The organism is Streptomyces sp. NPDC107765, from assembly GCF_055657085.1.
The window spans coordinates 1-54,187 of the sequence record NZ_JBVKBL010000012.1 but is presented as its reverse complement, the minus strand read 5'-3'; the positions used below and the strand labels follow the sequence as shown (position 1 = coordinate 54,187).

At 72.3% G+C, this 54,187-nt stretch carries 60 protein-coding genes (1 of these 60 cut by a window edge); 36 read left to right on the top strand and 24 right to left on the bottom strand.

The genetic code is table 11. From position 1 onward, the window contains the following. Positions 1 to 519: the 3' portion of an enoyl-CoA hydratase/isomerase family protein gene (locus tag ACZ7MX_RS26815; protein WP_472135800.1), read on the top strand. The gene continues 261 nt to the left of window position 1, outside the view; only the last 519 of its 780 coding nucleotides appear in the window; its start codon lies off the left edge, out of view; the stop codon is at positions 517 to 519. A gap of 97 nt (positions 520 to 616) precedes the next feature. On the opposite strand, the gene ACZ7MX_RS26810 is transcribed toward ACZ7MX_RS26815, so the two are convergent. Next, the gene (locus tag ACZ7MX_RS26810) at positions 617 to 1,342 is read right to left on the bottom strand and encodes a hypothetical protein (RefSeq protein WP_472135799.1); all 726 of its coding nucleotides are present in this window, start codon (positions 1,340 to 1,342) and stop codon (positions 617 to 619) included. A gap of 210 nt (positions 1,343 to 1,552) precedes the next feature. On the opposite strand from ACZ7MX_RS26810, the gene ACZ7MX_RS26805 reads away from it, so the two are divergent. The 5 genes from ACZ7MX_RS26805 to amaP are packed head-to-tail and all read left to right on the top strand — an operon-like array spanning position 1,553 to position 3,911. Further along, positions 1,553 to 2,011, top strand: coding sequence for an Asp23/Gls24 family envelope stress response protein (locus ACZ7MX_RS26805; RefSeq protein WP_265363248.1), 459 nt, complete (start codon positions 1,553 to 1,555; stop codon positions 2,009 to 2,011). A 36-nt stretch (positions 2,012 to 2,047) separates the two neighbouring features. Beyond that, positions 2,048 to 2,245, top strand: a complete 198-nt coding sequence (locus ACZ7MX_RS26800; protein WP_472135798.1) for a hypothetical protein — start codon at positions 2,048 to 2,050, stop codon at positions 2,243 to 2,245. A 6-nt stretch (positions 2,246 to 2,251) separates the two neighbouring features. Beyond that, positions 2,252 to 2,644: a hypothetical protein gene (locus tag ACZ7MX_RS26795; RefSeq protein WP_472135797.1), complete on the top strand. Its 393-nt coding sequence runs from the start codon at positions 2,252 to 2,254 to the stop codon at positions 2,642 to 2,644. Then, complete coding sequence (locus tag ACZ7MX_RS26790) at positions 2,641 to 3,300, top strand: DUF6286 domain-containing protein (protein WP_472135796.1); 660 nt, start codon at positions 2,641 to 2,643, stop codon at positions 3,298 to 3,300. Before ACZ7MX_RS26795 ends, ACZ7MX_RS26790 begins: the two co-directional genes overlap by 4 nt. Before the next feature lie 5 nt (positions 3,301 to 3,305). Continuing rightward, entirely contained in the window at positions 3,306 to 3,911 is a 606-nt protein-coding gene (gene amaP, locus ACZ7MX_RS26785) for an alkaline shock response membrane anchor protein AmaP (protein WP_472135998.1), read from the top strand. Between the two features lie 36 nt (positions 3,912 to 3,947). Here the strand turns inward: amaP and ACZ7MX_RS26780 are convergent, their stop codons facing one another. The 6 genes from ACZ7MX_RS26780 to ACZ7MX_RS26755 all read right to left on the bottom strand — a co-directional run bounded on the left by ACZ7MX_RS26780 (position 3,948) and on the right by ACZ7MX_RS26755 (position 9,563). Beyond that, the gene (locus tag ACZ7MX_RS26780) at positions 3,948 to 4,703 is read right to left on the bottom strand and encodes an SDR family oxidoreductase (protein WP_472135795.1); all 756 of its coding nucleotides are present in this window, start codon (positions 4,701 to 4,703) and stop codon (positions 3,948 to 3,950) included. A gap of 4 nt (positions 4,704 to 4,707) precedes the next feature. Next, positions 4,708 to 6,492 carry a glycoside hydrolase family 15 protein gene (locus ACZ7MX_RS26775; protein WP_472135794.1) on the bottom strand — a complete coding sequence of 595 codons (1,785 nt, stop codon included), beginning with the start codon at positions 6,490 to 6,492 and terminating at the stop codon, positions 4,708 to 4,710. Positions 6,493 to 6,521: 29 nt separating this feature from the next. Next, positions 6,522 to 7,388, bottom strand: a complete 867-nt coding sequence (locus tag ACZ7MX_RS26770; protein WP_472135793.1) for an SURF1 family cytochrome oxidase biogenesis protein — start codon at positions 7,386 to 7,388, stop codon at positions 6,522 to 6,524. A 71-nt stretch (positions 7,389 to 7,459) separates the two neighbouring features. Further along, on the bottom strand, positions 7,460 to 7,693 hold the full coding sequence (locus ACZ7MX_RS26765; RefSeq protein WP_077192103.1) for a hypothetical protein: 234 nt from the start codon (positions 7,691 to 7,693) through the stop codon (positions 7,460 to 7,462). Between the two features lie 63 nt (positions 7,694 to 7,756). Beyond that, positions 7,757 to 8,812: a DEDDh family exonuclease gene (locus tag ACZ7MX_RS26760; RefSeq protein ID WP_472135792.1), complete on the bottom strand. Its 1,056-nt coding sequence runs from the start codon at positions 8,810 to 8,812 to the stop codon at positions 7,757 to 7,759. 133 nt (positions 8,813 to 8,945) lie between these two features. Next, positions 8,946 to 9,563 carry a TetR/AcrR family transcriptional regulator gene (locus tag ACZ7MX_RS26755; protein WP_472135791.1) on the bottom strand — a complete coding sequence of 206 codons (618 nt, stop codon included), beginning with the start codon at positions 9,561 to 9,563 and terminating at the stop codon, positions 8,946 to 8,948. A gap of 128 nt (positions 9,564 to 9,691) precedes the next feature. On the opposite strand from ACZ7MX_RS26755, the gene ACZ7MX_RS26750 reads away from it, so the two are divergent. The 8 genes from ACZ7MX_RS26750 (at position 9,692) to ACZ7MX_RS26715 (ending at position 16,403) form a co-directional block, all read left to right on the top strand. Then, positions 9,692 to 10,489 (top strand): acetoacetate decarboxylase family protein, encoded by a 798-nt coding sequence (locus tag ACZ7MX_RS26750; RefSeq protein WP_472135790.1) that lies wholly within the window; start codon positions 9,692 to 9,694, stop codon positions 10,487 to 10,489. After that, positions 10,489 to 11,373 carry an SDR family NAD(P)-dependent oxidoreductase gene (locus ACZ7MX_RS26745; RefSeq protein ID WP_472135789.1) on the top strand — a complete coding sequence of 295 codons (885 nt, stop codon included), beginning with the start codon at positions 10,489 to 10,491 and terminating at the stop codon, positions 11,371 to 11,373. The genes ACZ7MX_RS26750 and ACZ7MX_RS26745 overlap by 1 nt, the downstream gene beginning before the upstream one ends. 10 nt (positions 11,374 to 11,383) lie before the next feature. Continuing rightward, on the top strand, positions 11,384 to 12,667 hold the full coding sequence (locus ACZ7MX_RS26740; protein WP_472135788.1) for an amidohydrolase family protein: 1,284 nt from the start codon (positions 11,384 to 11,386) through the stop codon (positions 12,665 to 12,667). Positions 12,668 to 12,669: 2 nt separating this feature from the next. Continuing rightward, entirely contained in the window at positions 12,670 to 13,944 is a 1,275-nt protein-coding gene (locus ACZ7MX_RS26735; RefSeq protein ID WP_472135787.1) for an amidohydrolase family protein, read from the top strand. 100 nt (positions 13,945 to 14,044) lie between these two features. After that, positions 14,045 to 14,272, top strand: a complete 228-nt coding sequence (locus ACZ7MX_RS26730) for a type II toxin-antitoxin system VapB family antitoxin (protein WP_472135786.1) — start codon at positions 14,045 to 14,047, stop codon at positions 14,270 to 14,272. Next, positions 14,269 to 14,679 (top strand): PIN domain-containing protein, encoded by a 411-nt coding sequence (locus ACZ7MX_RS26725; protein WP_472135785.1) that lies wholly within the window; start codon positions 14,269 to 14,271, stop codon positions 14,677 to 14,679. The genes ACZ7MX_RS26730 and ACZ7MX_RS26725 overlap by 4 nt, the downstream gene beginning before the upstream one ends. 99 nt (positions 14,680 to 14,778) lie before the next feature. Further along, complete coding sequence (locus tag ACZ7MX_RS26720) at positions 14,779 to 15,699, top strand: sterol desaturase family protein (RefSeq protein ID WP_472135784.1); 921 nt, start codon at positions 14,779 to 14,781, stop codon at positions 15,697 to 15,699. Next, positions 15,696 to 16,403 carry a lysoplasmalogenase gene (locus ACZ7MX_RS26715; RefSeq protein WP_472135783.1) on the top strand — a complete coding sequence of 236 codons (708 nt, stop codon included), beginning with the start codon at positions 15,696 to 15,698 and terminating at the stop codon, positions 16,401 to 16,403. Before ACZ7MX_RS26720 ends, ACZ7MX_RS26715 begins: the two co-directional genes overlap by 4 nt. A 16-nt stretch (positions 16,404 to 16,419) precedes the next feature. Here ACZ7MX_RS26715 and ACZ7MX_RS26710 read toward each other — a convergent pair whose 3' ends face one another. Further along, positions 16,420 to 17,931 carry a S8 family serine peptidase gene (locus tag ACZ7MX_RS26710; protein WP_472135782.1) on the bottom strand — a complete coding sequence of 504 codons (1,512 nt, stop codon included), beginning with the start codon at positions 17,929 to 17,931 and terminating at the stop codon, positions 16,420 to 16,422. 199 nt (positions 17,932 to 18,130) lie between these two features. After that, a complete protein-coding gene (locus ACZ7MX_RS26705; RefSeq protein ID WP_472135781.1) occupies positions 18,131 to 18,328 on the bottom strand; it encodes a hypothetical protein in 198 nt (65 codons plus the stop codon). A 220-nt stretch (positions 18,329 to 18,548) separates the two neighbouring features. Here ACZ7MX_RS26705 and ACZ7MX_RS26700 point away from each other — a divergent pair, with 220 nt between their 5' ends. The 3 genes from ACZ7MX_RS26700 to moaA all read left to right on the top strand — a co-directional run bounded on the left by ACZ7MX_RS26700 (position 18,549) and on the right by moaA (position 21,689). Continuing rightward, positions 18,549 to 18,893 (top strand): DUF485 domain-containing protein, encoded by a 345-nt coding sequence (locus tag ACZ7MX_RS26700; RefSeq protein WP_472135780.1) that lies wholly within the window; start codon positions 18,549 to 18,551, stop codon positions 18,891 to 18,893. Then, positions 18,890 to 20,518 (top strand): solute symporter family protein, encoded by a 1,629-nt coding sequence (locus tag ACZ7MX_RS26695; RefSeq protein ID WP_472135779.1) that lies wholly within the window; start codon positions 18,890 to 18,892, stop codon positions 20,516 to 20,518. The genes ACZ7MX_RS26700 and ACZ7MX_RS26695 overlap by 4 nt, the downstream gene beginning before the upstream one ends. 181 nt (positions 20,519 to 20,699) lie before the next feature. Next, entirely contained in the window at positions 20,700 to 21,689 is a 990-nt protein-coding gene (gene moaA, locus ACZ7MX_RS26690; protein ID WP_472135778.1) for a GTP 3',8-cyclase MoaA, read from the top strand. A 22-nt stretch (positions 21,690 to 21,711) separates the two neighbouring features. Here the strand turns inward: moaA and ACZ7MX_RS26685 are convergent, their stop codons facing one another. Together ACZ7MX_RS26685 and ACZ7MX_RS26680 are read right to left on the bottom strand one after the other, a co-directional pair. Next, a complete protein-coding gene (locus ACZ7MX_RS26685; RefSeq protein ID WP_472135777.1) occupies positions 21,712 to 21,948 on the bottom strand; it encodes a hypothetical protein in 237 nt (78 codons plus the stop codon). Between the two features lie 212 nt (positions 21,949 to 22,160). Continuing rightward, on the bottom strand, positions 22,161 to 22,535 hold the full coding sequence (locus ACZ7MX_RS26680) for a DUF3099 domain-containing protein (protein WP_472135997.1): 375 nt from the start codon (positions 22,533 to 22,535) through the stop codon (positions 22,161 to 22,163). Between the two features lie 208 nt (positions 22,536 to 22,743). Between ACZ7MX_RS26680 and ACZ7MX_RS26675 the strand changes: the two genes are divergently transcribed. Further along, on the top strand, positions 22,744 to 23,019 hold the full coding sequence (locus ACZ7MX_RS26675; RefSeq protein WP_472135776.1) for a GlsB/YeaQ/YmgE family stress response membrane protein: 276 nt from the start codon (positions 22,744 to 22,746) through the stop codon (positions 23,017 to 23,019). Between the two features lie 70 nt (positions 23,020 to 23,089). Here ACZ7MX_RS26675 and tyrS read toward each other — a convergent pair whose 3' ends face one another. From tyrS to ACZ7MX_RS26655, 4 genes are all read right to left on the bottom strand, one after another. Further along, positions 23,090 to 24,493 (bottom strand): tyrosine--tRNA ligase, encoded by a 1,404-nt coding sequence (tyrS, locus tag ACZ7MX_RS26670; RefSeq protein WP_472135775.1) that lies wholly within the window; start codon positions 24,491 to 24,493, stop codon positions 23,090 to 23,092. Positions 24,494 to 24,637: 144 nt separating this feature from the next. Further along, positions 24,638 to 26,089, bottom strand: coding sequence for a metallopeptidase TldD-related protein (locus ACZ7MX_RS26665; protein ID WP_472135774.1), 1,452 nt, complete (start codon positions 26,087 to 26,089; stop codon positions 24,638 to 24,640). Between the two features lie 145 nt (positions 26,090 to 26,234). After that, a complete protein-coding gene (locus tag ACZ7MX_RS26660) occupies positions 26,235 to 26,945 on the bottom strand; it encodes a hypothetical protein (RefSeq protein ID WP_472135773.1) in 711 nt (236 codons plus the stop codon). A gap of 235 nt (positions 26,946 to 27,180) precedes the next feature. Next, positions 27,181 to 28,764, bottom strand: a complete 1,584-nt coding sequence (locus ACZ7MX_RS26655; RefSeq protein ID WP_472135772.1) for a TldD/PmbA family protein — start codon at positions 28,762 to 28,764, stop codon at positions 27,181 to 27,183. A gap of 224 nt (positions 28,765 to 28,988) precedes the next feature. Here ACZ7MX_RS26655 and fabG point away from each other — a divergent pair, with 224 nt between their 5' ends. Both fabG and fabI read left to right on the top strand, forming a co-directional pair. Continuing rightward, positions 28,989 to 29,693, top strand: a complete 705-nt coding sequence (gene fabG / locus ACZ7MX_RS26650; RefSeq protein ID WP_030411678.1) for a 3-oxoacyl-[acyl-carrier-protein] reductase — start codon at positions 28,989 to 28,991, stop codon at positions 29,691 to 29,693. A 5-nt stretch (positions 29,694 to 29,698) separates the two neighbouring features. After that, the gene (fabI, locus tag ACZ7MX_RS26645) at positions 29,699 to 30,469 is read left to right on the top strand and encodes an enoyl-ACP reductase FabI (protein WP_030411677.1); all 771 of its coding nucleotides are present in this window, start codon (positions 29,699 to 29,701) and stop codon (positions 30,467 to 30,469) included. Between the two features lie 476 nt (positions 30,470 to 30,945). Here the strand turns inward: fabI and ACZ7MX_RS26640 are convergent, their stop codons facing one another. Continuing rightward, a complete protein-coding gene (locus ACZ7MX_RS26640; RefSeq protein ID WP_472135771.1) occupies positions 30,946 to 31,641 on the bottom strand; it encodes a FadR/GntR family transcriptional regulator in 696 nt (231 codons plus the stop codon). Positions 31,642 to 31,786: 145 nt separating this feature from the next. Here ACZ7MX_RS26640 and ACZ7MX_RS26635 point away from each other — a divergent pair, with 145 nt between their 5' ends. The 4 genes from ACZ7MX_RS26635 (at position 31,787) to ACZ7MX_RS26620 (ending at position 34,440) form a co-directional block, all read left to right on the top strand. Further along, on the top strand, positions 31,787 to 33,109 hold the full coding sequence (locus ACZ7MX_RS26635) for a CynX/NimT family MFS transporter (RefSeq protein ID WP_472135770.1): 1,323 nt from the start codon (positions 31,787 to 31,789) through the stop codon (positions 33,107 to 33,109). A 61-nt stretch (positions 33,110 to 33,170) separates the two neighbouring features. Continuing rightward, positions 33,171 to 33,290, top strand: coding sequence for an SGM_5486 family transporter-associated protein (locus ACZ7MX_RS26630; protein WP_261952231.1), 120 nt, complete (start codon positions 33,171 to 33,173; stop codon positions 33,288 to 33,290). Between the two features lie 242 nt (positions 33,291 to 33,532). Then, positions 33,533 to 33,835 (top strand): hypothetical protein, encoded by a 303-nt coding sequence (locus ACZ7MX_RS26625; protein WP_472135769.1) that lies wholly within the window; start codon positions 33,533 to 33,535, stop codon positions 33,833 to 33,835. An 86-nt stretch (positions 33,836 to 33,921) separates the two neighbouring features. Beyond that, a complete protein-coding gene (locus ACZ7MX_RS26620; protein ID WP_472135768.1) occupies positions 33,922 to 34,440 on the top strand; it encodes a SixA phosphatase family protein in 519 nt (172 codons plus the stop codon). Positions 34,441 to 34,783: 343 nt separating this feature from the next. Here the strand turns inward: ACZ7MX_RS26620 and serB are convergent, their stop codons facing one another. Continuing rightward, entirely contained in the window at positions 34,784 to 36,031 is a 1,248-nt protein-coding gene (gene serB, locus ACZ7MX_RS26615) for a phosphoserine phosphatase SerB (protein ID WP_472135767.1), read from the bottom strand. A 650-nt stretch (positions 36,032 to 36,681) separates the two neighbouring features. Here serB and ACZ7MX_RS26610 point away from each other — a divergent pair. Next, positions 36,682 to 39,276 (top strand): ABC transporter ATP-binding protein/permease, encoded by a 2,595-nt coding sequence (locus tag ACZ7MX_RS26610; protein ID WP_472135766.1) that lies wholly within the window; start codon positions 36,682 to 36,684, stop codon positions 39,274 to 39,276. 99 nt (positions 39,277 to 39,375) lie between these two features. On the opposite strand, the gene ACZ7MX_RS26605 is transcribed toward ACZ7MX_RS26610, so the two are convergent. The 3 genes from ACZ7MX_RS26605 to ACZ7MX_RS26595 form a co-directional block, all read right to left on the bottom strand. Beyond that, the gene (locus ACZ7MX_RS26605; RefSeq protein WP_472135765.1) at positions 39,376 to 40,143 is read right to left on the bottom strand and encodes a transglycosylase SLT domain-containing protein; all 768 of its coding nucleotides are present in this window, start codon (positions 40,141 to 40,143) and stop codon (positions 39,376 to 39,378) included. A gap of 673 nt (positions 40,144 to 40,816) precedes the next feature. Further along, positions 40,817 to 42,001, bottom strand: coding sequence for an S-adenosylmethionine:tRNA ribosyltransferase-isomerase (locus ACZ7MX_RS26600; protein ID WP_472135764.1), 1,185 nt, complete (start codon positions 41,999 to 42,001; stop codon positions 40,817 to 40,819). Further along, the gene (locus tag ACZ7MX_RS26595) at positions 41,998 to 42,855 is read right to left on the bottom strand and encodes an SDR family NAD(P)-dependent oxidoreductase (RefSeq protein WP_472135763.1); all 858 of its coding nucleotides are present in this window, start codon (positions 42,853 to 42,855) and stop codon (positions 41,998 to 42,000) included. Before ACZ7MX_RS26595 ends, ACZ7MX_RS26600 begins: the two co-directional genes overlap by 4 nt. A gap of 186 nt (positions 42,856 to 43,041) precedes the next feature. Between ACZ7MX_RS26595 and ACZ7MX_RS26590 the strand changes: the two genes are divergently transcribed. The 6 genes from ACZ7MX_RS26590 to ACZ7MX_RS26565 all read left to right on the top strand — a co-directional run bounded on the left by ACZ7MX_RS26590 (position 43,042) and on the right by ACZ7MX_RS26565 (position 46,347). After that, positions 43,042 to 44,187 (top strand): GAF domain-containing sensor histidine kinase, encoded by a 1,146-nt coding sequence (locus ACZ7MX_RS26590; RefSeq protein ID WP_030411666.1) that lies wholly within the window; start codon positions 43,042 to 43,044, stop codon positions 44,185 to 44,187. Further along, positions 44,180 to 44,827, top strand: coding sequence for a response regulator (locus ACZ7MX_RS26585; protein WP_472135762.1), 648 nt, complete (start codon positions 44,180 to 44,182; stop codon positions 44,825 to 44,827). Before ACZ7MX_RS26590 ends, ACZ7MX_RS26585 begins: the two co-directional genes overlap by 8 nt. 220 nt (positions 44,828 to 45,047) lie before the next feature. Further along, positions 45,048 to 45,290 (top strand): chaplin, encoded by a 243-nt coding sequence (locus ACZ7MX_RS26580; RefSeq protein WP_472135761.1) that lies wholly within the window; start codon positions 45,048 to 45,050, stop codon positions 45,288 to 45,290. A gap of 160 nt (positions 45,291 to 45,450) precedes the next feature. After that, a complete protein-coding gene (locus ACZ7MX_RS26575; protein ID WP_472135760.1) occupies positions 45,451 to 45,693 on the top strand; it encodes a chaplin in 243 nt (80 codons plus the stop codon). A gap of 100 nt (positions 45,694 to 45,793) precedes the next feature. Beyond that, positions 45,794 to 46,039, top strand: coding sequence for a chaplin family protein (locus ACZ7MX_RS26570; RefSeq protein WP_472135759.1), 246 nt, complete (start codon positions 45,794 to 45,796; stop codon positions 46,037 to 46,039). Positions 46,040 to 46,101: 62 nt separating this feature from the next. Beyond that, positions 46,102 to 46,347, top strand: a complete 246-nt coding sequence (locus tag ACZ7MX_RS26565) for a chaplin (protein WP_472135758.1) — start codon at positions 46,102 to 46,104, stop codon at positions 46,345 to 46,347. 118 nt (positions 46,348 to 46,465) lie between these two features. Here ACZ7MX_RS26565 and ACZ7MX_RS26560 read toward each other — a convergent pair whose 3' ends face one another. Then, on the bottom strand, positions 46,466 to 47,281 hold the full coding sequence (locus ACZ7MX_RS26560; RefSeq protein WP_472135757.1) for a hypothetical protein: 816 nt from the start codon (positions 47,279 to 47,281) through the stop codon (positions 46,466 to 46,468). 108 nt (positions 47,282 to 47,389) lie between these two features. Between ACZ7MX_RS26560 and ACZ7MX_RS26555 the strand changes: the two genes are divergently transcribed. The 4 genes from ACZ7MX_RS26555 to ACZ7MX_RS26540 all read left to right on the top strand — a co-directional run bounded on the left by ACZ7MX_RS26555 (position 47,390) and on the right by ACZ7MX_RS26540 (position 50,568). Continuing rightward, on the top strand, positions 47,390 to 48,181 hold the full coding sequence (locus tag ACZ7MX_RS26555; protein ID WP_393571914.1) for an ABC transporter ATP-binding protein: 792 nt from the start codon (positions 47,390 to 47,392) through the stop codon (positions 48,179 to 48,181). 86 nt (positions 48,182 to 48,267) lie between these two features. Further along, positions 48,268 to 48,681 (top strand): NfeD family protein, encoded by a 414-nt coding sequence (locus ACZ7MX_RS26550; protein WP_472135996.1) that lies wholly within the window; start codon positions 48,268 to 48,270, stop codon positions 48,679 to 48,681. A gap of 101 nt (positions 48,682 to 48,782) precedes the next feature. Next, a complete protein-coding gene (locus ACZ7MX_RS26545; protein ID WP_472135756.1) occupies positions 48,783 to 49,724 on the top strand; it encodes an SPFH domain-containing protein in 942 nt (313 codons plus the stop codon). A gap of 76 nt (positions 49,725 to 49,800) precedes the next feature. Further along, complete coding sequence (locus ACZ7MX_RS26540) at positions 49,801 to 50,568, top strand: sulfite exporter TauE/SafE family protein (RefSeq protein ID WP_472135755.1); 768 nt, start codon at positions 49,801 to 49,803, stop codon at positions 50,566 to 50,568. Positions 50,569 to 50,603: 35 nt separating this feature from the next. Here ACZ7MX_RS26540 and ACZ7MX_RS26535 read toward each other — a convergent pair whose 3' ends face one another. From ACZ7MX_RS26535 to ACZ7MX_RS26525, 3 genes are all read right to left on the bottom strand, one after another. Beyond that, entirely contained in the window at positions 50,604 to 51,107 is a 504-nt protein-coding gene (locus ACZ7MX_RS26535) for an HNH endonuclease (RefSeq protein WP_472135754.1), read from the bottom strand. A 412-nt stretch (positions 51,108 to 51,519) separates the two neighbouring features. After that, on the bottom strand, positions 51,520 to 52,059 hold the full coding sequence (locus tag ACZ7MX_RS26530) for a YbhB/YbcL family Raf kinase inhibitor-like protein (RefSeq protein ID WP_472135753.1): 540 nt from the start codon (positions 52,057 to 52,059) through the stop codon (positions 51,520 to 51,522). A gap of 41 nt (positions 52,060 to 52,100) precedes the next feature. Beyond that, on the bottom strand, positions 52,101 to 52,883 hold the full coding sequence (locus ACZ7MX_RS26525) for a sporulation protein (protein ID WP_472135752.1): 783 nt from the start codon (positions 52,881 to 52,883) through the stop codon (positions 52,101 to 52,103). A 162-nt stretch (positions 52,884 to 53,045) separates the two neighbouring features. Here ACZ7MX_RS26525 and ACZ7MX_RS26520 point away from each other — a divergent pair, with 162 nt between their 5' ends. Continuing rightward, positions 53,046 to 53,696, top strand: a complete 651-nt coding sequence (locus tag ACZ7MX_RS26520) for a DNA-3-methyladenine glycosylase (protein ID WP_472135751.1) — start codon at positions 53,046 to 53,048, stop codon at positions 53,694 to 53,696. Positions 53,697 to 54,187: the final 491 nt, after the last annotated feature.

Sequence of the window (54,187 nt, the reverse complement as noted above, 5' to 3'; positions counted from 1 at the left end):
GGTGCGGACGACACCCTGGACGACACGATCGCCGAGTACCAGGAAGCGTTCACCTGGTGGCGGCGGAACGACCTGGTGTCCATCGCCGTCGTCCAGGGGCACGCCATCGGCGCCGGCTTCCAGCTGGCGCTCGCCTGCGATCTGCGGGTGGCCGCGCAGGACGCCCAGTTCGCCATGCGGGAGACCAGCCTCGGGCTGGTCCCGGACCTGACCGGAACCCACCCCCTCGTCGGGCTGGTCGGCTACGCCCGGGCGCTGGAGATCTGCGCCACCGGACGGTTCGTGCACGCCGACGAGGCCGCGCGGATCGGTCTGGCCAACCTCGTCGTGCCCGGCGACGAACTCGACGCCGCCGTGTCCGACCTGGCCGCCGCACTGCTCGCCGCGCCGCGCGACGCCGTCGTCGAGACCAAGGCCCTGCTGGCCGGCGCCGCGGGCCGTACCTACGAGGAGCAGCGCCGCGCCGAACGCGCCGCCCAGGCCCGCCGGCTGCGCGACCTCGCGGGCATCGGCGACTAGCGCACCGAGGCCGGCGCGTACCTCCTGACGCAGCCCGCCCGGCCGCCGTACGGCAGCCGGCCGGGCTGTGTGCGTGCGGCCGGCGGCCGTCGCCGCTTCAGTCCCGCTCCACCGCGGTGACCAGCACCGCGACCGTCTCCGGGGCGTCCGGCCGGGCCGCCACCGCCTGCCGTACCGCGACGGCGACATCCAGCGGGCGGTAGCCGGCCGCCACGGCCAGCTGGACCATCGCATGTCCGTCGGTGCGTCGTACCGCCCGGGTCCGGCCGCCGAGCACCGGCGCCAGCCGGGCCACGCCGGACACCGCCAGCGCCGCGGCGGCGATGCCCTCCGGGCCCTCCGGGACCGCCCCGGCCGGCTCGGCCGTCACGGGCGGCTTCTCGGGACGGACGGTGGTGAGCGCCGGCCCCGCCGGGCCCGCCCCGGCCTCCTCCAGCAGGCCGGTCACCCGCAGGTCCACCGCGGCCACCACCAGCCCCAGCCCCTGCACCGACGCCTCCAGCAGCGCCGCCCGCACCTCGTCGGCGACGGCGGGCAGCGGCCGGTCGGCGACCGCGGCGAACTCGGCGCTGATCCGCAGCGGGCCCGGCGGCAGGGCGCTCGGCGGTGCCGGCACCGCGGGGTCAGGGGCGTGCGCCGGGTCGGCGACGGACAGCCGCAGGGTGCCGAGCCGCACCCCGGCCCGCGGGCCGAGCGCCGCCCGCAGCGCCCCGGCGGCGGCCTGCTCGGTGATCCAGGACCCGTTCGCGGGCCCGCCCAACGGCAGCACCCGGCCGATCCCCAGCTGCTGTCGTACCGTCTGCGCCACCTGTTCAGCGGCCACCGTGTCACCCCTTTCGGTCCCCCGCCCCCAGCCTGCCGCAGACCGGCCCGCACGGCAGGGCGGTGTGCCCAACGGCGTGGGCAGGAGCACTCTGCTGCCGCATCCCCCAAGCGCCCGCGGGCGACCCCACCTACTGTGGGAACGAAAACCTCCGAAACCGGAGCTAATGCGGACAGAAATCCCCTTCTCCCCGGAAAGGGACGTACGGTGATGACCGAGAGTCAGCAAGAGGACGGACCCAGGACGCCGGTCAAGCGCGGCGGCGGTGACCCCGCGACGCGTGGGCGGACCACCATCGCCGACGGCGTGGTGGAGAAGATCGCCGGCCTCGCGGCCCGGGACGTCGTCGGCGTGCACGCCATGGGCAGCGGCCTGGCCCGCACGCTCGGCGCGGTACGTGAGCGGGTGCCCGGCGGCGGCCGGGCGGCGACCGCGAGCCGCGGGGTGAAGGCCGAGGTCGGCGAGGTGCAGACCGCGCTCGACCTGGAGATCGTGGTCGACTACGGCGTCGCCATCGCCGACGTCGCGCGCAGCGTCCGGGAGAACGTCATCGCCGCGGTGGAACGGATGACGGGCCTGGAGGTCGTCGAGGTGAACATCGCGGTCAGCGACGTCAAGCTCCCCGACGAAGCGGACGAAGAAGAGGAAGCGGAGCCGCGGCTCCAGTGAGCGGGCCCGTCCGGAGTGGCAGCGAAGGAGCGCACGATGAGCATGGCCGTGGCCGGTCTTCTGGCCGGAATGGCGCTGGGCTTCGCCGGATACTTCGGCGGCTTCGGCGCGTTCGTACTGGTGGCGGCGCTGGGCGCGGTCGGGTTCGTGGCGGGCCGGATCCTCGACGGGGACGTGCAGGCCCGCGAGTTCTTCCGCGCGCGCACCGGCGACCGCGACGAACGGCGGCGGTGAGCCGGGGTGACGACGGCGTCCCCGCCCACCGCTGCCGCTGACGTACCGGCGGGCGAGCGGGGCGCGACACGGATCGCGGACCGGGTGGTGGCGAAGATCGCCGCCCGGGCCGCCCGCGAGGCACTGCGCGCACAGTCCCCGCAGGACCGCACGGACGCGCACGCCACGGTGAGCGTCCACCGGCGCGAAGACTTGGCGCACCTCGGCGAGGCGCGGGTACGGATCGCGGTGGAACTGGGCTACCCCTCGGACATCGGGGCGCAGTGCCGGGTGGTGCGCCGCCGAGTGACCGAGCGCGTGGGGGAGTTGGCGAACATGACGGTCCCCGAAGTCACGGTGGAGGTCGAGCGGCTGCACTCCCCGCTGCTGGAGGGCAGGGGCCGGGAGAGGGTGCGATGAGCGACGACGACGCGGAGCCGGCGGAGACCCGGCGGCTGCCCACCCTGGAGGAACCGCCCGGCGGATCGCCCCGTTCCGCCACCGGTGCGACCGCCACCGGCGCCGCGGACGACGGCCGCACCGGCCGCTTCTGGTCGTCCCGCCGGGTGCCGGCCGCCCTGGTCGCGCTGGTGCTGCTGGCCGCCGCGGGCCTGCTGCTCTACGACGTGGCCGCGGTCCGCGCGCACCGCCCCGCGATGGCCTGGCGCCGGCGGCTGGCCGGCGAACTGGCCACCCGCCACCTTGACGACACCTGGGTGCTGGCCGCCGCGGCGCTGGCCGCGGCGGTGGGCCTCTGGCTGATCGTGCTCGCCGTCACCCCCGGTCTGCGCCGGATGCTGCCGATGCGGCCGGTGGCCCCGGACGTCCGGGCCGGCCTCGACCGGCCGGCCGCCGCGCTGGTGCTGCGCGACCGCGCCATGGAGGTCGCCGGTGTCCAGTCCGTCCGGATGACCGTCGGCCGGCACCGGACCAAGGCCCGGGCGGTCTCCCACTTCCGCGAGCTCGACGAGGTCCGCGCCGACCTCGACGCCGCACTCGGCGCCGGCCTCGACCAGCTGGGCCTGGCCCACCGGATGCGGCTGACCGTGCACGTCCGCCGTCCGAAGAAGGGGTGAGCGCGATGCGCCGGACCCGCAGAAAAGCCAACCGGGTGCTGCTCGGCCTGACCGGCGTGGTGCTGTTCGGTGCCGGCGGACTGGTGCTGCTCGGCGGGCTGGACCTGCCCGCGACCTGGCACCTCGGGCTGCCGGCCGGCTGGCCCTGGTCCCGCCCCGGCGACGTCCTGCTCCCCGCGCGGCAGCGCACCCGCTGGACGGACCAGGGCTGGTGGTGGCCGGTGGTCATCGCCGCGCTGGCCGTCCTCGTGCTGCTCCTGCTGTGGTGGCTGCTGGCGCAGTTCCGGCGCCACCGGCTCGGCGAGATCCTCGTCGACAGCGGCGACGGCGAGGGCGCCGAACTGCGCGGGCGGGCGCTGGAGGCGGTGCTCACCGCCGAGACGGAGGCCCTGGACGGCGTCGACCGGGCCGCCGTACGGCTCACCGGCCGCCGCACCGAACCCCGGGTCCGGGCGGTCCTCGCGCTCGCCCCGCACGCCGACCCCGGCCATGTCCTCGGCCGGCTGTCCGGCGAGGCGATGACGCACGCCCGGCGCTCGGCGGGGCTCGACCGGCTGCCGGCCGAGGTCCGGCTGCGCGAGGTCAAGCACCGCCCCGAACGCGTCACTTGAGGGCCGGGGCGGGCCGCCGCCCGCCCCGCGGCCCCGTCAGAAGCCGTGCCGGGCCCCGCCGTCGACCGGCACCATCACCCCGCTCACGTACGACGCCGCCGGCGACAGCAGGAACGCCGCGACCCGGCCGAACTCCGCGGGCGTGCCGTACCGGCCCAGCGGGATCGCCGCGGAGTTACGGGCCCGGCTGCCCTCCGGGTCGCCGGAGAGCGCGTCCAGCTGGGTCATCCGGTCGGTGCCGATCCGGCCGGGCAGCACCCCGAGGACCCGGATGCCGCGCGGCCCCACCTCATTGGCGAGCGACTTCGCAAAACCGGCCAGACCGGGCCGCAGCCCGTTGGAGACGGTCAGGCCGGCGATCGGCTCGTACACCGAACCGGACAGCACGAAGCCGATCACGCCGCCCTCGTCCAGCTCGGCGGCGGCCGTCCGGGCCAGCCGCACCGCGCCGAGGAAGACCGATTCGAAGGCCGCCTGCCACTGCTCGTCGGTGTTGTCCGCGGCCGACCCCGGCGGCGGACCGCCCACGCTGATCAGTACGCCGTCCAGTCGGCCGAAGCGCTCGCGGGCGGCCGCCACCAGGCGGGCCGGGGTGTCCGCGGCGGCGTTGTCGGCCGCCACGCCCAGGGCGCGTTCGCCCAGTGAGGCGGCGGCCTGCGCGGCGCTCTCCTCGGTGCGGCCGCTGATCACGACGTTCGCGCCGTCGTCGACGAGCGCACGGGCGGTGGCGAAACCCAGGCCACGGGTCGCCCCGGTGACGAGGTACGTCCGGTCGGTGAGTCCAAGATCCATGGCCCTAGTCTGCCTCCGACCCGTCCAGCAGCCCGAAGGCGGTCCCCACCAGCCCGATGTGGCTGAACGCCTGCGGACAGTTCCCCAGCTGGCGGCCGGCCGCCGGGTCGTACTCCTCCGCGAGCAGCCCCACGTCGTTGCGGAGCGACAGCAGCCGCTCGAAGAGCTGCGCCGCCTCGTCCCGCCGGCCGCTCATCCGCAGCGCGTCGGCGAGCCAGAACGAGCAGACCAGGAAGGTGCCCTCACCGCCCGGCAGCCCGTCGATCGAGCCCCCGTCGGTGGTGTACCGGCGCACCAGGCCCTCGTGCGTCAGCTCCCGGCGCACCGCCTCGATGGTGCCCCGCACCCGCGGGTCGTCCCCGGGCAGGAAGCCCACCCGGGGGATCAGCAGGGTGGCCGCGTCCAGATCCCGGGACTCGTAGGACTGGGTGAACGTGCCGCGCTCGTCGTCGTAACCCCGCTCGCACACCTCCCGGTGGACCTCGTCCCGCATCGCCCGCCAGCGGCCGAGCTCGCCGCCCAGCTTCGGGTTCGCCTCCAGGGCCTTGACCGCCCGGTCGGCCGCCACCCACGCCATGACCTTGGAGTGCACGAAGTGCCGGCGCGGCCCGCGGATCTCCCACAGCCCCTCGTCGGGGTCGCGCCAGTTGGACTCCAGGTACTCCATCAGCGACCGCTGGATGCTCCAGGCGTGCGCTTCGGCCGGCAGCCCGGCGGTGCGGGCGAGGTGGAAGGAGTCCAGCACCTCCCCGTAGACGTCCAGCTGGCGCTGGTCGACGGCGCCGTTGCCGATCCGCACCGGCGCGGAGTCGCAGTATCCGGTCAGCCACGGCACCTCGTACTCCGGCAGCCGCCGCTCCCCGGCCAGCCCGTACATGATCTGCAGGTCGTCCGGGGCGCCGGCCACCGCCCGCAGCAGCCAGTCCCGCCAGGCGCCGGCCTCGTCCACATACCCGGCGGACAGCAGGGAGTTCAGGGTGAGGCTGGCGTCGCGCAGCCAGCAGTAGCGGTAGTCCCAGTTGCGCACCCCGCCGAGCTCCTCGGGCAGCGAGGTGGTGGGCGCGGCGACGATGCCGCCGGTGGGCGCGTAGGTGAGGGCCTTGAGGGTGATCAGCGAGCGGACCACCGCCTCGCGGTACGGCCCGTCGTAGCGGCACCGCGCCGACCAGGCATGCCAGTCCTCCAGCGTGTCGTCCAGCGCGCCGAACGGCTCGATCTGGTCCGGCCGCGGCTCGTGCGAGGGGTGCCAGGTCAGGACGAAAGCGGTGCGCTCGCCCTCGGCGACGGTGAAGTCCGAGCGGGTGCTGAGGTCCTTGCCGTAGGTGTGGCCCTGCTCCGGGGTGCGCAGCCATACGGAGTCCGGGCCGGCGATCGCGACCCGGGAGCCCTCGGCGGCCCGCACCCAGGGCACCACCCGCCCGTAGTCGAACCGCAGCCGCAGCACTCCGCGCATCTCGACCCGGCCCGCAAGGCCCTCCACGATCCGTACGACATCGGGCTGGACGTCGCGCTGCGGCATGAAGTCGGTGACCTTCACGCGGCCGGTCGGGGTCTCCCAGACGGTGTCGAGGATCAGTGACTCGCCGCGGTACGAGCGGTGGGCGCGGGCCTCGGGTGAGCGCGGGGCCAGCTGCCAGTGGCCGTTGTCCTTGCTGCCGAGGAGGGCCGCGAAGCAGGCGGGTGAGTCGAAGCGGGGCAGGCACAGCCAGTCGATCGAACCGTCGCGGCCGACGAGCGCGGCGGACTGCAGGTCCCCGATGAGCGCGTAGTCCTCGATATGTGGGTGCACGCAGCTCGCCTTCCCGCGGTGCGGGGGCTCTACTCGGTGCCGGCGGCCGACCGGGCTACGTCGGCGGAACCGCCGTTCTCCCGCCCTGTTTCAGCGGCTTCGGGCGCATTGTCTGCTTCGTCCGCACCCGCTGCGGCCTCCTCGGCCGCCGTCGCCCGGTCGCGGCGCTCCCGGCGCACCAGCACCACCCAGCCGACCGGAACCGCCGCCGCGAACAGCCACCACTGGATGGCGTACGCCATGTGCGGGCCGATGGAGTCGTGGTCCGGCTCGGGGACCATCTCCGGTGTGCCGCCCGGCGCCTTGGGCCCGGTCTGCTCGATGTAGCCGCCGAGCATCGGCCGGCCGGTCCGCTTCGCCTGCTCCCTGCTGTTGATCAGCATGACCTGGCGGGGCGGCAGTCCCTTGGTGTCCTTGATGCCGCTGACCGCGGTGGTCTCGTCGGCCATCATCCGGCCGGTGACGGTGACCGTGCCCTTGGGAACGGGCGGGACGTCGGGGAACTTGGTGAGGTCGTCGCCCGCCGAGATCCAGCCGCGGTTGACCAGTACGTCGTCGCCGTTGCCGAGGGTCAGCGGGGTGAGGACGTAGTAGCCGATGGACTGTTCGTCGGCGGCGGTGCGCTGCCGGACCACGACCTCGTGGGCGGTGTCGTAGCGGCCGGTGGCGGTCACCGGGCGCCACATGTCGCGGTGCGGCAGGTCCCGTCCGGGGGCGGCTAGGTCGGTCACCGGGACCGGCTTCGCGGCCAGGCTGGACGCGATGAGCTGGTTCTGCGCCACCTTGTGCTCATGACGGTGCAGCTGCCAGAAGCCCAGCTTGATCATGACGGGGATCAGCACGAGACCCACGAGGGTGAGGATCACCCACTGCCGGGACAACAGGAAGCGGTACACGGCTTCGACGGTACCTGGGGCGGTCCGGCCGCCCGGCGCCGGGTCCGGGGGCGCCGGCCGCCGCCCCGCCCTCAGACCCGGTCGACGATGCCCACCCGCCCGTCCGACCGGGCGCAGTGCGCCCCGCAGTACCACTTGCCGTCGGCCTCGACGCCCTGCCCGATGATCTGGACCCGGCAGTGCTCACAGATCGGCGCCATGCGGTGGATGGCGCAGGAGAAACAGTCGAAGACGTGCACCGCGCCCTGCGCGTGCACCTCGAACGTCATCCCGTAGTCGTTTCCGCAGACCTCACAACGTGCCATGCGCCACAGCGTGCGGGTGGGGCCGGTGCGGGGCGAGGCGCCGGGGGGCGTGTTGGACGGGCTTCACCCGGACGCAGGCGCGGACCCGGCCGGCGCGACGTCCTGCAGCAGCTGCATGAACGCCGCCTCGTCGATCACGACCGTGCCGTACGCGGCGGCCTTGACGGTCTTGGAGGTGCGGGCGTCCGGGTCGTTGGTGACCAGCAGGCTGGTCACCCGGGACACGCTCGTGGCGACGTGCAGTCCGGCCTCGATCGCCCGGTCCTCCAGCAGCTCGCGGTCCACCGAGGTGTCACCGGAGAAGGCCACCCGCATCCCCTGGACGAGCCGCCCGCCGTCGACGTAGCGCCCCGGATTGGGGTACGGGCAGGCCGGCCGCTTGCGGGACGGCCGCCAGGTGGACGGGCGGTAGGCCGACGCGGCGGCGGTCCGGCGGGGCGCGGGGCTGTCCGACCACTCCGTGAGCGGCTGGCAGCTCAGCAGCGGCAGCCGGAGGTTCTCCCGGGCGGCCCGCCGCAAACTGGGACGAAACGCCTCGGCCAACACCCGGGCGTCGTCCAGCGCGTGGTGGGCGCGCTCCTGGACGACGCCGTAATGGGCGGCCAGCGACTCCAGTTTGTGGTTGGGCAGCTCCAGCCCGAGCTCCTTCGACAGTGCGATCGTGCACAGCCGCTGGCTCACCGGGGCGACCGCGGCGGCCCGGGCGTACTCACGGGCGATCATCGACCAGTCGAACATGGCGTTGTGCGCCACCAGTACCCGGCCGTCGAGCCGCCTCGACAGCTCCGGGACGACGTCCGGGAAGAGCGGGGCGTCGGCCAGCACCGCGCTGGTGAGCCCGTGGATCCACACCGGGCCCGGGTCCCGCTGCGGGTTGACGAGGGTGTACCAGTGGTCCTGGACCTCGCCCGTCGCGTCGAGTTGGTACACGGCCGCGGAGATGATCCGGTCGTCCCGCGCCAGGCCCGTCGTCTCCACGTCGACCACCGCATACCCCTCGGGGTACCCGGACGGCCAGGGAGCCGGCGGCGTGGGCGGCGTCGGTGGCGCGGGCGGTCCCGGCTGCTGCCCGATCTTCGGCGCGATCGGGTCGGCTGCTGCCATGCGGTCTTCGAGCATGGTCCCTGAGGATACGGGCCCCCACCGACACCGGCCGAACCCGGACCGCCGCCGCAACCCGCCCGGACGGCCCGCAATCCGGCAAATCCGGCCCGCCGCCGCGCGTTTGACGCCGCCGCGTCCCGATGCCCCCTCAGCCCGGCAGCAGGGACGCCACCAGTGCCTCCAGCGCGACCGTGAACAGCCGCTCTGGGTCGGCCGGTGCGGCCAGGGCGCGGGCCAGCGCCGGATCGTGTTCCGCGGCGGGGGAGTCCCACAGCTCGCCCTCGCCGGGGTGCTGCGCGGGCGACCGCTCGCGGGCCCGCTCGACCAGCACGAAGCCGACGACCTGGAACTGCACCGCGCGGACCGCCTCGGCGGCCGGCCGCCCGCGCAGCCCGGCGGCGTGCAGCTCGTGGACCAGCGCCTGCTGGGCGGGCAGGAACATCCGCTCCGTCAGCCCGCGTTCGTGCACCATCGCGATCAGCTGCGGCCGTTCGCGCAGCGCCGTGTACAGCGCCCGGGCGACCGAGACGACCCGGGCGCGCGGGGTGCGACCGGTGGGCCGGATCTCGCCCATCTCCCGGACGGTGCGCTCGACCAGGGCGTCCAGCAGGGACTCGCGGTTGCCGACGTGCCAGTAGATGGAGGTGACGGCGGTGCCCAGCTCCGTGGCGAGCCGGCGCATGGTCAGGGCGGCCGGGCCGTGCTCCCGCACCAGGCGGGCGGCGGCCGCCAGCACCTCTTCCCCGGTCAGTGCGGTACGTGTCATGGCCCCACCTGTCTTCGTCAACTTCCTTGCCCGAAAGGGCCTTTACCCTTCGTCCCACACGGTGTAACAGTGTTACAGGCGCCGATGGAACCCCCGGAAGGTCACGAACCTGCGAAGGGCGGTACGACATGGCACGCATACGCTACGGAGCCCGCACCGAGGCGGAGATCGCCGCGGCGCGCGCCACCGGCTCCCGGCTCCCCGACATCTGGTCAACCGGCGTGGTGGCGCTCTGGGAGAGCGATCCGGACGCGGTCGCGGCGGTGCTGCCGCCGCCGCTGAAACCCTCCGGACGGCCGCTGGTCCGGGCCACCGTCAGCACCGTTACGCTGCCCGGCTATCCGCTCGGTGCCGGCTCGGTCGCGGTCGCCGCCGAGCACGACGGTGTGGCGGGCTGGTATCCGCTCGTCATGCCGATGACCCACGAGCGGGCCCTGACCGGCGGCCGGGAGGTCTTCGGGGAGCCGAAGAAGCTCGGCGAGGTGACCGTCGAGCGCGACGGCCTGACCGTACGCGCCGCGCTGGCCCGACACGGCATCGCCTTCGTGGAGGTGCGCGGCGCGGTGAGCGGCAGCCTGCCGGTCCCGGAGCCGGCGGAGCGGACCGACTTCTACGTCAAATTCCTTCCCGCGGTGGACGGTTCGGGCTTCGACGGGGACCCGGTACTGGTGCACTGCGTGCGGCGGGAGAAACACCGCACCCTGGAGCGGGTCACCGGCGACGTCGTCCTGCGGGAGTCGATGTACGACCCGGTCGCCGACCTCCCCGTCCGCACCCTCGTCGGGATCACGCTCGGCGAGAAGACCAGCGACCAGCGGGGCAGGGTCGTCGCGCGGGTGGACCCCGAGGCCCTGCTGCCCTACGTCCACCAGCGGTACGACGACCCGCAGCAGATCCTCGACGGGCCGCCCGAGGGGAGCGTCTGATGGAGCTGCGGGCGGGACAGGTCGCGGTCGTCACCGGAGCAGCGAGCGGCATCGGCCTCGCGCTGGCGCGGCGCTTCGCCGCCGAGGGGCTCAAGGTGGTCCTCGCCGACGTCGAGGAGGCGCCGCTGCGCGCCGCCGCGGACGCGCTCGCGGCCGACGGCGCGGAGGTCCTGGCCCGCACCGTCGACGTCGGGGTGCGCGACGAGGTGCGGGGACTCGCCGACGCGGCGTACGACGCCTTCGGCGCGGTCCACGTGCTGTGCAACAACGCCGGCGTCGGCTCCGGCGCCGAGGGCCGCATGTGGGAACACGAGGTCAACGACTGGAAGTGGGCCTTCGCGGTCAACGTGTGGGGCGTCTTCCACGGCATCCAGGCGTTCGTGCCCCGCATGCTCGCGGGCGGCGCACCGGGCCGGGTCGTCAACACCTCCTCCACCGACGGCGGCATCGCCCCGCTGCCCACCGCGTCCGTCTACGCCGTCACCAAGGCCGCCGTGGTGACGATGACGGAATCGCTGCACGCCCATCTGAGGGCGGAGGGCGCGCCCGTCGGGGCGTCGGTGCTGTTCCCCGGCCCGCACATGCTGCGCACCGGTCTGTGGGAGTCGCACCGCAACCGGCCCGCGCGGTACGCCAAGGAGAGACCCCGCCGGACGCCCTACCGCAGCCTCGGCCAGTGGGAGGCCGCGATGAAGGAGGCCGGGCAGGAGATCGCGTTCACCCCGGTCGAGGAGGTCGCCGGGACCGTGGTGGACGGCATCCGGGCGGACCGGTTCTGGATGCTGCCGCCCGGCGAGCACACCGACCGGCAGATCAGGGCCCGGGCGCGGTCGATGCTGGACCGGTCCGCCCCGTCGTACCTCGAACGCTTCATCCTGGACTGAGGGGTGTGTGATGACCGACCAGGACCCGTACCTGATCATCTCCTCCGACTGCCACGCCGGGCTGCCCACCGAGGAGTACCGGCCCTATCTGGAGCGCCGCTTCCACCGGGCCTTCGAGGAGTTCCTCGGGGAGCGCGGCGCCCGCCGGGAGGAGGCCACCCGGCTCGGCATCCGCAACGACGCGTTCGCCGCCCGGTGGTTCGCCGACCACGAGGAGGGCCTGCGCGGCGGCTGGGACCCCGCGCAGCGCCTCAAGGAGCTCGACGGCGACGGCGTCGCGGCGGAGGTCGTCTTCCCGGACGCGGACGCGGTGGACAGCCGGACCGCCGCGCCCTTCGGCGTGGGGCTCGGGCTCTCCGGCGACCAGGACCCCGAGCTCGGCATGGCGGGGGCCCGGGCCCACAACCGCTGGCTCGCCGAGTTCGTCTCTGCGCACCCCGAACGGCACTGCGGCGTCGCCCTGTTGCCCGTGACGGCGGACCCCGGCGAGGTCGTCGCGGAGGTCCACCGCGCCAAGGAGTCCGGACTCGGGGCCCTGATGATCCCGTCCATGTGGGCCGACAAGGCGCCCTACCACGACCGGCGTTACGAACCCGTTTGGGCGGCCGCCGCCGAGTGCGCGATGCCGGTGGTCACCCACTCCGGTGCCGCGCCCCGCCACGAATACGGCGACCACCTGGGCATCTACGTCTCCGAGGTGACCTGGTGGCCGGCCCGGCCGCTGTGGTTCCTGCTCTGGTCCGGCGTCTTCGAACGCCACCCCGGCCTGAAGTTCGGCGTCGCGGAGTCGGGCTGCTGGTGGCTGCCGAACCTGCTGTGGTTCATGGACCGCCTCTACCTGGGCGCGCACGGCGGCAAAAAACTGTCCCCCTTCGCCGAGTTGAAGCGGGCGCCGCACGAATACCTCGACCGCCAGGTGTTCGTCTGCGCCACCAACACCAAGCGCCGCGAACTCGCCCAGCGCTACGAGATCGGCGTCGACAACATCCTCTGGGGCAGCGACTTCCCGCACCCCGAGGGCACCTGGCCGGACACCCGCAGGTGGCTGCGCGACACCTTCCACGACATCCCGGTCGCCGAGACCCGCCGGATGCTCGGTCTGGCCGCGGCCGAGGTCTTCGGCTTCGACCCGGAGGCGCTCGCCCCGCTGGCCCGCCGTATCGGCCCGACGCCCGCCGAACTCGGCCAGCCCGACGACCAGTCGGCCGTCGAGGCGGCCTGGGCCCGCTCCCGCGACGTGGGCCGCCACTGGCTCACCGGCCACGACTTCCCGCTGCTGGGAACGGAGTGCTGACGATGACCGCACCGAGGGGGACCACCATGACGACGACCGGTTCGCCGACCGAGGAGCGCTGGACCGTCATCTCCGCCGACTGCCACGCCGGCGCCGACCTGCTCGACTACAAGCCGTATCTGGAGTCCCGCCACCACGACGCCTTCGACGCCTGGGCGGCGACCTACGTCAATCCGCACGAGGACCTGCTCGCCGACACCGCCGACCGCAACTGGAACTCCGCCCGCCGGCTCGCCGAACTGGAGGCCGACGGCATCGTCGCCGAGGTCGTCTTCCCCAACACCATCCCGCCGTTCTTCCCCAGCGCCTCCCTCATGGCACCGCCGCCCACCGGTACGGAGTTCGAGCTGCGCTGGGCCGGCCTGCGGGCCCACAACCGCTGGCTGGCCGACTTCTGCGCGGACGCCCCGGGCCGCCGGGCCGGCGTCGCCCAGATCCTCCTCAACGACGTCGAGCTGGCCGTACGGGAGGTCCGCCGCACCAAGGAGGCGGGGCTCACCGGCGGCATCATGCTCCCCGGCACCCCGCCCGGCTCCGGCCTCCCCGAACTCCACTCCGCGGCCTACGACCCCCTCTGGGCGGTCTGCGACGAACTGCAGGTCCCGGTCAACCACCACGGCGGCTCCGCCTCCCCGCCGCTCGGTGACGAACCGGCCGCCCGCGCGGTCTTCATGGTCGAGACGACCTGGTTCTCGCACCGCGCCCTGTGGCACCTGATCTTCGGCGGCGCCTTCCGCCGCCACCCCGGACTCCGGCTGGTCCTGACGGAACAGGGCTCGGGCTGGATCCCCGGCATCCTGGACATGCTGGACTACTACCACGGCCGGCTGGTCGCGGCCGCCTCCCGGACCGCCGCCACCGCCGAGTCCCGGTTCGGCGCCGGCCTGGCCGCCACCATGGACGCCACCCCGACCGACGTCTGGCGCGACCACTGCTTCGTCGGCGCCAGCTTCATGCGCCCGCACGAGGTCCCGCTGCGCCACCGCATCGGCCTCGACAAGATCATGTGGGGCAGCGACTACCCGCACGACGAGGGCACCCACCCCTACTCCCGCGAGGCCCTCCGCCTCGCCTTCGCGGACCTGCCCCCCGACGAGACCGCCGCCCTGCTCGCCACCAACGCCGCCCACGTCTACGGCTTCGACCTCGCCCACCTGGCCCCCATAGCCGCCCGCGTAGGCCCCACCACCACCGAACTCACCCGCCCCCTGGACAAGATCCCCCCGAACGCCACCAGCCCGGCCTTCGCCCCGGGAGGGTCGGTACGGGTGTGGTGAGGGGCGGGGGCGGGGTGGCCGGACGAGAGGGGGAAGATCAGCTCCCGCCCGGCGTCTATACCTGCTAACGTGTCGTATATACGGCTCAAGGGAGGCAGTCATGACCAAGATGCTCATCGACATCGATGAGGAGGCCCTGGCTGCCGCCCAGGAGGCCTTTGGCACCCGCACGAAGAAGGACACCGTCAACACCGCCCTGGCCGAGGGAGCCGCTCGCATACGGCGTGCCCGAGCCCTCGCCGAGTCACGCCGACTGGCGCAGGACGGTGCGATCGACCTTGACCTGCTTATGGACAAGCGCCACTACCGCCCCAGGCCGGGGCAGTGATCGCGGTCAAGTACCTCGCCGACACCTCGGCCATTGTTCGTTTCCTCACCAAGGGGGCGGACCGCTACGGGTGGGACGAGCAACTCCAGTCCGGGGTGGTGGGGTTGTGCGACCTGACCGAGCTGGAGATCGGCTTCAGTGCCCGATCCGTCGCGGACCGCGAGGCCCTGCTGGAGCAACTGTCCAGCTACTACGCCTGGTGCCCCGTCCTGGACGGTGCGCACAGCAGGGCCCGCGAGGTCCAGCGTGAGCTCACCCGTAACGGACAGCACCGCAGTGCCGGGCCTGTGGACCTGGTGGTTGCCGCCACTGCGGAGCTCCTCGGGCTCACTCTCGTGCACTGCGACCGGGACTTCGAGGTCATCGCCGCGGTGAGCGGCCAGTCGACACACATGATCGGGCCCTGAGGCCGCAGTGCGCGCGGCGGGCAGCTGACATCACGTCTCACATACTTCTGAGTAACAACCCCTAGCGGCACCCCCGTCACCGCCTTTATGGTGCGGGACATGCCGCACCTGCCCGATGTCGTGTTGTGGTCCGTACCGGCCTTCGTCCTGCTCACCGTGGTGGAGATGGTGAGCTACCGCCTGCATCCCGACGAGGACGCGGCGGGCTATGAGGCCAAGGACGCGGCCACCAGCGTCGGCATGGGGCTGGGGAGCCTGGTCTTCGACGCGCTGTGGAAGATACCCATCGTGGCGATCTACGCCGCGATCTACGAACTCACCCCGCTCCGCATCCCCGTGCTGTGGTGGACGCTGCTGCTGATGCTGCTCGCCCAGGACTTCTTCTACTACTGGTCGCACCGCGGCCACCACGTCATCCGCGTCCTGTGGGCCTGCCACGTGGTGCACCACTCCAGCAAGAAGTTCAACCTCACCACCGCCCTCCGCCAGCCCTGGACGACCTGGACCGTCTGGCCGTTCTACGTGCCGATGGTCGCGCTCGGCGTGCATCCGGCCGTGATCGCCTTCACCTCCGGCGCCAACCTCGTCTACCAGTTCTGGGTGCACACCGAACGCGTCGGCAAACTGCCCCGCCCCTTCGAGTTCGTCCTCAACACCCCCTCCCACCACCGCGTCCACCACGCCTCCCAAGGCGGCTATCTGGACCGCAACTACGGCGGGATCCTGATCATCTGGGACCGGATGTTCGGCTCGTTCGTCGCCGAGACCGAGCGGCCCGTCTACGGCCTGACCAAGAACATCGAGACCTACAACCCGCTGCGGGTGGCCACCCACGAGTACGCCGCCATCGCACGCGACGTACGGGCCGCGGACAGCTGGTCCGAGCGGGCCGGGCGGATCTTCCGCGGCCCGGGCTGGCAGCCCGCCGCCAAGCGGCTCGGGCCGGACCCCGCCCCCGCCCCGCCCACCACCTCGTCCGCCACCTCCGCGGCCACCTCCGTCGAGGAGACCGTCGCGTGACGCCCCGTTGGCCGGGGGCCGTCCGGCCCCTGCTGGCCGCGTTCGCCGTGCTCGCCGTCGTCCACCTCGGTGCGCTGCTCGCCGGCGCCCCCCTCGTCGACCACCTCACCAAACCCGCCCTGATGCCGGTGCTCGCCGCGTACGTGCTCGCCCGCGGCGGCCCCGTACTGCTCGCCGGGGCGCTGCTGTTCGGCTGCGGCGGCGACACCTTCCTCCAGATCGGGGGGCACGGCGGGGGAGTGGTCTTCCTGGTGGGGATGGGCTCGTTCGCCGCCGGGCACGTCTGCTACCTACTGCTGTGCGGGCGCCACGGCTCCCCGCCGGGCGGCCGGGCCCGTACCGGGGCGCTCGCCGGCGGCTACGCCCTCGCGCTGGTCGCCACCGTCGCCCTGCTGTGGCCGGGCCTCCCGGCCGACCTGCGGATCCCGGTCGCCGGATACAGCCTGCTGCTCACCGCGATGGGCTTCGGCGCGCTGCGGGCGGGACCGTGGGCGGCGGCCGGCGGACTGCTCTTCCTGCTCTCCGACACCCTGATCGCGTCCGGTATCGCCCACTGGCCGCAGCTGCCGCTCCCGCAGTTCTGGATCATGTTCACCTATACGGCGGCGCAGTTCGCCCTGGCCGAGGGCGTGCTCCGGGCGGCCGGGGAACGGCAAGGGGCCGGGCGCCGAAGCACCCGGCCCCCGCAGACGGTCACCGCCTGAGGTTGCGTCGTCCCGGTTACTTCTTCACCGCGTCGAGCGCGTCGACGATCCCGTAACCGAAGTGGCTGTTGATGTGCTGCGTACCGGTGCAGGTGGCGTCACCCGTGGGGCAGCCGGGGTTGTCCGCCTGCTCCTTGAGGAGCCACTGGATCTCCTGCGGGCTGGACTTCGGGTGGGCGCTCTTCAGGAGCGCCGCGACGCCCGCCACGTGCGGAGTGGCCATGGACGTACCCGCCAGGTAGGCCCAGTCGCCGCCCGGCATGGTGGAGAGGATGTTGCCGTTCTTGGCCGGCAGGTCGGGCACCTGCTTCGAGTCGCCGCCCGGCGCGGCCACGTCGATCTGGCCCAGGCCGTAGTTCGAGTAGCCGGACTTGAGCTTGTGCACACCGGTCGCCGCGACCGTCACCGTGCCCGGCAGCTGGGTGGGCACGTCCCAGCAGGTCTTCGGGTTGATGGTGCGCTCCACGGGCGTGGAGTCGTTCGGGCTGGAGGCGTCGGGCAGCTGCGGGGCCGCCAGATCCAGGTTGGAGTTGCCCGCCGCGGCGACGTTGAGCACGCCCTTGCGCTGCGCGTAGCTCGCCGCCCGGCCGACCGCGTCAACGATGGCCGCCTGGTCGGCGTCATCCTTGCAGTTGAACATCCACGGGTCGACGTAGTAGCTGTTGTTGGTGACCGCCACGCCGTGGTCGGCGGCGAAGACGAAGGCGCACACCACGCTCTCGGCGTAGAACAGGCTCGTCTCCGGCTCGCTGACCTTGATGGCGGAGACCTTCACGCCCGGGGCGACACCGGCCACCCCGACGCCGTTGCGGGCCGCGGCGATCGTGCCGGCCACATGCGTGCCGTGGTAGTCGCTGGCCGGGTCCCAGGGCCGCCAGGCCCCCTTGGACGTATCGGCCACCCCGCCCACGCAGTTGGCGGACTGCTTGGCGGAGAAGTTGGGCTTCAGATCGGGGTGGGTGTCGTCCACACCGGTGTCGATGACGGCGACGGTGACGTTCCGGCTGCCGGGGTTCACCTTCGCGGCCCGGTCGGCCTTGATGGCGGGGAGGTCCCACTGCAGCGGTTCGAGCGGCTCCTCGCCCTTCGCCTTGGCGGTCCGGCCGGCCGCCGCGAGCTGGGACTTGGAGAGGTCCACCTTCTGCGGCTTGCCGACGTCGGTGGTGCCCGACGCCTTCAGCGGCGCGGTACGGGTCGCACCCGCCGACGCCACACCCGGCAGGGCGCGCATGGACGCGGCGAACTGCGGATCGGCCGAGTGGACGACGATCACGCCTATCTTCTCGTGGGCGACGATCACCTTCCCGCCGGCCCGGGCTATCGCCTTCTCGACCTTGCCGACCGCCGCACGGCCGGGCGTGGTGTTGACGACGTACGACAGCAGCGGGCCGTCGGCCGAAGCCGCGGCGGCCGGGGCGTCCTGCGGCGCGGCGGTGGCCGCGGGGGAGAGGAAGCCGAGGGACGCCGTCAGAGCCAGCCCGAGCGGTACGGCCAGCGCCCGCATGCGTCTGGATCGGGGATGAGCCATGGGTACTCCACATCATCCGTGAGACCGCCCGCGCGCGGGTTTGCGCACGGGCGGGTGCAATGAGACGTGAAGCTATCGGCGATCACTCGGGTGCAGCAATGGAATCCGGAGAAAAAACCGGGCGAATACCGTACGACGGCCGAAGCGGTACCGCCTTACGGCGGGCGGGGATTGACGTACCGTCACGCCCGCCGGGCGATCAGCTCGTGCGGCGCAGGGTGGTGATGCTCAGCGGCGGCAGCGGGATCCGCCGGCCGTACCAGCGGCGCACGGCGGGGGCCGCACCCGGCCGGGGCTCCGAGGGGGCGGTGACGAGCGGCGCCGGCAGCCGGACGCTGCCGTAAGGACGCCGACGGGGAGTGGAGGGCTGCGGGGCCTGCTGGGGCGGCGGATTCACACCGGGCTCAACGAAGCGCCCCGCGCGCGGTGGCGGGCGGTGCGGCCATCCGCCGGATTTTCCTCCCGGTTTCCACCAGCGGCCCCCTGTCGGATCCGGTGCCACGGCTCTACGATGCGTGATCCACGTCACTTACGTGAGCTTTATCGTCGGCCTGGGCCGACCCCGCGCAGCCACCGGACCGGCCCGGAACACCCGCCCCCTCGCGTCAGGAGATTCCGTGAGCGCCGCACCGACCATCGACCCGGGGACGCACGAGCCGCCCGACTACCAACAGGTGCAGTCGAGCGCGGAATTCGACGAACTCCGCCGCGCACACCGCTCGTTCGCCTTCCCGCTCACCGTCGCCTTCGTCGTCTGGTACCTGGGGTACGTCGTGCTGTCGAGCTACGCCGGCGGCTTCATGGCCACCAAGGTCGCCGGCCACCTCAACGTCGCCTTCGTCCTCGGCCTGGCCCAGTTCGTCACCACCTTCCTCATCGCCTGGTGGTACTCCCGGCACGCCGCCCGCAGGCTCGACCCCAGGGCCGAGGCCATCAAGTCCCGCCTGGAGGCCGGCGCATGAGCCCCCATCAGCAGCTGGCCGCCGTCCCGCTCGCGGCCGGCGGCGCGGGCGAGCACCGCCCCCTGATCATCGCCCTCTTCGCCGTCTTCGTCGCCGCCACCCTCGGCCTCACCGTCTGGGCCGGCCGGCAGACCAAGGGTGCGGAGGACTTCTACGCCGGCGGCCGCCAGTTCAGCGGCTTCCAGAACGGCCTGGCCATCTCCGGCGACTACATGTCCGCCGCGTCCTTCCTGGGCATCGCCGGCACCATCGCCCTCTTCGGCTACGACGGCTTCCTCTACTCCATCGGCTTCCTCGTCGCCTGGCTCGTCGCGCTGCTCCTGGTGGCCGAACCGCTGCGCAACTCCGGCCGGTTCACCATGGGCGACGTCCTCGCCTACCGGATGCGCCAGCGCCCGGTCCGCACCGCCGCGGGCACCTCGACCATCGTCGTCTCGATCTTCTACCTGCTCGCCCAGATGGCGGGCGCCGGGGCACTGGTCACCCTGCTGCTGGGCATCACCAGCGAGGCCGGCAAGGTCCTGGTCGTCGTCCTCGTCGGCATCGTGATGATCCTCTACGTCACCATCGGCGGCATGAAGGGCACCACCTGGGTCCAGATGATCAAGGCCGTACTGCTGATCGCCGGCACCCTGCTGATCACGTTCCTGGTGGCGCTGCAGTTCCACTTCAACATCTCGTCGCTGCTCGGCGCCGCGGCGGAGAACAGCCACAAGGGCGCCGCCTTCCTGGAGCCCGGCCTCAAATACGGCGCCACCGCCACCTCGAAGCTCGACTTCATCTCGCTGGGCCTGGCACTCGTCCTGGGCACCGCCGGCCTGCCGCACATCCTCATCCGCTTCTACACGGTCCCCACCGCCAAGGCCGCCCGTAAGTCCGTGAACTGGGCGATCGGCATCATCGGCGTCTTCTACCTGATGACCATCGCGCTCGGCTTCGGCGCCGCGGCCCTCATCAGGCCCGCGGACATCGAGAAGCCGGGCAACACCGCCGCCCCGCAGCTCGCCGAGGTCATCGGCGGCGGCGCCGGCTCCACCGGCGGCGCCGTCCTGCTCGCCCTGATCTCCGCGGTCGCCTTCGCCACCATCCTCGCCGTGGTCGCCGGCCTCACCCTCGCCTCCTCCTCGTCCTTCGCCCACGACATCTACGCCAACGTCCTCCGCAAGGGCGAGGCCACCGAGAAGGAGGAGGTCGGCGCGGCCCGCTGGGCGACCGTCGGGATCGGCGCGGTCGCCATCGTCCTGGGTGTCTTCGCCCGCGGGCTGAACGTCGCCGGCCTGGTGGCGCTGGCCTTCGCGGTCGCCGCCTCCGCCAACCTCCCGACGCTCCTGTACAGCCTGTTCTGGAAGCGCTTCACCACCCAGGGCGCGCTGTGGTCCATCTACGGCGGCCTGGCCTCCTCCGTCCTGCTGGTGCTCTTCTCGCCCGTCGTCTCCGGCAAGGAGACCTCGATGTTCCCCGGCGCGCACTTCGCCGTCTTCCCGCTGGAGAACCCCGGCCTGATCTCCATCCCGCTGGGCTTCCTGCTCGGCTGGCTGGGTTCGCTGCTCTCCAAGGAGGAGCCGGACGCCCAGAAGTACGCCGAACTGGAGGTCCGCTCCCTGACCGGCACCGGAGCACACTGACCGCCCCTGAGGCATCCGCACAGGACCCGGGCGGGGCGGCGTCGTAGAGACCTACGACGCCGCCGCGCCCACCTCGTGCTTCTCATCTCTGCTCACTGTCGGACCCATCGCGTAGGCTCGAAGACGTACTGATCGACCAGCGGACGACGTACCGGTCCGTCGCTCTCGGGGAGGGGGCCCTGTGCTCATCGACACCTACGGCCGCGTGGCCACCGACCTGCGGGTCTCGCTCACCGACCGGTGCAATCTGCGATGCACGTACTGCATGCCGGAAGAGGGCCTGCAGTGGCTCGCCAAGCCGGACCTGCTCACCGACGACGAGATCGTCCGGCTGATCACGATCGCCGTGCGCGACCTCGGCATCGAAGAGGTCCGCTTCACAGGCGGCGAGCCCCTGCTCCGCCCCGGCCTGGTCGGCATCGTCGAGCGGGTCGCCGCCCTCACCCCGCGCCCCCAGATGTCGCTGACCACCAACGGCATCGGCCTGCAGCGCACCGCCGGCGCCCTGCGCGACGCCGGCCTGGACCGTGTCAACGTCTCCCTGGACACCCTCCGCCCCGACGTCTTCACGGCCCTCACCCGCCGCAAGCGGCACGACGACGTCCTCCGCGGTCTGGAAGCGGCCCGCGAGGCCGGCCTCACCCCGGTGAAGGTCAACACCGTCCTGATGCCCGGGCTCAACGACGACGAGGCCCCCGACCTGCTCGCCTGGGCCGTCGCCCAGGACTACGAGCTCCGCTTCATCGAGCAGATGCCGCTCGACGCCCAGCACGGCTGGAAGCGCGACGGCATGATCACCGCCGGTGACATCCTCGCCTCGCTGCGCACCCGCTTCGAGCTCACCCCCGAGGGCCAGGAGGCCCGCGGCGCCGCACCCGCCGAGCGCTGGCTCGTCGACGGCGGACCGCACCGCGTCGGCGTCATCGCCTCCGTCACCCGCCCCTTCTGCCGCGCCTGCGACCGCACCCGGCTCACCGCCGACGGCCAGATCCGGACCTGCCTGTTCGCCACCGAGGAGACCGACCTGCGCGGCGCGCTGCGCTCCGGAGCGCCGGACGACGAGATCGCCCGGATATGGAAGCTGGCGATGTGGGGCAAGAAGGCGGGCTCCGGCCTGGACGACCCGTCCTTCCTCCAGCCCGACCGCCCGATGTCCGCGATCGGCGGCTGATCCGGAAGCAGCGCCCCGGCCGTCAGTGCCCGCCCGCCGACGCCTGCCACTCCTCAAGCGCCACCACGTCCTTGAGGAACCCGCGCACGCCGAGGAACTGCGACAGATGCTCCCGGTGCTCCTCGCACGCCAGCCAGGTCTTGCGGCGGTCGGGAGTGTGCAGCTTCGGGTTGTTCCACGCCAGCACCCACACGGCGTCGGCCCGGCAGCCCTTGGCCGAGCAGATGGTGAGGTTCTCGGCGGAGTTCGGGGAGTTCACGGCTCAACCCTACGTCCGCCGCGGCGGCCGCCCGACCGGGCCGCGGACATGACGACGCCGGGCAGCCACGGGGGGAGCCGCCCGGCGTCGGTCCGTCGCTCCGACGGGGGATGCGGAGCGCGTACGCAGTATGTCACGGGGAATGGTGCGCAGTGCACCGGAACTCCATGATTGATCTGAGCTTTTCTTGAGCTTTGCAGACCGGTAGGCGATCAGCCGAGGTCGGAGTCGGATGCCGACGCGCCCGCCGCGGGCCGTTCCGGAACGGAATCCGTCGTACCGTCCGTCGGCCCCGGCGTCAGCATCGGCCGGCTCGGCCCCGCCACGAACGTCTTCGGCAGCGAAGGGACGTTCTCCCGGCCCGCGTTGGCGATCACCACCGCGATGTACGGCAGCGCCATGCCCAGCACCAGCGTGGCGATGGCCACCGGCCGCTCGACGTTCCACAGCACGACGGTCAGCAGCACCGCCACGGTCCGCACACCCATCGAGATCACATACCGGCGCTGCCGGCCCCGCACGTCCTCGGTCAGCCCCTGCCGGGCCCCGGTGATCCGGAAGGTCTGGTCGCTGCTCTGCTTCCGCACCACGATTTCCACCACCTGCTCGGTTCCGCCGGAATTCACCCCGGTTTCCGGTCGGATTCCACGGTACGCCCAGGCTGGGCCGCATTCGAGACCGGGCCCCTCCTCCCCGGCCCGGGCTCCGGCGTGCGCGGCGGCCGGGGCGGGGCGACACTGGCGGGGCGACCCGCACGTGCGACCTCATGTGCACCGCGCCGTCAGAGGAGGCGACATGACGTGGTTGTGGGCCATCATCGTGGGCCTGGTGCTGGGCCTCATCGCCAAGGCCATCATCCCGGGCAAACAGCAGATCCCGCTGTGGCTGACCATCGTCTTCGGCATGCTGGGCAGCGTCCTCGGCAACTGGGCGGCCACCGGTCTCGGCGTCAACGAGACCAAGGGCATCGACTGGGTCCGCCACCTGCTGCAACTGGCGGGCGCGGTCATCGTCGTCGCCATCGGCGACCGGTTGTGGGTCTCCGTGCGCGGCCATCGCAAACACGCCTGAGAGAAACAGCAGAAACACCGGGGCGGCCGGCGCGCACCACGCGCACCGGCCGCCCCGTCGTACGGCTTCCTCAGCGGCCCTGGAGGTGGGCCAGCTTCCGCCCCGCCTTCAGGTACGCGTCCCCGGCCGCATCGGCCAGCTTCTCGGCGAGCACCTCGCCCAGCGGACGGACCGCATCGGCCTCCGCCAGCACCACCGTCCGCTGCCCGCCCTCGCCCTCCACGACCAGCCGCAGCGCGTTCTGCTTGGCCAGCCGCCGGGCCGCCGAGGCGCTCGGCGTGAACTCCAGGACCTTGCTCAGCACCGTCGCCACCGTCTCCGCGCCGTGCTCGGCGACCTCGACGACCGGCAGCGACTCCACGTCGGAGAACGACTTCTTGGAGAACTGCGCGACGAACCCGGCCCGCGCCGCCATCGCCGCGTCCAGGCCGTACAGCGCCGTCACGACCTCACCCGCGAGGATCTTCTTCAGGTCCATCGGGTGCAGCGAGCGGTCCGTGACCCGGCCCAGGGCGAGCGCGATCTCCTCGTCCGTCCACTCCGTCCAGGCCTTCAGGTACGGCTCCATCAGCCGGTCCGGCACCGACATGATCTTGCCGAAGACATCGTCGGCGGGCGCGCTCAGCCCGACGTAATTGCCCTTGGACTTGGACATCTTGGCGCCGGTGCCGTCCGTGCCCTCGATCAGCGGCATGGTGACCACCAGCTGCGGCCGCTGCCCGCGCAGCTCCATCAGCTTCCGGCCCATCTGCAGATTGAGCAGCTGGTCCGAACCGCCCAGCTCCACGTCGCACTCCAGCGCCACCGAGTCCAGGCCCTGGGCGATCGGGTACAGCAGCTCGGTCATGGTCAGACCCGAGCCGGCCGCGAGCCGGTTGCGGAAGTCCTCGCGCTGCAGCAGCTGCGAGGCCGGCACCTGCGCGAGCAGCGACAGCAGCTCCGGGAAGGTGTACGGCGCCAGCCACTCGCTGTTCTGCCGGAAGCTGACCTTCTCGAAGTCGAAGAACGGGCGGACCTGTTCGCGGTACGTCGCGAGGTTGTGCGCGATGTCCTCGTCGGTCAGCGGCGGCCGCTCGGCCGTACGGCCCGACGGGTCACCGATCTTGGCGGTGAAGTCACCGATGATCAGCGTCACGTCATGACCCAGCCGCTGGAACCGGCTCAGCACGATCAGCGGAACCGCATGCCCCAGGTGCACATCGGTCGCCGTCGGGTCGATGCCCAGCTTGATGTGCAGCCCCGTGCCGGCCGCCCGGCGCTCCTCGATCCGCTCGGCCAGCTGCTCCACACCCGGCAGCACCTCGACCGTACGGGACGCGATCAGCTCGGCCTGCTCCTTGGCGGGCAGGTCCGTCAGGTCGAGATAGCGCCGCGCGCCCGTCTCCTGGAGCAGCTCCCGGACCGTGGCGTCCGAGGAGAGGTCGGTGGAGAGCAGCGTACTGGCGCGGGCGACGGATTCGCCGAGGCGTGTCATGGCGTCCCTGATCGATCGTGGTTCCCGAAACGGGAGGACAGGGGCACAGTCTATTAGCCCCCTGTGACAGTCCCGCTGCTGCGCCCGTGCGCCCGCCCGGTCGCCCGCCCACACCCCCGGTGCACGGCCGGCCCCCGGCCCGCCTCACACCCCCCGGCTCACCGAGCTCATGTTGAAGTCGGGCACGCGCAGCGCCGGCATCGCCGCCCGGGTGAAGTAGTCGCTCCACTCCCGCGGCAGCGTGCGCTCCGTACGGCCCGCCTCCACCGCCCGGGACAGCAGGTCCACCGGCGACTCGTTGAACCGGAAGTTGTTGACCTCACCGGTCACCTCGCCGTTCTCGACCAGGTAGACGCCGTCCCGGGTCAGCCCGGTCAGCAGCAGCGTGGCCGGGTCCACCTCGCGGATGTACCACAGGCAGGTCAGCAGCAGCGCCGGCCCGTCGTGCCCCGCGGACCCCACCATCTCCGCGAGCGAGCGCGAACTGCCGCCCTCCAGAAGGAGGTTGTCGATGCCCGGCGCCACCGGCAGACCGGTCAGCCCGGCGCTGTGCCGGGTGGCGACCAGCCGGTTCAGCACGCCCTCGCGCACCCACTCGGTGCCCGTCAGCGGCAGCCCGTTGTCGAAGACCGACGCGTCGTCCCCGGAGGAGTGCGCCAGCACGAACGGCGCGCACTCCAGGCCGGGCGCCCGCGGGTCGCTGCGCAGGGTCAGCGGCAGCTCGCTCAGCCGCTCACCGATCCGGGTGCGGTCCGCCGGCCGGTCCGCCGGCCCGCCCGCGCCCTCGGCCGCCCGGGAGAAGACCGTACGGCCCTCCGCGGCGTCCCGGGCCCCGGCGGACCACATCTGGTAGATCAGCAGGTCGGCGACGGCGGTCGGCGGCAGCAGCGTCTCGTACCGCCCGGCGGGCAGCTCCACCCGCCGCTCCGCCCAGGCCAGCCGCCGGCCCAGCTCGGCGTCCAGCTCCCGCGGGTCGACGTCGGTGAAGTCGCGGGTCGCCCGCCCGGCCCAGGCCGAACGGGGCGCCGCCGCCGCGCCGGGGGCCGCCGCCTTGGCGTTCAGCTCCAGCGTTCCGGTGGGCTGGTCGTGCCGCAGCCGCAGCCCGGCCGAGGTGCCCAGGTACGACGAGACCACGCCGTGCTGCGCGAAGCCGTACAGCTCGCGACCGGCCGCCCGGGCCTGCTGGAAGGCCTCGCCCAGCGCCGGGGCGAACGCCGCGAACACCTCCGAGGAGGTCTCGTCCGGCGCGTCGGTGAAATCCGCGGCCGCCTTCTCGCCGCCGACCAGCGGCTGGGCGTCCTCGGCCGGCCCGGCGTCACGCGCCGCCGCCTCCGCCGCCCGTACCAGCGGCTCCAGCTCGTCCGCGGTCACCGCCGAGCGCGAGACGACCCCGGAGGCGGTGCCCTCCGCGCCGTCCACCGTGGCCACCACCGTCAGGGTCCGCCCCCGGGTGACGCCGTTGGTGGTGAGCGCGTTGCGCGCCCAGCGCAGATTGGCGTCGGAGTGCTCGTCGGCGATGACGACGCACCCGTCGGCGCGGGACAACGCAAGGGCCCGTTCGACGATCTCGTGCGGCGCAGTGGTGCGACGGCTCATCGACACGCCTCCTGAAGGGTGGTCACGACGCCGACGCCCTCGAAGAGGGCCGACGGGCACCCGAGCTTATCGACCGGGCGGCGCGCTGCCAGGGGGCGTGACCGGGGGAGTCGCCTCACGGATCTCAGTCTGGGGGAGACCCGGCTCAATATGAGGCGCCACCCTCAAGACGGCTCAGCATGAGCGAAAGGGCGCTGCTCGCATCATTGCGGTTCTGCTCTTGTGTTCCCGTTCCTGTTCTGTCCACCTCGGCGGACATGACGAATTTTCCCTTACGGCCGGTGAGATATGTGTAGTAAGTGTCGGACGTTTTGCCGTTTACATCCAAGACTTGATGGCCTTCCTCGGCCACCACTTCATCAAAACCCTTCAGTCCGGGGACGTTGACCTCGTGGACATCCTCAAGCCGCATTTTCCCCGATGTCACCGTTGGGCAACGCTGCAGAGCATCCCGCTCCTCGGACAAGCTGTACTGAGCCGAAGCCTCTGCCTTGTACACGATGGTCTGCGAAAAGGTGAGGGCCGTCGCGTCTGGTGCTTGGGACCAGCGTGCCAGGGCGGCAAACGCATTGTTGATCGGCTGAGAAGCCGAATTGCAGTTCTGGTCGGTGACACTTTGCGACAAAGTGTTGTCCTCAGGCGGGTCCTGTGCCACATACCCGCTACCCCAGTCCGCAGGCTTCAGCGTCACACTTTTCACGACAGCGCCGGCTGCGGCAGGGGAGTCCACGGTCGGAATGCTCGACGGTTCACCGGAGGAACTGCTGCCCGAATTTCCGCCGCCGTTGCCGGCGGTGGTGGCGAGGGCGATCGCGACTCCGATCGCGACGACGGCGACGCCGGCGCCGATGAGCACCGGCGGAGTGCGCCACCAGGGGCGTCGAGGGGGCGGGCCGGGCGCGGGGGCGTGCCCGGGCAGCGGGCCGCTCGGAGGTCCGGCAGGCGGGCCGGTCGGTGGTGGGGAGCTCACGTGCCTCATCTACCACCGGTGGCGAAGGCGCCCCGGTGCCGCGCACGAATTCACCTGACTGACCGGCAAAGCGCCGCCAACCGGTAGGAGAGGCGTCGCCCCCGGCCCTGCCCGGTGCCCCTCAGGCGCGGCCCGCCTCGTTCGAGGTGTTGAGGATGTTCACGTTCCGGAACAGCGCGGACGGGCAGCCGTGCGACACCGCCGCAACCTGTCCCGGCTGCGCCTTTCCGCAGTTGAAGGCCCCTCCCAGGACGTACGTCTGCGGACCGCCCACCGCCTCCATGGATCCCCAGAACTCCGGGGTGATGCCCTGGTAGGCAACGTCTCGGAGCTGCCCGCAAAGACGCCCGTTCCGGATGGCGTATGCCCTCTGTTGAGTAAATTGGAAGTTGTACCGCTGCATGTCGATCGACCACGAGCGGTCGCCCACCACGTAGATGCCGCGCTCCACGCCGGCGATCAGCTCCTCGGTGGACGGTCCGCCGGGCGCCGGCTGCAGGGACACGTTCGCCATCCGCTGTACGGGGACGTGGCCCGGCGAGTCCGCGTAGGCGCATCCGTTGGAACGCGCGAAACCGGTCAACTTGGCGATTCTGCGGTCGAGTTGGTAGCCGACCAGGATGCCGTCCCGGACCAGGTCCCAGGACTGCGCGGCCACCCCCTCGTCGTCGTAGCCGATGGTGGCGAGACCGTGCTCGGCGGTGCGGTCCCCGGTCACGTTCATCAGCGGGGAGCCGTACGCCAGCTTCCCGAGCTGGTCGAAGGTGGCGAAGGAGGTGCCGGCGTACGCCGCCTCGTAGCCCAGCGCCCGGTCCAGCTCGGTCGCGTGCCCGATCGACTCGTGGATCGTCAGCCACAGGTTGGACGGATCCACCACCAGGTCGTAACGGCCGGGCTCGACGCTGGGCGCGCACATCTTCCGGGCGAGGTGCTCCGGCATCCGGGCCAGCTCCTCGTCCCAGTCCCAGTGGCCGCCGGTCAGGTACTCCCAGCCGCGGCCCACCGGCGGGGCGAGGGTGCGCATCGAGTCGAAGTCGCCGCTGTCCGGGTTCACCGCGACCGCGGTCAGCTGCGGGTGCAGCCGGACGCGCTGCTGCGTGGTGCTGGTGCCCGCGGTGTCCGCGTAGAACTTGTTCTCCTGGACGGTCATCAGCGAGGCGTCCGCATGGGCCACGCCGTCGGCGGCCAGCAGCCGGGAGCTCCACTCCGCCAGCAGCTCCGTCTTGTCCGCGTCCGGCACGTCGAACGGGTTGATCTCGTACGACGAGATCCACGTACGGTCCGGATGCGCGGGCTCCGCCGCCAGCTCGACCCGCCCGCCCGTCTCCCGCCACCGCCCTTCGCCGGAAGCGCTCGGCGCCGCCCCTCCCGATCCGGCGGCCTTGATGACCTTCGCCGAGAGCTTCGCCATCGCCACCGCCTGCGCGGCCACCCGGGCCGCGGCGTCCATCGTCAGGTCCACCCCGGACGCGAAGCCCCAGGCCCCGTCGTGCACCACCCGGACCGCGTACCCCTGGTCGGTGGTGTCGGAGGTTCCGGAGGTCCGGGCGTCGCGGAGCCGCCAGGACGCCTCGCGGATCCGTTCCAGGCGGAAGTCCGCGTGCGTGGCGCCCAGGGCGCGGGCCCGGGCCAGCGCGGCGTCGGCCAGCGCGCGCAGCGGCAGCGCCAGGAACGATGCGTCGAGGGCATGGGGTGCAGCGGCCAAGGCGTCCTCCCGTAGTCGGCGCCTGCATCATGCCTTGTGGCGGCCGCGCGGCCCAGAGGACCGGGGGTGTGGCACGGCGCGTCGGCCACCGTGGGTGGTGGTTCTGTGGGGACCCGACAGAGCGCGGCGCGCGCGCCTGTCCGTGCTCGATTCCCCGGAAGGGCCCCGTGACCGATAGTTTCGTATCGAACGCAGGACGGACAGGAAACGGAAAGGGTGATCTCTTGAGCCGCTCGGTTCTGGTCACCGGAGGTAACCGCGGCATCGGTCTCGCCATTGCCCGGTCCTTCGCCGAGGCAGGCGACAAGGTCGCCATCACCTACCGCTCGGGCGAGCCGCCCGCGGGATTTTTGGCCGTGAAGTGCGACATCACGGACAGCGAGCAGGTCGAGCAGGCATACAAGGAGATCGAGGAGAAGCACGGTCCGGTCGAGGTGCTGGTGGCGAACGCCGGCGTCACCCGTGACCAGCTGCTGATGCGGATGTCCGAGGAGGACTTCACCTCGGTCCTGGAGACCAACCTCACCGGCACGTTCCGGGTGGTCAAGCGCGCCAACCGCGCGATGCTGCGGGCCCGCAAGGGACGGATCGTGCTGATCTCGTCCGTGGTGGGTCTGATGGGCGGCGCGGGACAGGCGAACTACGCCGCCTCCAAGGCCGGTCTGGTGGGCTTCGCCCGCTCACTCGCGCGCGAGCTGGGCAGCCGCAACATCACCGTCAACGTCGTCGCGCCGGGCTTCGTCGACACCGACATGACCCGGGTGCTCACCGACGAGCAGCGGGAGAACATCGTCAAGCAGGTACCGCTCGCGCGTTACGCGCAGCCCGAGGAGGTCGCTTCCTCGGTCCGCTTCCTGGCCTCCGACGAGGCCGCTTACATCACCGGAGCCGTCATTCCCGTCGACGGCGGATTGGGCATGGGTCACTGATCAGCATGAGTGGAATCCTCGCAGGCAAGCGCATCCTCGTGACGGGCGTTCTGACCGAGTCGTCGATCGCGTTCCAGGCGGCCAAGGTCGCCCAGAACGAGGGCGCCGAGGTCATCCTCACCGGCTTCGGCCGGCTCTCCCTGGTGGAGCGGATCGCCAAGCGCCTCCCCAAGGAGGCCCCGGTCATCGAGCTGGACGTCACCAACCAGGAGCACCTGGACGGCCTGGCCGACAAGATCCGCGAGCACCAGGGCGAGGGCGCCCGCCTCGACGGCATCGTGCACTCCATCGCCTTCGGCCCGCAGGGCGCCTTCAACTTCCTGGAGGCCGGCTGGGAGGACGTCAGCACCGCGGTCCAGGTCTCGGCGTACTCCTACAAGTCGCTGACCATGGCGTGCCTGCCGCTCATGGAGCACGGCGGCGCGGTCGTCGGCCTCACCTTCGACGCGCAGATCGCCTGGCCGAAGTACGACTGGATGGGCGTGGCCAAGGCGGCGCTGGAGAGCACCAACCGCTACCTGGCGCGCGACCTCGGCCCGAAGGGCATCCGCTGCAACCTGGTCTCGGCCGGCCCGATCAAGTCGATGGCCGCCAAGTCCATCCCCGGCTTCGAGGAGCTGGCGGACGTGTGGAACCACCGCGCCCCGATCGGCTGGGACCTGGCCGACCCGGAGCCGGCCGGCCGCGGCGTGGTCGGCCTGCTGTCCGACTTCTTCCCCCGCACGACCGGCGAGATCGTGCACGTCGACGGCGGCGTCCACATGATGGGCGCCTGACGGCCCCATCGCTCCCGTGCGCCGTACTTCGCAGGCTGCATTTCTGCGTCGCACTCGTACGTCGGCACTCGTACGTAGCACTCGTCCTCGTACGTCGCACTCCGTACTGCCCGTCCCGGTCGCCGGGGCGGGCAGTACGCGTGATGGCCTGCGGGGCCCCTCGATCGAGGCCCCTGAGCCTCGGCTTCTGCGCAAACGGCATTCGTGCGCCAGCACCCGCCGGGGATACCCCCCGCGCCCGTCCGCTTCGGGAATACCCCCCGCACCCGTCCGGGTCGGGAATACCCCCCGCACCCGTCCGGTTGTGGCCCCGCAGGGGGCCCTCGCGTCCCCTACGGGATCCGTTCGACCGCCCCCTAGGGGATCGTGCGACTGCCCGGTAGGCCAAGGCGCGAACCCCCGGCTCCCGACCCCCGATCCCCGGCCCCGGGCTCCCGAAACCCCCGGCCCCGACCCCGGCCCTCCGCCCCCAGCTCCTAGCGCTCCGCCGAGCTCTCCAGCGCCCCCGCCCGGCACCCGAACGGATGGGTGCTGGCCTCGGACGCGGCGCGGTCGCCGTCGCCCGCGCGGATCGCCTCGACCAGGCGGGAGTGGTCCATGTGCGCCTCCGGGCGCAGCTCCTCGCCGACGTCCGCCCGGAGGAAGTCGCGCAGCACGCCGCCGAGGTCGGCGTAGATCTCGGCCAGCACCTCGTTGTGCGAGGCGGACACGATGGCCATGTGCAGGGTCGCGTCCGCCTCCACGAACGCCTCCGCGGCGCCGGACTCCCAGGCCCGCTCGCGCCGCTCCAGGAGGGTGTCGATCTGCCGCAGGTCCTGCTCGGTGCGGCGGCGCGCGGCGAGCCGGGCGGCGGCCGCCTCCAGGGCGCTGCGCAGCTCGGCGACGTGCCCCGGCTCGGCCGCCGCGAACCGGCGGTTCATCACCCCGGCCAGTTCACTGGTCGCCACCACGTACGTGCCCGAGCCCTGCCGGATGTCCAGCAGCCCGTTGTGCGCCAGCGCGCGCACGGCCTCGCGGACGGTGTTGCGGGCCACCCCGAGCTGCTCGACGAGTTCCGGCTCGGTCGGGATGCGCGAGCCCACCGGCCACTCGCCGGAGGTGATCTGGGCGCGTAGCTGCGCGATCACCTGGTCGGCCAGTGCGGAGCGGCGGGGCGAGGTCAGAGGCGGCATGTCAGCGCTCCGGTGTGCAGGGGCGGACGGACGACGACGGCGCGGCGCCCGGCGGGTCCTCCCGGCCCCCGGTGCCGGCCGGGACAGCAGAGGCTATCGATATCGACTGGACAAGGATTCATCCCATGATTCTATGATGAGTCGCATGGCAGACGAAGACCTCGCGACCGTCGGCACCGAAGCCGCGGCCCGTACGACCACCACCGCCCCGGCGCCCGACGGCACCGGGGCGCAACCGGATGCCGCGCCCGGCGCCCCGGGGAGCGCCCCGGCCGCCGGGCGCTGGCTGCCGCGGATCGTGATCGCCGGTCTCGTCCTGGCGGCCCTCAACCTCCGCCCGGCCATCACCAGCCTCGGCGCGCTCCTGGAGGAGGTCCGCGACGGCCTCGGCATGAGCGGCACCCTCGCCGGGCTGCTCACCTCGGTGCCGCCGCTGTGCTTCGCGGTCTTCGGGTTCGCCGCGCCCCGGCTGGCCCGGCGCTGGGGGCCCGGCGCGATCGTCTGCGCGGGCATGGCCGCGATCGCCGTGGGCGTCGTGGTGCGCCCGTACGCCGGCGGCACCGGCGGGTTCCTCGCCGCCAGCGCGCTCGCCCTGGCCGGCATCGCGGTCAGCAACGTGCTGATGCCGGTCGTGATCAAGAGCTGGTTCCCGGACCGGGTCGGCCCGCTGACCGGGCTGTACTCGATGGCGCTGGCCCTGGGCACCTCGCTCGCCGCGGCCGTCACCGTGCCCATGACCCAGGCCCTGGGCGGCAGTTGGCGCACCGGGCTGGCCGTGTGGGCGGGGCTCGCCGCGGTCGCCGTGCTGCCGTGGCTCGCGGTCGTACGGCAGCGCGCCTCGGCCTCCGGGCCGGCCGCGGGCGGCGGCGCGCGTACGGGGGAGGCTCCGCTGCGGATCACTTCGTCGCCGACCGCCTGGGCGCTCGCCGTCTTCTTCGGCCTCCAGGCCACCGCCGCGTACATCACCATGGGCTGGATGCCGCAGATCTTCCGCGACGCCGGGGTCTCGGCACAGACCGCGGGGGTGCTGCTCGCGGTCACCATGGCGATGGGGGTCCCGCTGTCCTTCGTGCTGCCGCGGCTGGCATCCCGGATGCGGCATCAGGGTCCGCTCGCGGTGCTCCTGGGGATCTGCGGTCTGGCCGGCTATACGGGGCTGTGGCTGGCGCCCGCCGCGGGGGCGTGGGCCTGGGCGCTGCTGATGGGCATCTCCAACTGCGCGTTCCCGCTCGCCCTGACCATGATCGGCATGCGCTCGACCAGCTCCGCCGGTGTCGTCAAGCTGTCCGCCTTCGCCCAGAGCGTCGGCTATCTGATCTCCATCCCCGGCCCACTGCTGGTCGGCACGCTCTACCAGCACAGCGGCGGCTGGGGCCTGCCGATCGCCCTGATGGCGGGGCTGATGGTGCCGCAGATCGCGGTCGGCGTGCTGGCCGGCCGGGACCGGCGGATCGAGGACGAGGCGTGAGCGCCGGCCGGGTGCCCCGCCCCGGGCTCACGGCCGGATCCGCGGGTGCGACACTGGGCCCATGCCAGTGCTCGAACCGAATCCGCAGGGCAGCCAGAAGAAGCTGCTCCTCGTGCTGGGCCTCATGCTCGGTGTGACCGTCGTCGTCGCGATCATCGCGAGCATCGCCGCACCACGGTGAGGGCTGCCGCGCGACGGTGAAGGCTGCCGCGCCACGGTGCCGGGGCAGACGGGCGGGTGGGCCAACCCCGGGACACCCCCACGCCCCATCCCCTAGGGGCCGGTATCAGGGATAAGTGGGTGGCTTCCCGGATAGGAACGGCCGCCGGTGATCCGTAGCTTCGAAGTACACCGCACAGCGCGGTGGCCGAGCCGCAGCCCGCGGCCGTGCAGCCCCTTCGATGCCCTACGGAGGCGATCCCCATGTCCGCCGTGTTCAGCCGGTCACCCGCAGCCCAGGCCGCCCGCCTGCGGAGGACCAGCGGCCCGCGGACGCACGGCTCCCGGACGCACGGGTTGCGGATACCCAGCCTGCGGATACCCCGGCTGCGCACGCGCGGTCTGCGGGCGCGGCTGCCGTGGTGGGCGCTGGCGCTGCCGGTGGTCTCTTTCCTTGCCCTGTCGGCGGTCGTGGCGAGCCCCGCCCGGGCCAGTGCGGCGAGCGCCCCGCAGGGGTTCGCGGTGCTGCTGGAGTACCTCGCGGGAATCCTCCGCATAGGTGCCTGAGCGCCCCGGATGCCTGCTGTCACCCGGCAGGGGGAGCGCTTCAACACCCCGCGCCCCGCGCCGCCTTTCGTGCGAAGCTGGGACGCATGAGCGTCGATACACCCCGCCGGATTGTCCTCCTCCGCCATGCCAAGGCCGAATGGTCGGAGACCAGCGATCATGAGCGTCCGCTCGCCGAGCGCGGCCGCAAGGACGCCCCCGTCGCCGGCCGCTGGCTGGCCGTTTCGGGCGTCACCCCGGACCTGACGTTGTGCTCGACGTCGACGCGCACCCGCGAGACCTGGAAGCTCGCCGTCCATGAACTCCCCCAGCGCCCCAAGACCGTCTACGACGAGCGGATTTACGAGGCCTCCCTGGGCGAGCTGATCGCCCTGCTCAACGAGACCTCGGACGATGTCAACGACCTCGTGCTGGTCGGGCACAACCCGGGTGTGCACGCCCTCGCGGACGCCCTGTCGGGGGAGGCCGACGGCGATCTGCTGCCGCGGATGAACCGCAGCGGCTTCCCGACGGCCGCGATCGCCGTGGTCGCCTTCAACGGCTCGTGGAAGTCGGTGGAGCACGGCGTCGGCCGGCTGATCGCGTATTGGACGCCGCAGGGCTAGTCCCCACCGCGCCCGGACGCCGCAGGGCCGGGCCTCCCGCCCGGATGCGGCCGGACCGAGCGCCCCGCCCGGATCGGCAAGATCGAGCGCCCGCCCGGACGCCGCAGGGCATGAGCCCCCGCGCCGCATCGGCAGCACCGCCAGGCCGAGGTCCCCGGCCCGGCAGCCGCCACCGTCCCACGGCGCGAGACACCCGAGCGGGACAGCACACGGATGCATGAGCGGGGCCCCGGCACACCACCGGGGCCCCGCTCATGCCTCGGCCCGTCACTCAGCGCTCACGTGCAGGCGCATCCCTCAGGCTCACCGCCGCCCCGCCCCGCTCACCCCGTAGCGCCCCCGCTCACTCCGCGTGCGTGTCCGCCGCCTCGACCTCTTCGCGGGTGATGCCGAGCAGGTACAGCACGGTGTCCAGGAACGGCACGTTCACGGCCGTGTGCGCGGCCTCCCGCACCACCGGCTTGGCGTTGAAGGCGACCCCGAGACCGGCCGCGTTGAGCATGTCGAGATCGTTGGCGCCGTCACCGATCGCCACGGTCTGGTCCAGCGGCACCCCGGCCTGGTGCGCGAAGTCCCGCAGCAGCCGCGCCTTGCCCGCCCGGTCCACGATGGGCCCGGTGACCCGGCCGGTGAGTTTGCCGTCGACGATCTCCAGGGTGTTGGCGTTGGCGAAGTCCAGCCCCAGTTCTTCCTGCAGTGCGTCGGTGACCTGGGTGAAACCGCCCGAGACGACGCCGACTTGATAGCCGAGCCGCTTCAGCGTCCGTACCAGGGTGCGGGCGCCGGGGGTGAGCCGCACCTCCTTGCGCACCGCCTCCACCACCGACTCGTCGAGCCCCGCGAGCAGCTTGACCCGGGCGTGCAGCGACTGCTCGAAGTCCAGCTCACCGCGCATCGCGGCGGCGGTCACCGCGGCCACCTCGGCCTCGCAGCCCGCGTGTGCCGCGAACAGCTCGATGACCTCGTCCTGGATCAGAGTCGAGTCGACGTCCATCACGACCAGTCGCTGGGCCCGGCGCTGCAGTCCGGCCGCCACCACGGCGACGTCGACGCCCAGCTGCGCGGCCTCCAGGGCCAGCGCCGTCCGCAGCGCCTCGGTGGCCGCACCGGAGACGGCGAATTCGACGGCGGTCACCGGATACTTGGCGAGCCGGAAGATACGGTCGATGTTGCCGCCGGTGGCCGTTATGGCGGCGGCGATGGCGGCGGTGGACTCCGCGGTGAGCGGGTGGCCGAGCACGGTGACGTGCGAACGTCCGGTGCCGCGCGGACGGTTGTCACCCCGGCCGGAGATGATCTCCGCCTGGAGGTTCAGGGACTCGGCCCAGCTGTGCACGGTGGCCCGCAGGTCACCCTCGGAGGAGCCGCTGGTGCCCTCCCCGGGGGACGGGGTGGTGACCAGTGCGCACAGTGTGATGCGCCCCCGGGTCACGACCTGCTCGATGTCCACGACATCGACGGAGTAGGCGGCGAGGGTGTCGAAGAGACCTGCGGTGATGCCGGGCCGGTCCTTCCCGAAGATCTTCACGAGAAGGGTCGGTACGTCATCGCCCGGTACGGCGGTGGCAGGCGGGATCTGCGATGCGCTCATGGTGCCCTTACGGTAACCGCCGGGCCGTCGCGTCCGTACGGCTGTCCGGGGTTCGGACCGCGGCGGCACGGTCCGCCACCGGCCCGCGCCCCGCGCGGTGGGCCCACCGGCCGCGGCCCCGGCGAGCCCGTCGATCGTTATGGAGTCGTGTCCGTCCCACCCGGATCCGCAGGTCGGGACAACCCCGGCGGAAAGCCCAACCTCCTTGGTTCGCCGCGGGGTTCGGTACGCCGCAGCCGGCGCGTACCGAGGGCGGAGCACACCCGGACCGCGAACGCGGCCGCGCACCCACGGCCGGCCGGCGCACCGCGCACGCACCGCGGCCATGACCCGGATGATGTCCGCTTCCTCCCATGATGCGGCTTCCGGGGCCGCTCCGCACGGCCTCCCGGGCCGCCGTGCACCGCCTCCCCGGCGCGGACCGCCGCCCCGTCCGGGCACCCGCCCGTCCGGTACACCCGTAATCCGGTGATCCCTGCGGATCCATGGGCTCTTCCCGCGCTCCGGGGGTGTTTGGCGGGCCCCGCGGAAACCGTCTGCACCCCGGCCCCGTCCCGGTTTCCGGTCCACGGGCCGAGCCTGAAATAGTTCCTCACGATGTTCGCCATCCCTAGACTTCCCGCACAGGGCGTCACTCGGGGGACTATGTAATGGGGCATGGAGTGCCTGAACTCGTACTCGAATTGAACGGAAGGACCTGGACGCTCGACCCGTCCCGGTCCTACAACGTGGGCCGTGATCCGCAGGGCGACATGGTGCTCGACGACGCCAGGGTCTCCTGGCGCCACGCCACCGTGCGATGGGGCGGCCGCAGCTGGATCATCGAAGACCACGGCAGCACCAACGGGACCTACGTTCAGGGCCAGCGGATCCACCAGACGGAGATCGGCCCCGGTTCGGCCGTGCATCTGGGCAACGCCACCGACGGCCCCCGGCTGTCCCTGTCCGCCGCCGCGCCGGCCGCCGACGCCTTCCGTGCGCAGCCCGCGATGACGCCGCAGCAGCAGCCGGCCGCCCAGGCATGGCAGGCGCCCCCGGCGCACCAGGCCCCGGGCCGGCAGTCGCCCGTGCACCCGCAGCCGCCCGCCCAGCAGGGCTGGCAGGCGCCGCCGCAGGGACAGCAGCCGCCGTACGTCCCGCCCCAGCAGGCCGTACCCCAGCAGCCCCAGCAGGGCGTCCCCCCGCAGCAGCCCCGCCGGCCCCAGGAGCGCCCGGCGCCCCACGCCGGCGGCGCCCCGTCCGGTGACCGCCCGACCACCTTCCACCGCCTCGACATGGACCGGGTGATGCGGATCGGTCGTGCGCTGGAGAACGAGCTGGTCGTCTCCGACCTCCAGGTCTCCCGCCACCACGCCGAATTCCACGCCACCCCCGACGGCCGCTTCGAGATCCGCGACCTGGGCAGCCACAACGGCACCTACGTCAACGGCCAGCCGGTGCCCAAGTCCGGCAGGGCCCCGGTCGGTCCGAACGACATCATCGGCGTCGGCCACTCCACGTTCCGGCTGGTCGGCGACCGCCTGGAGGAGTTCGTCGACACCGGCGAGGTCTCCTTCTCGGCCCGCCACCTCACGGTCACCGTCGAAGGCGGCAAGCAGATCCTCAAGGACGTCTCCTTCGGCGTCCCGGAGAAGTCGCTGATCGCGGTCATCGGCCCGTCCGGCTCCGGCAAGTCGACGCTGTTGAAGGCGCTCACCGGCTACCGCCCCGCCGACCAGGGCGACGTCCTCTACGACAACCGCAACCTCTACAAGCAGTTCGCCGAGCTGCGCCAGCGCATCGGCCTGGTCCCGCAGGACGACATCCTGCACAAGGAACTGACGGTCCAGAAGGCACTGCGCTACGCCGCCAAGCTCCGCTTCCCCGGCGACACCGCGGAGTCCGAGCGCGAGGCCCGGATCGACGAGGTGCTGCACGAGCTCAAGCTCCACGTGCACAAGGACAAGAAGGTCACCTCGCTCTCCGGCGGCCAGCGCAAGCGCGTCTCGGTGGCCCTGGAGCTGCTGACCAAGCCGTCGCTGATCTTCCTGGACGAGCCCACCTCGGGCCTCGACCCGGGCATGGACCGCGATGTGATGCAGCTGCTGCGCGGCCTCGCCGACGACGGCCGCACGGTCCTGGTCGTCACCCACTCCGTGGCCGAACTCGGTCTCTGCGACAAGCTGCTGGTGATGGCGCCGGGCGGTGGCGTGGCCTACTTCGGCCCGCCCGAGGAGGCGCTGAACTTCTTCCAGTACGACACCTGGGCGGACGTCTTCTCGGCCTTCGAGAACTACCGCGACTACGACTGGATGGGCCGCTGGCGCGGCTCCCCGCACTTCCAGATGTACGCCGCGGACATCGACGCCACGGCCCCGCAGTCGGTGGCCATCCAGCCGCCGCCGGCCCGCATGCAGAAGTCCCAGAGCTGGGGCTCGCAGCTGTGGACGCTGATGCGGCGGTACGTGTCGGTGCTCGCCTCCGACCGCGGCTTCCTGGGGCTGATGCTGATCCTGCCGGCGGTGCTCGGCGTGGTCTCGATGCTGATCCCCAGCGACTACGGCCTCGGCTACGGACCGCTGAACCGGCACCGCACCAACCGCGACGCCAGCACGATCATGCTGATCCTCGCGGTCGGCATGTGCTTCTCCGGCGCCGCCAACTCGGTCCGTGAGCTGATCAAGGAACGGGTCATCTACGAGCGTGAACGGGCCACCGGCCTGTCGCGGTCGGCGTATCTGATGTCCAAGGTGATCGTGCTGGGCGTGGTGACCGCCGTGCAGGGCGTGATCATCGCGGCAATCGGCTTCTCGACCCGGAACATGCCCACCGAGGGCCTGATCCTCGCCAAGGCGCCGGCGGTCGAGATGGCGCTGGCGATCATCGCGCTGGGCTTCACCTCGATGATGTTCGGCCTGATCATCTCCGCGCTGGTCAAGACCGCCGAGAAGACCATGCCGCTGCTGGTCATGTTCGCCATCGTCCAGGTGGTCTTCACCGGCGTGCTCTTCCAGCTCTTCGACACCGTCGGCGTCGCCCAGGTCGCCTGGCTCATGCCGTCCCGCTGGGCGGTCGCCGCGATGGGCGCGACGGCCGACATGAACACCCTGCTGCCGTGGGAGCTGGGCAACCCCGACCCGCTGTGGAAGCACCAGACCGGTGTCTACGTGATGGACATGATCATCCTGATCAGCCTCGGCGTCGGCCTGGCCTTCGTCGTCGCGCGGCTGCTGCGCCGCCACGAGCCGGAGGTCATGCGCAAGTAGCGCCCGGCCCGTACGCATGCGCCGAGGGGCGGCACCCGACTGCGGGTGCCGCCCCTCGGCGGTGTGTGCGCGTCCCCCTGCGCAAGGTCAACCGGTGGCTCAGTAGGCGGAGTTGACGTTGTCCATCGAGCCGTACTTGTCGGCCGCGTAGTTGCAGGCGGCGGTGATGTTGGCGACCGGGTCGTAGATGTTCCAGGAGGTGCCCGCGACGTGGTACGTCTTGAAGGTCGGGTCGATCACCTGCAGCAGGCCCTTGGACGGGATGCCGTTCTGGGCGTTGATGTCCCAGAGGTTGATCGCCATCGGGTTGCCGGAGGACTCCCGGATGATGTTCCGGTAGATGCCGTTGTACGAGCCGGGGATGCCCTTCTTGGCCATGACGTCCAGCGACTCGCGGATCCAGCCGTCGAGGTTGTTCGGGTAGGTCTTCACGGCCGGCTTCGGCGCGGCGGCCGGGATCGCGGTGCGGACCGCGGAGCGGCTCGCGGCCTGCTTCGCCTTGCGCTCCTTCTCGGCCTTGGCCTTCGCCGCGGCGGCGGCCTTGGCCTTGGCGGCCTTCTCGGCGGCGGCCTTCTGTGCGGCGGCCTTCTGCGCGGCTGCCTTCTTCGCGGCGGCCTCGGCCTTGCCCTTGGCGGCGGAGGCGTCGGCCTGCTTGGCGATGGTGACCTGCTGGGCCCTGGCGGCCGTACCGACGGCGCTGAAGGCGACCGGCTTGACGTTCTCGATCGCGGTGGCCTGGGTCTTGCCCTGGTCGGCGTCCGCACCCGGGACGGCGGCGAAGATCAGAGCTGCGGCACCGGCAGCGGCGACACCGGCGACACCGAGCTTGTGCGTCCGGTTGAGGCGGGAAAGAGCGTGCTTGGGCATGGTGGGACAGACCTTCCGAAGGGGGACGTCGCACGGGCCTTGAGCGGCGGCCAACGCCGAGTTCTGACCACGGCGCCGAGCGACGGGAGCCATTCTTAGCGGCCGAAAATTGCCCCGGCAAAGGTGTGACGTACGACCCGCCTTAGTGGAACCAGTGGCAGGAATATCGCATCCGGAATGGACAAATCCCTGGTCAGGTGCGATTTCCCCGGCCACTAAGCCGGGTCGTAAGTGATTTACGCCCTATTGGCGGCGTCACAGCCCGAAGGGGAAGGTCTCGCCAGGAGTAATTGCAAACGCACAGCCCGTATGCGCTCCCTCTCGACCAGTGCCTGATCCAGGCTCTTCCGTATCAAATCGGGCACTTTGCACTCCGGTGCCGGGTGACCCACCGGGAGCACCGCGAACGCCATCTCGCTCGCCGGCCGCCCCAGCATCACCGGCGGGAACCGCGTCGGCCCGGGCGTGTGCACCGGCGCCGGCCACTGAGGGGCCCGGACGGGCGGTCGCCGCCCAGGCGAGCGCGTCCTCCACCGCCTGCTCCGGCACCGGGTCGGCGGCGACCCGTCGGACCGTGCGCCGCCGGCCCGTCCGCTCCCGCAGCGCGGCGGCCCGGGCCGGCGACCCGGCCGCGGGCATCCGCGCGGGCCGGTACGGCACCGGCCGGCAGGGCTCACCGTGGGGCGGCGTCCCGTTCCTCGTGGAGTGCGCCATGTGCCGGGTCCCCGACCCGGTCCGGCAGCAGCAGATGCAGATCCCCGAATTCGTGCCACAGGTAGCGCCGCTCCACCGCCGCCTCGTAGGCCCGCTCCAGTGCGGCCCGGTCCGCCGTCGCCGACGCCACCGCCCGCAGCATCAGCAGATGGGAGGCGGTCGGCTCGTGCAGCCCGGTGAGCAGACCGTCCACCGCCCGCACCCCGCGCTCCGGCGTCACCACCAGGTCCGTCCACCCGGCCGCGGCCCGCACCCGCCCGTCCGCACCGGTCGCCGACTCCAGCGCCCGTACGGCCGTCGTGCCCACCGCGACGATCCGGCCGCCGGCGGCCCTCGGCGCCGCCCTGCGGCGGGCCCGTGCGGCGTTCACCAGCCACGCCGTCGCCGCCGGCACCGCGAAGCGCTCCGGGTACGGCGGCTCGAACGCCTCCGCCGACGCCACCCCCGTGTGCAGCGAGATCGGCGCGAACTGCACCCCGCGGCTCACCAGCCGCGCCACCAGCTCCGCGGTGAACGGCCGGGCCGCGCTCGGCATCTCCGCACTGCCGGCGCCGGGGGAGTCCACCGCGAACACCGTCCGGTACGCGGTCAGCGGCTGGTCCCGGTCGGTGTAGCCGTACCGGATCGGCCGCCCGTGCCGCCGCAACAGCTCCGGCACCCGCAGCCCGGCCGGCCGCGCCCACCACAGCCGGACGCCTCCCGGGTCCACCGGCGCCTCCAGCGTCAGCCGCGCGCCGCCGGGCAGCCGCACCACCGTGCCGGGCGGACCGCCGGCCCGCGGCAGGGTGCTGCCCCGGCCGTCCGGGCTGCGCAGCTCCACCGCCCAGCAGCCGGCCACCGCGCGGCCCGCCGGATGCCACCGGTCGGCCCTGGTCGAGAAGTGCACCACCACCGGCTCGCCGCGGCCCCGGCCGTCCCCGGTCCGGCCGTCCACCGCCGCCGGCAGCGTCCGTGAGGTGTTCACCACCAGCACGTCCCCGGCCCCGAGCAGCTCCGGCAGCTCCCGGAAGACGTGATGGGACGGCTCCCGCGTCCCCCGGCTCACCAGCAGCCGTACGTCGTCCCGCCCGAGCCCCGGGCCGCGCTGCTCGGCCGGCACCCGTGCCGACAGTTCCGCCGGGACCCGCAGCGCCCCGGCGATCACCGGGACCCCGCCCCGCCGGACGCACCGGTGCCGGCCGGGCGGAGCAGCTCCGCCGCCGTGTACCGGCCGCTGGGGGCCGCGCCGTCCAGCAGCCGCAGCAGCGCCGGGACGACCGTCTCCGGCAGCGGCCGGTCCGCGTCGTCGTCCGGGACCGCCGCCGCGTACAGATCCGTCCGCATGTCCCCGGGGTCGACCCACCAGACCCGCAGCCCCGGCTCCTCCACCGCGAGCACCGCCGACTGCTGGTCCAGCGCCGCCTTGGCCGCTCCGTAGCCGCCCCACGTCGGGTACGCCTCGACGGCCGCGTCCGAGCTGATGCTGAGGACCGCACCGCCCGACTGCCTTCCCGGCACCACATCCGACCCGCCATAATAGGGCGAAACGGACATATCTCTATCATCCGCTCCCCTTATATAAGGGGCATGCTCCCCATAAAGGGAATCAGCCTCATACGATTCCCAATAGGATGAGCTATGCAAAAGCGGCAAAGCCGTCTGAATCATTCCCAGTGGTGCCACCACATTCACCTCCAGCGCCCGCCGCAACCCCTCCAGCGGCAGGTCCGCCAGCCGCACCAGCGGCTCGGCCCCCAGCGCGCTCGCGTTGTTCACCAGCAGATCCAGCCCGCCCAGCTCCCCGGCCGCGCTCACCAGCGCCGCCCGGTGCCCGGCGTCCGCCACGTCCCCCGGCAGCGCCACCACCCGGGCCCCCGCCCCGGCCAGCGCCCGCGCCGCCTCCTCCAGCGGCCCGGCGGACCGCGCATCCACCACCAGGTCCCAGCCCCGTACGGCCAGCGCCCCGGCGAGTGCCCGGCCCAATCCCTTCGACGCCCCCGTGATGATCGCCACCGGCATGATCGCGTCCCCTTCCGCCCGGACCGGCCACCCCGGCCCGCGCCCTCACCGTAGGAACGCCGCCACCCGCCGGGCGTCGGCCGCCGGACCGGCCCCGGCCAGGGCATTCGGCCTAGGACGGTGGTCCCGGTCGCCGGACGGCGCAGGACCGATACGGGCCGTCCACCCCGCCGGTACGGTGAAGCCATGACCAACGGACCGGGAGCCGGGATCCCCGCGGTGAGCACCGCGATCCTGGCCATGAGCAGGCATCTTGAGGTGCGCGATGTCCTCAAGACGATCGTGGCCTCGGCCCGCGAACTGCTGGACGCCGAGTACGCCGCCCTCGGAGTGCCCGACGACCACGGCGGCTTCGCCCAGTTCGTCGTCGACGGCGTCAGCGCCGAGCAGTGGAAGGCCATCGGCCCCCTGCCCCGCCAGCACGGCATCCTCGCCGCGATGCTGCACAACGCCACCCCCGAACGGCTCGCCGACGTCCGCCAGGACCCCCGCTTCGGCGGCTGGCCCTCGGCCCACCCGGACATGCGGGACTTCCTCGGTCTGCCGGTCGCCGACGGCGACGAGATCCTCGGCGCCCTCTTCCTGGCCAACAAGCGCTGCCCCAAACCGGACGGCGGATGCGGCTTCACCGAGGACGACGAGCGCCTCCTCGGCATACTCGCCCAGCACGCCGCCATCGCCCTGACCAACGCCCGCCTCTACGAGCGCAGCCGCGAGCTGACCATCGCGGGGGAGCGGGCCCGGCTCGCCCACGAACTGCACGACGCGGTGTCCCAGAAGCTGTTCTCGCTCCGGCTCACCGCCCAGGCCGCCACCGCCCTCGTCGACCGCGACCCGGTCCGCGCCAAGGACGAACTCCACCAGGTCGCCGCGCTCGCCGCCGAGGCCGCCGACGAACTCCGCGCCGCCGTCGTCGAGTTGCGGCCCGCCGCCCTGGACGAGGACGGCCTGGTCGCCACCCTGCGCTCCCAGACCCAGGTCCTCGACCGCGCCCACTCCGCCCACGTCACCTTCGCCGCCCACGGCGTCCGCGCGCTGCCCGCCGCCCAGGAGGAGGCCATGCTCCGGGTCGCCCAGGAGGCGCTGCACAACGCCCTGCGGCACTCGGGCGCCGAGCACGTCGAGGTCACCCTCTCCCGCGCCGGCCAGGGCGCGCTGCTGCGGATCGCCGACGACGGCTGCGGCTTCGACCCCGGCACGGTCCGCCGGGCCGGCCGCCACCTCGGACTGGTCTCGATGCACGACCGCGCCGGCGGCGTCGGCGGAACGCTCACCGTGCAGTCGGAGCCCGGCAAGGGCACCGCTGTCGAGATGGAGGTGCCCGGTGGCTGACACCCGACCGATCCACGTCCTGCTCGTCGACGACCACCAGGTCGTCCGCCGCGGGTTGCGCACGTTCCTGGAGGTCCAGGACGACATCGAGGTGGTGGGCGAGGCCGCCGACGGGGCCGAGGGCATCGCCGCCGCCGAGCAACTCCGCCCGGACATCGTCCTGATGGACATCAAGATGCCCGGCATGGACGGCATCGAGGCACTCCGCAAGCTCCGCGAACTGGACAACCCCGCCCGGGTGCTGGTCGTCACCAGCTTCACCGAACAGCGCACCGTCATCCCGGCCCTGCGCGCCGGAGCGGCCGGCTACGTCTACAAGGACATCGACCCCGAGGCACTGGCCGCCGCCATCCGCTCCGTGCACGCCGGCCACGTCCTGCTGCAGCCCGAGGTGGCCGGCGCGCTGCTCTCCCAGGAGGACGGCAACGGCGGCCAGGGACGCGGGACCTCCCTCACCGACCGCGAGAGCGAGGTCCTCGGCCTGATCGCGGACGGCCGCTCCAACCGCGAGATCGCCCGTGCCCTGGTGCTCTCCGAGAAGACCGTCAAGACCCATGTCTCCAACATCCTCATGAAGCTCGACCTCGCCGACCGGACCCAGGCGGCACTCTGGGCCGTACGGCACGGAATCGGGGCCTGACCAGGCGCGGAAGCCGCCACGACCGGGCCGGCGGCGGTGCCGGCCCGCGGTCGGACGGCCCTTCGGTACGACAATGCGTCAACCCGAACGTCGCCTGCCGGTCCGAGATTCATACTGTCGTGTAGCCGTAGCCCGTTCGGCGTATCCCTCCTTGTGCCGGGCCGTTGTCCAGAGCAGCCGTGACGGCTGGTCACGGCAACGGCAATGAGGAGCAAGAGAAGTGAAGAACATCAAGCGGGCAGCGGCCGTCACGATGATGGCGAGCGGTCTCGCCCTCGCCGGCGCCGGCATCGCCTCTGCCCACACCCCGCAGGCGCAGGGCGCCGCCGTGCAGTCCCCGGGCATCGGCTCGGGCAACCTCGTCCAGGCCCCGGTCCACGTCCCCGTGAACGCCTGCGGCAACACCATCTCGGTCGTCGGCCTGCTCAACCCCAGCTTCGGCGACCCCTGCCTCAACTTCTGAGCGCTGTGCGCGCGGCCCGCGTGACGATCCCGTCCGCGCGGGCCCGCTCCGGACCGGCCCCCTCACCGCCGTGAGCGCGCGGCCGGTCCGCCTCCCCACCCGTCATCCCCATCAGTGCTGTTCACCGGCCCTGTGCCCCCTCACCGGAGGAATCCCCCGCATGAACACCGCCAAGAAGGCCGCCCTGGTCCTCGCCGGTACCGCCCTCGGCCTGGGTGCCGCCGCCGGCTCCGCGTTCGCCCACGACGCGCACGCGAACGGCGAGGCCAAGAACTCCCCGGGCGTCGTCTCCGGCAACCTCGTCCAGGCCCCGGTGCACGTCCCCGTGAACGCCTGCGGCAACACCATCTCCGTCGTCGGCGTCCTCAACCCGACCTTCGGGGCCGTCTGCGACAACGTCTGACCGACGCCGCGCCGGCCCCCGCCGGCCGCGCGGAAGCCGTCCTCACCCGCTGTTTCTTTGCCTCTTCCCACCACTTCCCACCACGCAGGGACCACATTTCATGAACACCGCCAAGAAGGCCGCCCTCGTCGTCGCCGGCACCGCCCTCGGCCTGGGTGCCGCCGCCGGCTCCGCCTTCGCCACCGACGGCGCGCAGGCCGCCGGTTGCACCACCACTTCTCCCGGCGTCCTCTCCGGCAACCTCGTCCAGGCGCCCGTGACCGTGCCGGTGAACGTCAACGGCAACAGCGTCAACGTCGTCGGCGTGCTCAACCCCGCGTTCGGCAACCGCAGCACCAACTTCTGAGCCGCCCGCAGCCGAAACCGTCATTGCGGTCCCGTGCCACCACGCAAGGAACTCACCTCACCATGAACACCGCCAAGAAGGCCGCCCTCGTCCTCGCCACCACCGGCCTCGCCCTGACCGCCGCGGCCGGCTCCGCCTTCGCCGCCGGCGGCGCCCAGGCCGACGGCAGGGCGACGGTCTCCCCGGGCATCGGCTCGGGCAACCTCGCCCAGGTGCCCGTGCACGTCCCGGTGAACGCCACCGGCAACAGCGCCAACGTCATCGGCGCGCTCAACCCCACGTTCGACAACACGACCTCGAACGGCTGAGGTTGACCGATCCGGGGTGAACGGCTCACCCGGCCCGGGCTGTTCGGCCCGTCTCGGCAACGGCCCCGTCGTCGACCACACCAAGGTCCGGCGGGGCCCGCCCCTTTTCCTCCCCTCGTCAGCCGCCGCGCCGCTCCCGCTCCTCCACCGCGGAGTTGTACGCCGCGACCTGCGCCCGGCGGGCCGTACGCTCCACCGGACGCAGCGCCTCCGCGCGCGCCGCCATCTCCGACGCGCTCACCGCCGCGCCGTGCTCCGTACCGTCCCCGCCGGCCGCACGCGCGATGTCGACCAGCGCCCCGACCCGCTGCGCCAGCTCCAACACGCGCACCGCCCGCGGCGGATACCCCGGGGCCAGCACCTGACGGCCCGCCTCCGCCCGCGCCCGGTACGCCGCCAGCGCCGCCTGCGCCACCGGACCCGCCCCGGCCACGTCCAGCTTCGAGAGCACCTCGGTCGCCTCCCGCAGAGCTTCCGCCAGCTCCCGCTCCGCCTCGCCCAGCGACGGCACGTCCGCCGGCGGCGCCTCCCGCACCGGCAGACACCGCCAGACCACCTCGACGTGCACATCGGGCGCCGCCCCGCCCTCCGGACCGGCCTCGTACGTCTCCGGGACCAGGCCCAGCCCGGCGCCGGTGGCGATCACCGCCTCCTCGGCCTCCAGCGCGCGGGCATTGAATTCCGGCGGCCCGCACAGCCCCAGCGGATGGCCGGACACCGGCAGCGCCACCCGCAGCCCGACCGCGCCGAGCGCGCGCAGCCGTCCCAGGGCGAGCGTCAGCCCGACCGGCGCCTCCTCCCCGGGCAGGCCGGCCACGCGGTGCACCGCGTCGTCCTCCGCGATACGGTGCACCGCTTCATCAGGTGAGACAAGTCCGGCCAAAAGGGCATTTCCCCATGCCGCCAGCCGTCCTGAACGAGGTTCCTTGAGCATGGCCCCCAGCCTAGGGAACGGCACTGACAACGAGTGGCGTAGGTTTGCAGGGGGGCTGCGCCTACAGGTGCACGCGACGACCGAGATGCAATGGGAGACAACGCGCTCATGAGCGATGTGCTGGAGCTGGTGGACGTATCCGTGGTCCGCGAAGGACGGGCTCTGGTGGACCAGGTCTCCTGGTCGGTCAAGGAGGGGGAGCGCTGGGTGATCCTCGGCCCCAACGGCGCCGGCAAGACCACCCTGCTGAACGTCGCCTCCAGCTACCTCTTCCCGACCCAGGGCACCGCGTCCATCCTCGGCGAGGAGCTCGGCAAGGTCGACGTCTTCGACCTCCGCCCGCGCATCGGCATCGCCGGCATCGCGCTCGCCGACAAGCTGCCGCGCAGCCAGACCGTGCTCCAGACCGTCCTGACCGCGGCCTACGGCATGACCGCCCACTGGCAGGAGGACTACGAGGACGTCGACGAGCAGCGCGCCCGCGCGTTCCTCGACCGTCTCGGGATGAACGACTACCTCGACCGGAAGTTCGGCACCCTCTCCGAGGGCGAGCGCAAGCGCACCCTGATCGCCCGCGCCATGATGACCGACCCCGAGCTGCTGCTGCTCGACGAGCCGGCCGCCGGCCTCGACCTCGGCGGCCGCGAGGACCTGGTCCGCCGCCTCGGCCGCCTCGCCCGCGACCCGTACGCGCCGTCGATGCTGATGGTCACCCACCACGTCGAGGAGATCGCCCCCGGCTTCACCCACGTCCTGATGATCCGTCAGGGCAAGGTGCTGGCCGCCGGCCCGCTCGAACTGGAGCTGACCTCCCGCAACCTCTCCCACTGCTTCGGCGTCCCCCTGGTCGTCGAGCGGGTCGGCGACCGCTGGACCGCCCAGGGCCTGCCGCTGGCCTGAACGCCCGTTCGCCCGGCCGCCGCTGACCGATCGCGCCCTGTCCCCGGGCCGCCGTACGGATCTACCATGAGTCCGTGGATCCATGGGTGTGGTGGCTGATCGCCGCCGTAGGACTGGGTATTCCTCTCGTCGTGACCGCGATGCCCGAATTCGGGATGCTCGCGGTCGGTGCCGTCGCCGGTGCCGTCACCGCAGCGCTCGGTGGCGGCACCGTCGCGCAGTTCCTCGTGTTCGCCGCCGTCTCCGTCGCGCTGATCGCGGTCGTACGCCCCCTCGCCAACCGCAACCGCCGCCAGAGCCCCCAGCTCGCCTCCGGCATCGACGCCCTCAAGGGGAAGAGCGCCACGGTCCTGGAACGGGTCGACGGTGGCGCCGGCGGCCGCATCAAGCTCGCCGGCGAGATCTGGTCCGCCCGCGCCCTCGACGGCGAACGGATCTACGAGCCGGGCCAGCAGGTCGACGTCGTCGAGATCGACGGCGCCACCGCCGTCGTCATCTGACCCGAACACGCTGCGCGACGAGCCACGACTCTGAAAGACTGATCAACGGCAAGCCGGTCACCGGCCGGCACGGACCAGCAACGAAGGGCACGGGAGCCGCTGTGGAACCGATCATCATCGTCCTGATCATCCTGGTGGTGCTCGTGTTCATCGCACTCATCAAAACGATCCAGGTCATCCCCCAGGCCAGCGCCGCCATCGTCGAACGCTTCGGCCGCTACACCCGCACCCTCAACGCCGGCCTGAACATCGTCGTCCCGTTCATCGACTCGATCCGCAACCGCATCGACCTCCGCGAGCAGGTCGTGCCGTTCCCGCCGCAGCCGGTGATCACCCAGGACAACCTCGTCGTGAACATCGACACCGTCATCTACTACCAGGTGACGGACGCCCGCGCGGCCACATACGAGGTCGCCAGCTACATCCAGGCCATCGAGCAGCTCACCGTCACCACCCTCCGCAACATCATCGGCGGCATGGACCTGGAACGGACCCTGACCTCCCGTGAGGAGATCAACGCGGCCCTGCGCGGCGTCCTCGACGAGGCCACCGGCAAGTGGGGCATCCGCGTCAACCGCGTCGAGCTGAAGGCCATCGAGCCGCCGACCTCCATCCAGGACTCGATGGAGAAGCAGATGCGCGCCGACCGTGACAAGCGCGCCGCGATCCTCCAGGCCGAGGGTGTCCGGCAGTCCCAGATCCTCACCGCCGAAGGTGAGAAGCAGTCCTCGATCCTGCGCGCCGAAGGTGAGGCCAAGGCCGCCGCGCTCCGCGCCGAGGGCGAGGCCCAGGCCATCCGGGTGGTCTTCGAGTCCATCCACGCCGGCGACCCGGACCAGAAGCTGCTCTCCTACCAGTACCTCCAGATGCTCCCGAAGATCGCCGAGGGCGACGCCAACAAGCTCTGGATCGTGCCCAGCGAGATCGGCGACGCCCTCAAGGGCCTCGGCGGCGCCATCGGCAACTTCGCCCCGCCGACCGGCGGCGGCTCCATCCCCAAGCCCAGCACCCCGAAGCACGAGACGCCCCCCATCGACGACTGAGCCCGCCTCTGCCGCCGCCCGCGCCCCTGGTGCATGATCGGGCAGGACCACACCGAGCATGCACGGGGGAGCCAGCATGACCCTCTGGGAAGCCGCCGCCGTCCTCGCCGCGGGAGTCGGCGCCGGCACGATCAACACCATCGTCGGGTCCGGGACCCTGATCACCTTCCCGGTACTGCTCGCCCTCGGACTGCCGCCCGTCACGGCCAACGTCTCCAACACCCTGGGCCTGGTGCCCGGCTCGCTCAGCGGCGCCTTCGGCTACCGCCGCGAACTGTCCGGCCAGCGCCGCCGCCTGCTCCGCTTCGGGCTCGCCGCCCTCCTCGGCGGCCTCGGCGGCGCGATCCTCCTGCTGGCCCTGCCACCGGAGGCGTTCGCCATAGTGGTGCCTGCGCTGATCGCGGTCGCCCTCGTCCTCGTCGTCGCCCAGCCCCGGCTCTCCGCCCGGCTCCGCGCCCGCCGCGCGCGCAGTGGCACCGCCGCCCACCCCGACGGCGGCCCCGTCCTGCTCCTCGGGCTGCTGCTCGCCAGCGTCTACGGCGGCTACTTCGGCGCGGCCCAGGGCGTGCTCTACATGTCCCTCATGGGCCTGCTGCTCGACGAGGACCTCCAGCGCCTCAACGCCCTCAAGAACGTCCTCGTCGGCGGCGTCAACGGCGTCGCGGCGGTCTTCTTCCTCTTCGTCGCCCACTTCGACTGGACCGCGGTCGCCCTGATCGCCGTCGGCTCCACCCTCGGCGGCCTGCTCGGCGCCCGGATCGGCCGACGACTGCCGCCGACCGCCCTGCGCGCGGTCATCGTCCTGGTCGGACTGGCGGCCATCGCCCATCTCCTGCTCAGCTAGCGGGAGTTGGGCCATGGCCGCCGTTCCGGACGGCGCTACGCCGGCAGCGCCAGCCACTCCGGCAGACCGTCCCGCACCGACACTCCCAGCGTCGACAGCAGCGCATCCGCCGGCGTCGGCTCGAACGGCCGCCGCAGCAGCTGCATCCCCGCCTGCTCGGGCGTCCGGTCCGCTTTGCGGTGATTGTCCTCCGCGCACGAAGCGACGGTATTCAGCCAGGTGTCCCCACCACCGTGCGACCGCGGCACGACGTGGTCCACGGTCGTCGCCCGCCGCCCGCAGTACGCGCACCGGTGCTGGTCACGCACCAGCACCCCGCGCCGCGACCACGGCGCCCGTCTTCGGAACGGCACCCGTACGTACCTGCTCAGCCGGATCACCTGCGGCACCGGCAGGTCCACCGAGGCGGCCCGGACGCGCAACCCGGGGTGGGCGTGCTCGACGACCGCCTTGTCCTGCATGACCAGCACCACCGCACGCCGCAGCGACACCGTCGCCAGCGGCTCGAAGCTCGCATTCAGCACCAGCGTCTCGCGCATCCCGTCCACCTCCCGGACCCGCTCCGCCCCCGCGGCGAAGTTGCTCCACTGTGCAGCGGCAGGTATTCCCCGAACAACGCAATTTCCGCATGCCACAAGGGAAATGGCGGACGAGCGCGAGATGAAGACCGGGTGATCCGGCGACGGCACACACAGGAGACCGCACGGGCCGCGACCGGCCGAAAAGAGTGCGCTCCGGGTCCCGCCCCCGTGAAACACGCGGGACCCGGAGCGAACGGCAGCCGACGAGGACGCCCGGACGAATCCAGGCTCCGACAAGCAGCTGGCGACACACCTGCGCCCCGCCGCTCCCGCCACTGCGGTACCGACTGCCCGACGCCCTGATGAGGGGCGGCGGCACAGGTACCACTCTGCGTGCCGGAAGCGCCGGGGCGCAACGGAATTACGGTGCTCAGCCCTTGGCCGGCGCCTCGTACTCGCCGATCAGCTGGGCCCGCCCGATCGCGTGGAACCGCAGGTTGAACCCCACCACCGCGGGCGAGGCGTCCGCGTCGGGCCCGAGCTTCTCCTGGTCCACCGCGTAGACCGTGAACACATAACGGTGCGGACCGTCCCCGGGCGGCGGCGCCGCCCCGCCGAAGTCCCGCGTCCCGTAGTCGTTACGCGCGTGCACGACGCCCTCGGGCAGCCCCTTCATGTCCCCCGAGCCGGCACCGGACGGCAGCTCCGTCACCGACGCCGGGATGTCGAACAGTACCCAGTGCCAGAAGCCGCTGCCCGTCGGCGCGTCCGGGTCGTAGCAGGTGACGGCGTAGCTCTTGGTCCCCGAGGGTGCCCCTTCCCACCGCAGGTGCGGCGAGCGGTTCCCGCCCGAGTGGACCTGCTCCGGCCGCAGCGTCCCGCCCGGCTCCACCTCGTCGCTCACCACGGTGAACGACGCCACCGGCGGATGGAAATCGTGCGGAAGCGGCCGCCGCTTCAGCTCGGACACATGAACCTCCTGGTCGCTCGCTGACACTCTGTCGGGCCAGGTTAGAGCCAGTTCCGCTTACCGCCGACCTCCGCCAGCCACTGGTGGAGATAAGCCGCCCAGTCGGTCCCCTCGAAGTCGTGCAGCCCCACGGTGAACGACCGGTAGGTGTCCGACCCCTCGGAGAACAGCCCCGGCTTCTTGTCCATCTCCAGCACGACGTCCATCTCCCGGTCGTCCGCCACGAAGGACAGCTCGACCTGGTTCAGCCCGCGGTACTGCTGCGGCGCGTAGAACTCGATCTCCTGGTAGAAGGGCAGCTGCTGCCGCGTGCCCCGGATGTGCCCCTGCTCCAGATCCGCCGCCTTGAAACGGAACCCGAGCCGTCCGAACGCGTCCAGGATCGCCTGCTGCGCCGGCACCGGATGCACATTGACCGGGTCCAGATCACCGGAGTCCACCGCCCGCGCGATCGCCAGCTCCGTCGTCACCCCGACGCTCATCCCGCGCAGATGCGTGCCCAGGAACGTGGTGATCGGCGTCTCCCAAGGAATCTCCAGGCCGAACGGCACGGTGTGCGCCGCCCCCGCCTGGACCTCGAAGGCCCCGCCCAGCTGCACCTTCGTGAACTGGATGTCCCTCTTGAACTCCTCGTCGCCGCTCTCCACCTCGACCCGCGCCTGCAGACCGACCGACAGCCCCTGGATCTCCTGGGCCACCGACCCGCCCTGGATCCGCACCTCGCCCTGCACCACTCCGCCCGGGACGACGTTCTCCTCGAAGAGCACCGTTTCCACCGACGCACCCCCGGCCCCCAGGCTCGCCAGCAGCTTCTTGAATCCCATGCTCGTCCTCCCCAGGCACAGCGCCTGTGCTCCATTACGACCTGCGGGTCGCTACCTACGAAAGCGAACCGGCACGGGCCGGTTCCACGGCCCACACCTTCCCAACCCCGCCGCCCCCCTGGCCAGCCGGCACCCCTGAGGCCTCCACTACCCTCGATCCGCATGACCGACGTACCGGAACGAATGCCGCTCAACCGCGACTTCTTCGACCGCCCCGTCGTGGACGTGGCCCCCGACCTGCTGGGCCGCACCCTCGTACGCCACACCCCCGACGGCCCGATCGAACTCCGGCTGACCGAGGTGGAGGCGTACGACGGCGAGGGCGACCCCGGCTCCCACGCCTACCGGGGCCGCACCGAACGCAACGCCGCGATGTTCGGCCCGCCCGGCCATGCCTACGTCTACTTCATCTACGGCATGTGGTTCAGCCTCAACGCGGTCTGCGGCCCCGAGGGCCGGGCGAGCGGCGTCCTGCTGCGCGCCGGCGAGATCCTCAGCGGCGCGCACCTGGCCGCCGCCCGCCGCCCCAAGGCCCGCAGCGCCCACGAGCTGGCCAAGGGCCCGGCCCGCCTGGCCACCGCCCTCGACATCGACCGCACCCTCGACGGCACCGACCTCTGCCGCGGCGGCGACGCCCCCCTGACCCTGCTCCACGGCACCCCGCCCACCCCCGACCGGGTGTGCAACGGCCCCCGCACGGGAGTGGGCGGAGACGGCGCCCACCACCCCTGGCGCTACTGGATCGACGGTGACCCGACGGTCAGCCCCTACCGCCGTCATGTGCCCCGCCGCCGCGCCACCTCGGCTACTTGACTCTGCTTGCGCCACCGCCTAACGTAGCCCGAGCCGCTGGAGACGGACAGCGCCTTCTGCGCCCTCCGCCAGGCGGCACAACCCAACTACTTCGCACGATTCCCTGACGGGATCGGCTTTCGCGTTGTCGAAAATCGATCCGGCCGACTCGATTATGAGTCGCGAAGGAAATTAGCTAAAGTGGTGACACGCCGAGGGGCCGCCGGAAAGGCACCCCGAAGCACTCCGATGAAATCGGAAGCCGGAATCGAAAGAGAACCGGATCTGATAAAGTCGGAAACCGCGAAGAAGCCGAAAGGCCGAAACGCACCGGCGAAAATCGGAGCCGCAAGGATCTGATAGAGTCGGAAACGCAAGACCGAAGGGAAGCGCCCGGAGAGCCTGGTGAAACAGGCACAAAGGAAGCGTCCGTTCCTTGAGAACTCAACAGCGTGCCAAAAGTCAACGCCAGATATGTTGATACCCCGTCTACCGGACCGGATGGTCTGGTG

Excerpts from the sequence above, each read along its gene's own strand:
- ACZ7MX_RS26565 (WP_472135758.1), top strand. The coding sequence starts at position 46,102 with ATGAACACCGCCAAGAAGGCCGCCCTCGTCCTCGCCACCACCGGCCTC.
- ACZ7MX_RS26800 (WP_472135798.1), top strand. The coding sequence starts at position 2,048 with ATGAGCATGGCCGTGGCCGGTCTTCTGGCCGGAATGGCGCTGGGCTTC.
- ACZ7MX_RS26635 (WP_472135770.1), top strand. The coding sequence starts at position 31,787 with ATGGCAGACGAAGACCTCGCGACCGTCGGCACCGAAGCCGCGGCCCGT.
- ACZ7MX_RS26630 (WP_261952231.1), top strand. The coding sequence starts at position 33,171 with ATGCCAGTGCTCGAACCGAATCCGCAGGGCAGCCAGAAGAAGCTGCTC.
- ACZ7MX_RS26620 (WP_472135768.1), top strand. The coding sequence starts at position 33,922 with ATGAGCGTCGATACACCCCGCCGGATTGTCCTCCTCCGCCATGCCAAG.
- ACZ7MX_RS26595 (WP_472135763.1), bottom strand. The coding sequence starts at position 42,855 with ATGCCGGTGGCGATCATCACGGGGGCGTCGAAGGGATTGGGCCGGGCA.
- ACZ7MX_RS26590 (WP_030411666.1), top strand. The coding sequence starts at position 43,042 with ATGACCAACGGACCGGGAGCCGGGATCCCCGCGGTGAGCACCGCGATC.
- ACZ7MX_RS26765 (WP_077192103.1), bottom strand. The coding sequence starts at position 7,693 with ATGGCACGTTGTGAGGTCTGCGGAAACGACTACGGGATGACGTTCGAG.
- ACZ7MX_RS26750 (WP_472135790.1), top strand. The coding sequence starts at position 9,692 with ATGGCACGCATACGCTACGGAGCCCGCACCGAGGCGGAGATCGCCGCG.
- ACZ7MX_RS26540 (WP_472135755.1), top strand. The coding sequence starts at position 49,801 with ATGACCCTCTGGGAAGCCGCCGCCGTCCTCGCCGCGGGAGTCGGCGCC.
- ACZ7MX_RS26625 (WP_472135769.1), top strand. The coding sequence starts at position 33,533 with ATGTCCGCCGTGTTCAGCCGGTCACCCGCAGCCCAGGCCGCCCGCCTG.
- ACZ7MX_RS26730 (WP_472135786.1), top strand. The coding sequence starts at position 14,045 with ATGACCAAGATGCTCATCGACATCGATGAGGAGGCCCTGGCTGCCGCC.
- ACZ7MX_RS26760 (WP_472135792.1), bottom strand. The coding sequence starts at position 8,812 with ATGCTCGAAGACCGCATGGCAGCAGCCGACCCGATCGCGCCGAAGATC.
- serB (WP_472135767.1), bottom strand. The coding sequence starts at position 36,031 with ATGAGCGCATCGCAGATCCCGCCTGCCACCGCCGTACCGGGCGATGAC.
- tyrS (WP_472135775.1), bottom strand. The coding sequence starts at position 24,493 with ATGACACGCCTCGGCGAATCCGTCGCCCGCGCCAGTACGCTGCTCTCC.
- amaP (WP_472135998.1), top strand. The coding sequence starts at position 3,306 with ATGCGCCGGACCCGCAGAAAAGCCAACCGGGTGCTGCTCGGCCTGACC.
- ACZ7MX_RS26560 (WP_472135757.1), bottom strand. The coding sequence starts at position 47,281 with ATGCTCAAGGAACCTCGTTCAGGACGGCTGGCGGCATGGGGAAATGCC.
- ACZ7MX_RS26790 (WP_472135796.1), top strand. The coding sequence starts at position 2,641 with ATGAGCGACGACGACGCGGAGCCGGCGGAGACCCGGCGGCTGCCCACC.
- ACZ7MX_RS26735 (WP_472135787.1), top strand. The coding sequence starts at position 12,670 with ATGACCGCACCGAGGGGGACCACCATGACGACGACCGGTTCGCCGACC.
- fabI (WP_030411677.1), top strand. The coding sequence starts at position 29,699 with ATGAGTGGAATCCTCGCAGGCAAGCGCATCCTCGTGACGGGCGTTCTG.
- ACZ7MX_RS26555 (WP_393571914.1), top strand. The coding sequence starts at position 47,390 with ATGAGCGATGTGCTGGAGCTGGTGGACGTATCCGTGGTCCGCGAAGGA.
- ACZ7MX_RS26695 (WP_472135779.1), top strand. The coding sequence starts at position 18,890 with ATGAGCCCCCATCAGCAGCTGGCCGCCGTCCCGCTCGCGGCCGGCGGC.
- ACZ7MX_RS26640 (WP_472135771.1), bottom strand. The coding sequence starts at position 31,641 with ATGCCGCCTCTGACCTCGCCCCGCCGCTCCGCACTGGCCGACCAGGTG.
- ACZ7MX_RS26605 (WP_472135765.1), bottom strand. The coding sequence starts at position 40,143 with ATGCCCAAGCACGCTCTTTCCCGCCTCAACCGGACGCACAAGCTCGGT.
- ACZ7MX_RS26710 (WP_472135782.1), bottom strand. The coding sequence starts at position 17,931 with ATGGCTCATCCCCGATCCAGACGCATGCGGGCGCTGGCCGTACCGCTC.
- ACZ7MX_RS26610 (WP_472135766.1), top strand. The coding sequence starts at position 36,682 with ATGGGGCATGGAGTGCCTGAACTCGTACTCGAATTGAACGGAAGGACC.
- ACZ7MX_RS26525 (WP_472135752.1), bottom strand. The coding sequence starts at position 52,883 with ATGGGATTCAAGAAGCTGCTGGCGAGCCTGGGGGCCGGGGGTGCGTCG.
- ACZ7MX_RS26535 (WP_472135754.1), bottom strand. The coding sequence starts at position 51,107 with ATGCGCGAGACGCTGGTGCTGAATGCGAGCTTCGAGCCGCTGGCGACG.
- ACZ7MX_RS26720 (WP_472135784.1), top strand. The coding sequence starts at position 14,779 with ATGCCGCACCTGCCCGATGTCGTGTTGTGGTCCGTACCGGCCTTCGTC.
- ACZ7MX_RS26520 (WP_472135751.1), top strand. The coding sequence starts at position 53,046 with ATGACCGACGTACCGGAACGAATGCCGCTCAACCGCGACTTCTTCGAC.
- ACZ7MX_RS26755 (WP_472135791.1), bottom strand. The coding sequence starts at position 9,563 with ATGACACGTACCGCACTGACCGGGGAAGAGGTGCTGGCGGCCGCCGCC.
- ACZ7MX_RS26675 (WP_472135776.1), top strand. The coding sequence starts at position 22,744 with ATGACGTGGTTGTGGGCCATCATCGTGGGCCTGGTGCTGGGCCTCATC.
- ACZ7MX_RS26665 (WP_472135774.1), bottom strand. The coding sequence starts at position 26,089 with ATGAGCCGTCGCACCACTGCGCCGCACGAGATCGTCGAACGGGCCCTT.
- ACZ7MX_RS26575 (WP_472135760.1), top strand. The coding sequence starts at position 45,451 with ATGAACACCGCCAAGAAGGCCGCCCTGGTCCTCGCCGGTACCGCCCTC.
- ACZ7MX_RS26780 (WP_472135795.1), bottom strand. The coding sequence starts at position 4,703 with ATGGATCTTGGACTCACCGACCGGACGTACCTCGTCACCGGGGCGACC.
- ACZ7MX_RS26570 (WP_472135759.1), top strand. The coding sequence starts at position 45,794 with ATGAACACCGCCAAGAAGGCCGCCCTCGTCGTCGCCGGCACCGCCCTC.
- ACZ7MX_RS26805 (WP_265363248.1), top strand. The coding sequence starts at position 1,553 with ATGACCGAGAGTCAGCAAGAGGACGGACCCAGGACGCCGGTCAAGCGC.
- ACZ7MX_RS26740 (WP_472135788.1), top strand. The coding sequence starts at position 11,384 with ATGACCGACCAGGACCCGTACCTGATCATCTCCTCCGACTGCCACGCC.
- ACZ7MX_RS26745 (WP_472135789.1), top strand. The coding sequence starts at position 10,489 with ATGGAGCTGCGGGCGGGACAGGTCGCGGTCGTCACCGGAGCAGCGAGC.